Annotated in this window: 70 protein-coding genes and 1 tRNA gene (2 of these 71 cut by a window edge); 39 read left to right on the top strand and 32 right to left on the bottom strand. The window is 34.2% G+C overall.

Features of this window, described 5'->3' with window-relative positions; translation table 11 throughout:
- Positions 1-612, top strand: partial view of a Fe-S cluster assembly protein SufD gene (gene sufD / locus AC6EI2_RS08750; RefSeq protein ID WP_498461962.1) — the 3' portion only. Its footprint begins 525 nt before the window's first position; only the last 612 of its 1,137 coding nucleotides appear in the window; the start codon falls outside the window, past its left edge; its stop codon occupies positions 610-612.
- Positions 609-1,856 carry an aminotransferase class V-fold PLP-dependent enzyme gene (locus tag AC6EI2_RS08745; RefSeq protein WP_498461961.1) on the top strand — a complete coding sequence of 416 codons (1,248 nt, stop codon included), beginning with the start codon at positions 609-611 and terminating at the stop codon, positions 1,854-1,856. Before sufD ends, AC6EI2_RS08745 begins: the two co-directional genes overlap by 4 nt.
- On the opposite strand, the gene AC6EI2_RS08740 is transcribed toward AC6EI2_RS08745, so the two are convergent.
- On the bottom strand, positions 1,853-3,778 hold the full coding sequence (locus AC6EI2_RS08740; RefSeq protein ID WP_498461960.1) for an alpha/beta hydrolase family protein: 1,926 nt from the start codon (positions 3,776-3,778) through the stop codon (positions 1,853-1,855). The genes AC6EI2_RS08745 and AC6EI2_RS08740 overlap by 4 nt on opposite strands.
- Before the next feature lie 96 nt (positions 3,779-3,874).
- Here AC6EI2_RS08740 and def point away from each other — a divergent pair, with 96 nt between their 5' ends.
- From def to AC6EI2_RS08715, 5 genes are all read left to right on the top strand, one after another.
- On the top strand, positions 3,875-4,483 hold the full coding sequence (gene def / locus AC6EI2_RS08735; RefSeq protein WP_498461959.1) for a peptide deformylase: 609 nt from the start codon (positions 3,875-3,877) through the stop codon (positions 4,481-4,483).
- Between the two features lie 69 nt (positions 4,484-4,552).
- Complete coding sequence (locus tag AC6EI2_RS08730) at positions 4,553-4,888, top strand: histidine triad nucleotide-binding protein (RefSeq protein WP_498461958.1); 336 nt, start codon at positions 4,553-4,555, stop codon at positions 4,886-4,888.
- 111 nt (positions 4,889-4,999) lie between these two features.
- Entirely contained in the window at positions 5,000-5,281 is a 282-nt protein-coding gene (locus AC6EI2_RS08725; protein WP_498461957.1) for a hypothetical protein, read from the top strand.
- Positions 5,282-5,403: 122 nt separating this feature from the next.
- Positions 5,404-7,392, top strand: coding sequence for an ABC transporter ATP-binding protein/permease (locus tag AC6EI2_RS08720; protein ID WP_498461956.1), 1,989 nt, complete (start codon positions 5,404-5,406; stop codon positions 7,390-7,392).
- A gap of 8 nt (positions 7,393-7,400) precedes the next feature.
- Entirely contained in the window at positions 7,401-7,640 is a 240-nt protein-coding gene (locus AC6EI2_RS08715) for a CAB/ELIP/HLIP family chlorophyll-binding protein (RefSeq protein WP_498461955.1), read from the top strand.
- Positions 7,641-7,651: 11 nt separating this feature from the next.
- Here AC6EI2_RS08715 and AC6EI2_RS08710 read toward each other — a convergent pair whose 3' ends face one another.
- Entirely contained in the window at positions 7,652-8,623 is a 972-nt protein-coding gene (locus AC6EI2_RS08710) for a Ycf66 family protein (RefSeq protein ID WP_498461954.1), read from the bottom strand.
- Between the two features lie 84 nt (positions 8,624-8,707).
- On the bottom strand, positions 8,708-8,878 hold the full coding sequence (gene psbX / locus AC6EI2_RS08705; protein ID WP_269609333.1) for a photosystem II reaction center protein PsbX: 171 nt from the start codon (positions 8,876-8,878) through the stop codon (positions 8,708-8,710).
- A gap of 87 nt (positions 8,879-8,965) precedes the next feature.
- Between psbX and AC6EI2_RS08700 the strand changes: the two genes are divergently transcribed.
- On the top strand, positions 8,966-9,265 hold the full coding sequence (locus AC6EI2_RS08700; RefSeq protein ID WP_498461953.1) for a YggT family protein: 300 nt from the start codon (positions 8,966-8,968) through the stop codon (positions 9,263-9,265).
- 13 nt (positions 9,266-9,278) lie between these two features.
- On the opposite strand, the gene accC is transcribed toward AC6EI2_RS08700, so the two are convergent.
- The gene (gene accC / locus AC6EI2_RS08695; RefSeq protein WP_498461952.1) at positions 9,279-10,622 is read right to left on the bottom strand and encodes an acetyl-CoA carboxylase biotin carboxylase subunit; all 1,344 of its coding nucleotides are present in this window, start codon (positions 10,620-10,622) and stop codon (positions 9,279-9,281) included.
- Between the two features lie 126 nt (positions 10,623-10,748).
- Between accC and AC6EI2_RS08690 the strand changes: the two genes are divergently transcribed.
- Both AC6EI2_RS08690 and AC6EI2_RS08685 read left to right on the top strand, forming a co-directional pair.
- Positions 10,749-10,830 (top strand) — tRNA-Leu (locus AC6EI2_RS08690).
- Between the two features lie 26 nt (positions 10,831-10,856).
- Positions 10,857-12,134: a glycosyltransferase family protein gene (locus tag AC6EI2_RS08685; RefSeq protein ID WP_498461951.1), complete on the top strand. Its 1,278-nt coding sequence runs from the start codon at positions 10,857-10,859 to the stop codon at positions 12,132-12,134.
- On the opposite strand, the gene AC6EI2_RS08680 is transcribed toward AC6EI2_RS08685, so the two are convergent.
- The 4 genes from AC6EI2_RS08680 to AC6EI2_RS08665 all read right to left on the bottom strand — a co-directional run bounded on the left by AC6EI2_RS08680 (position 12,135) and on the right by AC6EI2_RS08665 (position 17,538).
- The gene (locus AC6EI2_RS08680; RefSeq protein ID WP_498461950.1) at positions 12,135-13,178 is read right to left on the bottom strand and encodes a PRC-barrel domain-containing protein; all 1,044 of its coding nucleotides are present in this window, start codon (positions 13,176-13,178) and stop codon (positions 12,135-12,137) included.
- 58 nt (positions 13,179-13,236) lie between these two features.
- Entirely contained in the window at positions 13,237-16,842 is a 3,606-nt protein-coding gene (smc, locus tag AC6EI2_RS08675; protein ID WP_498461949.1) for a chromosome segregation protein SMC, read from the bottom strand.
- Between the two features lie 76 nt (positions 16,843-16,918).
- Complete coding sequence (locus AC6EI2_RS08670; RefSeq protein WP_498461948.1) at positions 16,919-17,308, bottom strand: hypothetical protein; 390 nt, start codon at positions 17,306-17,308, stop codon at positions 16,919-16,921.
- A 92-nt stretch (positions 17,309-17,400) separates the two neighbouring features.
- Complete coding sequence (locus AC6EI2_RS08665; RefSeq protein WP_498461947.1) at positions 17,401-17,538, bottom strand: hypothetical protein; 138 nt, start codon at positions 17,536-17,538, stop codon at positions 17,401-17,403.
- A 226-nt stretch (positions 17,539-17,764) separates the two neighbouring features.
- On the opposite strand from AC6EI2_RS08665, the gene AC6EI2_RS08660 reads away from it, so the two are divergent.
- Together AC6EI2_RS08660 and AC6EI2_RS08655 are read left to right on the top strand one after the other, a co-directional pair.
- The gene (locus AC6EI2_RS08660) at positions 17,765-18,220 is read left to right on the top strand and encodes an ElaB/YgaM/YqjD family protein (RefSeq protein ID WP_498461946.1); all 456 of its coding nucleotides are present in this window, start codon (positions 17,765-17,767) and stop codon (positions 18,218-18,220) included.
- Complete coding sequence (locus tag AC6EI2_RS08655; protein ID WP_498461945.1) at positions 18,220-18,606, top strand: phage holin family protein; 387 nt, start codon at positions 18,220-18,222, stop codon at positions 18,604-18,606. Before AC6EI2_RS08660 ends, AC6EI2_RS08655 begins: the two co-directional genes overlap by 1 nt.
- Position 18,607: 1 nt before the next feature.
- Here AC6EI2_RS08655 and AC6EI2_RS08650 read toward each other — a convergent pair whose 3' ends face one another.
- The 3 genes from AC6EI2_RS08650 to AC6EI2_RS08640 all read right to left on the bottom strand — a co-directional run bounded on the left by AC6EI2_RS08650 (position 18,608) and on the right by AC6EI2_RS08640 (position 21,600).
- On the bottom strand, positions 18,608-19,732 hold the full coding sequence (locus AC6EI2_RS08650; RefSeq protein ID WP_498461944.1) for a THUMP domain-containing class I SAM-dependent RNA methyltransferase: 1,125 nt from the start codon (positions 19,730-19,732) through the stop codon (positions 18,608-18,610).
- A 494-nt stretch (positions 19,733-20,226) separates the two neighbouring features.
- Positions 20,227-20,967 carry a GTP cyclohydrolase I gene (gene folE, locus AC6EI2_RS08645; protein ID WP_498461943.1) on the bottom strand — a complete coding sequence of 247 codons (741 nt, stop codon included), beginning with the start codon at positions 20,965-20,967 and terminating at the stop codon, positions 20,227-20,229.
- Between the two features lie 225 nt (positions 20,968-21,192).
- Positions 21,193-21,600, bottom strand: a complete 408-nt coding sequence (locus AC6EI2_RS08640) for a cupin domain-containing protein (RefSeq protein ID WP_498461942.1) — start codon at positions 21,598-21,600, stop codon at positions 21,193-21,195.
- 517 nt (positions 21,601-22,117) lie between these two features.
- Here AC6EI2_RS08640 and AC6EI2_RS08635 point away from each other — a divergent pair.
- On the top strand, positions 22,118-22,294 hold the full coding sequence (locus tag AC6EI2_RS08635; RefSeq protein ID WP_498461941.1) for a hypothetical protein: 177 nt from the start codon (positions 22,118-22,120) through the stop codon (positions 22,292-22,294).
- A 76-nt stretch (positions 22,295-22,370) separates the two neighbouring features.
- Here the strand turns inward: AC6EI2_RS08635 and AC6EI2_RS08630 are convergent, their stop codons facing one another.
- Both AC6EI2_RS08630 and AC6EI2_RS08625 read right to left on the bottom strand, forming a co-directional pair.
- Positions 22,371-22,688, bottom strand: a complete 318-nt coding sequence (locus AC6EI2_RS08630) for a DUF3303 domain-containing protein (RefSeq protein ID WP_498461940.1) — start codon at positions 22,686-22,688, stop codon at positions 22,371-22,373.
- A 549-nt stretch (positions 22,689-23,237) separates the two neighbouring features.
- Entirely contained in the window at positions 23,238-24,302 is a 1,065-nt protein-coding gene (locus AC6EI2_RS08625; RefSeq protein ID WP_498461939.1) for a glycosyltransferase family 4 protein, read from the bottom strand.
- A 748-nt stretch (positions 24,303-25,050) separates the two neighbouring features.
- Here AC6EI2_RS08625 and AC6EI2_RS08620 point away from each other — a divergent pair.
- A complete protein-coding gene (locus AC6EI2_RS08620) occupies positions 25,051-26,886 on the top strand; it encodes an ABC transporter ATP-binding protein (RefSeq protein WP_498461938.1) in 1,836 nt (611 codons plus the stop codon).
- Between the two features lie 209 nt (positions 26,887-27,095).
- Here AC6EI2_RS08620 and AC6EI2_RS08615 read toward each other — a convergent pair whose 3' ends face one another.
- Positions 27,096-27,767, bottom strand: coding sequence for a nucleotide-binding protein (locus AC6EI2_RS08615; RefSeq protein ID WP_498461937.1), 672 nt, complete (start codon positions 27,765-27,767; stop codon positions 27,096-27,098).
- A gap of 249 nt (positions 27,768-28,016) precedes the next feature.
- Between AC6EI2_RS08615 and AC6EI2_RS08610 the strand changes: the two genes are divergently transcribed.
- Positions 28,017-28,286 carry a helix-hairpin-helix domain-containing protein gene (locus tag AC6EI2_RS08610; protein ID WP_498461936.1) on the top strand — a complete coding sequence of 90 codons (270 nt, stop codon included), beginning with the start codon at positions 28,017-28,019 and terminating at the stop codon, positions 28,284-28,286.
- Positions 28,287-28,301: 15 nt separating this feature from the next.
- Here AC6EI2_RS08610 and AC6EI2_RS08605 read toward each other — a convergent pair whose 3' ends face one another.
- The 5 genes from AC6EI2_RS08605 to AC6EI2_RS08585 all read right to left on the bottom strand — a co-directional run bounded on the left by AC6EI2_RS08605 (position 28,302) and on the right by AC6EI2_RS08585 (position 31,383).
- On the bottom strand, positions 28,302-28,967 hold the full coding sequence (locus AC6EI2_RS08605; RefSeq protein WP_498461935.1) for an SDR family oxidoreductase: 666 nt from the start codon (positions 28,965-28,967) through the stop codon (positions 28,302-28,304).
- A 114-nt stretch (positions 28,968-29,081) separates the two neighbouring features.
- On the bottom strand, positions 29,082-29,498 hold the full coding sequence (locus AC6EI2_RS08600) for a hypothetical protein (protein WP_498461934.1): 417 nt from the start codon (positions 29,496-29,498) through the stop codon (positions 29,082-29,084).
- Between the two features lie 100 nt (positions 29,499-29,598).
- Positions 29,599-30,144, bottom strand: a complete 546-nt coding sequence (locus tag AC6EI2_RS08595; protein ID WP_498461933.1) for a DUF4912 domain-containing protein — start codon at positions 30,142-30,144, stop codon at positions 29,599-29,601.
- A 148-nt stretch (positions 30,145-30,292) separates the two neighbouring features.
- A complete protein-coding gene (locus AC6EI2_RS08590; protein WP_498461932.1) occupies positions 30,293-30,451 on the bottom strand; it encodes a hypothetical protein in 159 nt (52 codons plus the stop codon).
- Between the two features lie 824 nt (positions 30,452-31,275).
- Positions 31,276-31,383 carry a high light inducible protein gene (locus tag AC6EI2_RS08585; RefSeq protein ID WP_498461931.1) on the bottom strand — a complete coding sequence of 36 codons (108 nt, stop codon included), beginning with the start codon at positions 31,381-31,383 and terminating at the stop codon, positions 31,276-31,278.
- 497 nt (positions 31,384-31,880) lie between these two features.
- Between AC6EI2_RS08585 and AC6EI2_RS08580 the strand changes: the two genes are divergently transcribed.
- Together AC6EI2_RS08580 and AC6EI2_RS08575 are read left to right on the top strand one after the other, a co-directional pair.
- Complete coding sequence (locus AC6EI2_RS08580) at positions 31,881-32,237, top strand: DUF2237 family protein (protein WP_498461930.1); 357 nt, start codon at positions 31,881-31,883, stop codon at positions 32,235-32,237.
- Positions 32,238-32,483: 246 nt separating this feature from the next.
- On the top strand, positions 32,484-32,786 hold the full coding sequence (locus tag AC6EI2_RS08575) for a DUF8638 family protein (protein WP_498461929.1): 303 nt from the start codon (positions 32,484-32,486) through the stop codon (positions 32,784-32,786).
- Positions 32,787-32,846: 60 nt separating this feature from the next.
- Here AC6EI2_RS08575 and AC6EI2_RS08570 read toward each other — a convergent pair whose 3' ends face one another.
- The 3 genes from AC6EI2_RS08570 to AC6EI2_RS08560 form a co-directional block, all read right to left on the bottom strand.
- Entirely contained in the window at positions 32,847-33,062 is a 216-nt protein-coding gene (locus AC6EI2_RS08570; protein ID WP_498461928.1) for a hypothetical protein, read from the bottom strand.
- Positions 33,063-33,286: 224 nt separating this feature from the next.
- Positions 33,287-34,396 (bottom strand): NAD(P)-binding protein, encoded by a 1,110-nt coding sequence (locus AC6EI2_RS08565; RefSeq protein ID WP_498461927.1) that lies wholly within the window; start codon positions 34,394-34,396, stop codon positions 33,287-33,289.
- Positions 34,396-34,791 (bottom strand): hypothetical protein, encoded by a 396-nt coding sequence (locus tag AC6EI2_RS08560; RefSeq protein ID WP_498461926.1) that lies wholly within the window; start codon positions 34,789-34,791, stop codon positions 34,396-34,398. Before AC6EI2_RS08560 ends, AC6EI2_RS08565 begins: the two co-directional genes overlap by 1 nt.
- Positions 34,792-35,765: 974 nt before the next feature.
- Between AC6EI2_RS08560 and AC6EI2_RS08555 the strand changes: the two genes are divergently transcribed.
- The gene (locus AC6EI2_RS08555) at positions 35,766-35,978 is read left to right on the top strand and encodes a hypothetical protein (protein ID WP_498461925.1); all 213 of its coding nucleotides are present in this window, start codon (positions 35,766-35,768) and stop codon (positions 35,976-35,978) included.
- Positions 35,979-36,172: 194 nt separating this feature from the next.
- Here the strand turns inward: AC6EI2_RS08555 and AC6EI2_RS08550 are convergent, their stop codons facing one another.
- Positions 36,173-36,481 (bottom strand): hypothetical protein, encoded by a 309-nt coding sequence (locus AC6EI2_RS08550; protein WP_498461924.1) that lies wholly within the window; start codon positions 36,479-36,481, stop codon positions 36,173-36,175.
- A gap of 311 nt (positions 36,482-36,792) precedes the next feature.
- On the opposite strand from AC6EI2_RS08550, the gene AC6EI2_RS08545 reads away from it, so the two are divergent.
- The 4 genes from AC6EI2_RS08545 to AC6EI2_RS08530 all read left to right on the top strand — a co-directional run bounded on the left by AC6EI2_RS08545 (position 36,793) and on the right by AC6EI2_RS08530 (position 38,793).
- Positions 36,793-37,323: a hypothetical protein gene (locus tag AC6EI2_RS08545; protein WP_498461923.1), complete on the top strand. Its 531-nt coding sequence runs from the start codon at positions 36,793-36,795 to the stop codon at positions 37,321-37,323.
- Positions 37,324-37,665: 342 nt separating this feature from the next.
- Positions 37,666-38,001 (top strand): hypothetical protein, encoded by a 336-nt coding sequence (locus AC6EI2_RS08540; RefSeq protein ID WP_498461922.1) that lies wholly within the window; start codon positions 37,666-37,668, stop codon positions 37,999-38,001.
- Between the two features lie 250 nt (positions 38,002-38,251).
- Positions 38,252-38,398, top strand: coding sequence for a hypothetical protein (locus tag AC6EI2_RS08535; protein ID WP_498461921.1), 147 nt, complete (start codon positions 38,252-38,254; stop codon positions 38,396-38,398).
- Positions 38,399-38,583: 185 nt separating this feature from the next.
- A complete protein-coding gene (locus tag AC6EI2_RS08530) occupies positions 38,584-38,793 on the top strand; it encodes a hypothetical protein (RefSeq protein WP_498461920.1) in 210 nt (69 codons plus the stop codon).
- Positions 38,794-39,193: 400 nt separating this feature from the next.
- On the opposite strand, the gene AC6EI2_RS08525 is transcribed toward AC6EI2_RS08530, so the two are convergent.
- Positions 39,194-40,378 carry a hypothetical protein gene (locus AC6EI2_RS08525; RefSeq protein ID WP_498461919.1) on the bottom strand — a complete coding sequence of 395 codons (1,185 nt, stop codon included), beginning with the start codon at positions 40,376-40,378 and terminating at the stop codon, positions 39,194-39,196.
- An 848-nt stretch (positions 40,379-41,226) separates the two neighbouring features.
- Between AC6EI2_RS08525 and AC6EI2_RS08520 the strand changes: the two genes are divergently transcribed.
- From AC6EI2_RS08520 to AC6EI2_RS08510, 3 genes are all read left to right on the top strand, one after another.
- Entirely contained in the window at positions 41,227-41,508 is a 282-nt protein-coding gene (locus tag AC6EI2_RS08520; RefSeq protein WP_498461907.1) for a galactose oxidase, read from the top strand.
- A gap of 4 nt (positions 41,509-41,512) precedes the next feature.
- Positions 41,513-41,674, top strand: coding sequence for a hypothetical protein (locus AC6EI2_RS08515; RefSeq protein WP_498461906.1), 162 nt, complete (start codon positions 41,513-41,515; stop codon positions 41,672-41,674).
- 86 nt (positions 41,675-41,760) lie between these two features.
- Positions 41,761-41,967, top strand: coding sequence for a hypothetical protein (locus AC6EI2_RS08510; RefSeq protein ID WP_498461918.1), 207 nt, complete (start codon positions 41,761-41,763; stop codon positions 41,965-41,967).
- A 315-nt stretch (positions 41,968-42,282) separates the two neighbouring features.
- On the opposite strand, the gene AC6EI2_RS08505 is transcribed toward AC6EI2_RS08510, so the two are convergent.
- From AC6EI2_RS08505 to AC6EI2_RS08495, 3 genes are all read right to left on the bottom strand, one after another.
- Positions 42,283-43,659 carry an ammonium transporter gene (locus tag AC6EI2_RS08505; RefSeq protein WP_498461917.1) on the bottom strand — a complete coding sequence of 459 codons (1,377 nt, stop codon included), beginning with the start codon at positions 43,657-43,659 and terminating at the stop codon, positions 42,283-42,285.
- 89 nt (positions 43,660-43,748) lie between these two features.
- On the bottom strand, positions 43,749-43,808 hold the full coding sequence (locus AC6EI2_RS08500) for a hypothetical protein (protein WP_498463475.1): 60 nt from the start codon (positions 43,806-43,808) through the stop codon (positions 43,749-43,751).
- Between the two features lie 41 nt (positions 43,809-43,849).
- Positions 43,850-44,023 carry a hypothetical protein gene (locus AC6EI2_RS08495; RefSeq protein ID WP_498461916.1) on the bottom strand — a complete coding sequence of 58 codons (174 nt, stop codon included), beginning with the start codon at positions 44,021-44,023 and terminating at the stop codon, positions 43,850-43,852.
- 185 nt (positions 44,024-44,208) lie between these two features.
- On the opposite strand from AC6EI2_RS08495, the gene AC6EI2_RS08490 reads away from it, so the two are divergent.
- Positions 44,209-44,373, top strand: a complete 165-nt coding sequence (locus tag AC6EI2_RS08490; protein ID WP_498461915.1) for a hypothetical protein — start codon at positions 44,209-44,211, stop codon at positions 44,371-44,373.
- Positions 44,374-44,383: 10 nt separating this feature from the next.
- Here AC6EI2_RS08490 and AC6EI2_RS08485 read toward each other — a convergent pair whose 3' ends face one another.
- Positions 44,384-44,611: a hypothetical protein gene (locus AC6EI2_RS08485; RefSeq protein WP_498461914.1), complete on the bottom strand. Its 228-nt coding sequence runs from the start codon at positions 44,609-44,611 to the stop codon at positions 44,384-44,386.
- Positions 44,612-44,792: 181 nt separating this feature from the next.
- Positions 44,793-44,993, bottom strand: a complete 201-nt coding sequence (locus tag AC6EI2_RS08480) for a DUF8673 family protein (RefSeq protein WP_498461913.1) — start codon at positions 44,991-44,993, stop codon at positions 44,793-44,795.
- Between the two features lie 170 nt (positions 44,994-45,163).
- Here AC6EI2_RS08480 and AC6EI2_RS08475 point away from each other — a divergent pair, with 170 nt between their 5' ends.
- The 7 genes from AC6EI2_RS08475 to AC6EI2_RS08445 all read left to right on the top strand — a co-directional run bounded on the left by AC6EI2_RS08475 (position 45,164) and on the right by AC6EI2_RS08445 (position 50,538).
- The gene (locus AC6EI2_RS08475; protein ID WP_498461912.1) at positions 45,164-46,663 is read left to right on the top strand and encodes an FAD-binding domain-containing protein; all 1,500 of its coding nucleotides are present in this window, start codon (positions 45,164-45,166) and stop codon (positions 46,661-46,663) included.
- A gap of 254 nt (positions 46,664-46,917) precedes the next feature.
- The gene (locus AC6EI2_RS08470; RefSeq protein ID WP_498461911.1) at positions 46,918-47,277 is read left to right on the top strand and encodes a DoxX family protein; all 360 of its coding nucleotides are present in this window, start codon (positions 46,918-46,920) and stop codon (positions 47,275-47,277) included.
- Positions 47,278-47,335: 58 nt separating this feature from the next.
- Entirely contained in the window at positions 47,336-47,797 is a 462-nt protein-coding gene (locus AC6EI2_RS08465) for a hypothetical protein (protein WP_498461910.1), read from the top strand.
- Positions 47,798-47,928: 131 nt separating this feature from the next.
- Entirely contained in the window at positions 47,929-49,161 is a 1,233-nt protein-coding gene (locus AC6EI2_RS08460) for a DUF4214 domain-containing protein (protein WP_498461909.1), read from the top strand.
- A 398-nt stretch (positions 49,162-49,559) separates the two neighbouring features.
- Positions 49,560-49,961 carry a hypothetical protein gene (locus tag AC6EI2_RS08455; protein WP_498461908.1) on the top strand — a complete coding sequence of 134 codons (402 nt, stop codon included), beginning with the start codon at positions 49,560-49,562 and terminating at the stop codon, positions 49,959-49,961.
- Between the two features lie 129 nt (positions 49,962-50,090).
- A complete protein-coding gene (locus AC6EI2_RS08450) occupies positions 50,091-50,372 on the top strand; it encodes a galactose oxidase (RefSeq protein ID WP_498461907.1) in 282 nt (93 codons plus the stop codon).
- Positions 50,373-50,376: 4 nt separating this feature from the next.
- Positions 50,377-50,538, top strand: coding sequence for a hypothetical protein (locus AC6EI2_RS08445; RefSeq protein ID WP_498461906.1), 162 nt, complete (start codon positions 50,377-50,379; stop codon positions 50,536-50,538).
- Positions 50,539-50,662: 124 nt separating this feature from the next.
- On the opposite strand, the gene AC6EI2_RS08440 is transcribed toward AC6EI2_RS08445, so the two are convergent.
- Entirely contained in the window at positions 50,663-50,938 is a 276-nt protein-coding gene (locus tag AC6EI2_RS08440; protein WP_498461905.1) for a cupin domain-containing protein, read from the bottom strand.
- Positions 50,939-51,112: 174 nt separating this feature from the next.
- Here AC6EI2_RS08440 and AC6EI2_RS08435 point away from each other — a divergent pair, with 174 nt between their 5' ends.
- The gene (locus AC6EI2_RS08435; protein ID WP_498461904.1) at positions 51,113-51,319 is read left to right on the top strand and encodes a hypothetical protein; all 207 of its coding nucleotides are present in this window, start codon (positions 51,113-51,115) and stop codon (positions 51,317-51,319) included.
- A gap of 304 nt (positions 51,320-51,623) precedes the next feature.
- On the opposite strand, the gene AC6EI2_RS08430 is transcribed toward AC6EI2_RS08435, so the two are convergent.
- Positions 51,624-52,376, bottom strand: a complete 753-nt coding sequence (locus AC6EI2_RS08430; protein ID WP_498461903.1) for a hypothetical protein — start codon at positions 52,374-52,376, stop codon at positions 51,624-51,626.
- Positions 52,373-52,708, bottom strand: a complete 336-nt coding sequence (locus AC6EI2_RS08425) for a hypothetical protein (RefSeq protein ID WP_498461902.1) — start codon at positions 52,706-52,708, stop codon at positions 52,373-52,375. Before AC6EI2_RS08425 ends, AC6EI2_RS08430 begins: the two co-directional genes overlap by 4 nt.
- A 75-nt stretch (positions 52,709-52,783) precedes the next feature.
- Here AC6EI2_RS08425 and AC6EI2_RS08420 point away from each other — a divergent pair, with 75 nt between their 5' ends.
- From AC6EI2_RS08420 to AC6EI2_RS08400, 5 genes are all read left to right on the top strand, one after another.
- A complete protein-coding gene (locus AC6EI2_RS08420; RefSeq protein WP_498461901.1) occupies positions 52,784-53,806 on the top strand; it encodes a hypothetical protein in 1,023 nt (340 codons plus the stop codon).
- Between the two features lie 95 nt (positions 53,807-53,901).
- Complete coding sequence (locus AC6EI2_RS08415; protein WP_498461900.1) at positions 53,902-54,276, top strand: thermonuclease family protein; 375 nt, start codon at positions 53,902-53,904, stop codon at positions 54,274-54,276.
- 2 nt (positions 54,277-54,278) lie between these two features.
- Positions 54,279-54,896, top strand: a complete 618-nt coding sequence (locus tag AC6EI2_RS08410) for a tetratricopeptide repeat protein (RefSeq protein WP_498461899.1) — start codon at positions 54,279-54,281, stop codon at positions 54,894-54,896.
- Positions 54,893-55,078, top strand: coding sequence for a hypothetical protein (locus AC6EI2_RS08405; RefSeq protein ID WP_498461898.1), 186 nt, complete (start codon positions 54,893-54,895; stop codon positions 55,076-55,078). Before AC6EI2_RS08410 ends, AC6EI2_RS08405 begins: the two co-directional genes overlap by 4 nt.
- A gap of 181 nt (positions 55,079-55,259) precedes the next feature.
- On the top strand, positions 55,260-55,281 hold the 5' end (the start) of the coding sequence (locus AC6EI2_RS08400; RefSeq protein WP_498461897.1) for a tetratricopeptide repeat protein. Its footprint extends 263 nt past the window's final position; 22 of the gene's 285 nt are visible here — the first part of the coding sequence; its start codon is at positions 55,260-55,262; its stop codon lies beyond the right edge, outside the window.

Here is a 55,281-nt window from a genome sequence, read left to right as displayed (position 1 = left end):
TCTTTTGGTGAAGAAAAAGAATCCTCCTCAATTTGTACTTTAGCTGTAGAACAAGCAGAGGAGAGTAAATATTCTCTTAATTCAATTCATCATGGTTGGAATTATGCTCGATTTGAACCCAGAATAATTCAAAGCAAAGGAGAAGCTTCCACAAATATCAGAGGGCTTCAAGTCACTAAATCAAAAGAGCAAATAGCAACACATTCTTTAATTAGATTTGATGGCCCAAATGGAAAGCTTGACCAATTACAAAAAGCCATCGCTTCTGAATATTCCCATTGCATTTTCAATGGTTCGATTGACGTTCCGCAAAAAGCACAAAAAACAGAAGCTGCTCAGCTCAGTAGAAATTTATTACTTTCCAAGCGCGCCAGGATAGATACAAAACCAGAACTTGAGATAGTTGCTGATGATGTCAGGTGTACTCACGGAGCAACTGTAAGCCAACTCCAAGATGAGGAATTATTTTATTTACTTAGTAGAGGTATTGATAATCAAGATGCTAATTCTTTGCTATTAAAAGGATATTGTGATGAAGTGATTTCACACTTTCGTAAAAGTGCTGGAAAATGGAATTTAATTGATAAATTAATACGAGATATAAAAAAGTGAACGATTTAGTACAAAAGATTGCTGAAAAAAGTAGAAATGATTTTCCACTATTTGCTGGGAATAATAATAATTTAGTATATTTAGACCATGCTGCTACTAGTCAAAAGCCACAAGCAGTAATTGATTCTTTAAAAAAATACTACAGCTTTGAAAATGCTAATGTTCATAGAGGTGCTCATCAGCTGAGTGCAATCGCAACACAAAAATTCGAACATTCAAGAAAGTTAACAGCAAAGTTTATTAATAGCAATAATGAAAAAGAAATTATTTTCACTAGAAATGCAACCGAAGCTATAAACCTTGCAGCTTATGCATGGGGAAATTCTGAACTTAAAGAAAGCGACGAAATATTGATAAGTTTAATGGAGCATCATAGTAATATAGTTCCATGGCAATTGATTGCAATCGCGAAAAAATGCAAACTAATCTATATCAATATCGACAAAAATGGAGAATTAGATCTTGATGATTTTAAAAAGAAATTGAGTGATAAAACTAAAATAGTCAGTCTTGTTCATGTAAGTAATACATTAGGTTGTTGTAATCCTATCGAGGAAATTACTGACCTTGCACATAAAAAAGGTAGCTTAGTTCTTCTAGATGCCTGTCAAAGTCTTGCTCATAAGCCCGTAGATGTAAAGAAATTAGGTATTGATTTTCTGGCAGGATCTTCTCATAAACTTTGCGGTCCTACAGGAATAGGATTTTTATGGGGTAGAGAAGAAATTTTGGAGAGAATTCCCCCCTTCCTTGGAGGAGGAGAAATGATTAACGAAGTGTTTATGGATAAAAGCACATGGGCAGACTTACCGCATAAATTCGAAGCAGGAACTCCAGCCATAGGAGAAGCAATTGGAATGGGAACCGCACTTAATTATTTGCAATCAATTGGATTGAACGAAATCAATAATTATGAGAAAGAATTAACAAAATATCTTTTTGAAAAATTAGAGGAGATAGATGATTTAACGATTCTTGGGCCTAGCCCTCTAATTAAAGCTGATAGAGGACCATTAGCTACCTTTTACATAAAGGGGATACACTCCAATGATTTGGCTGAGTTACTCGATAGCAATAACATTTGCATAAGAAGCGGTCATCATTGCTGCCAACCACTGCATCGCTTCTATGGGATAAAAAGCACAGCCAGAGCAAGTTTGAGCTTTACATCTACTCCATCAGAAATTGATTCTCTTACTGAAGAAATTAAATCAGTAATTTCTTTTTTAAGGAAAAATTCTTAAACATTTATATTTAGGTATTTTCTAAAAAAAGCCTCTGTTTTTCTTAAAACATCAACTTTTATTTTTCCATCCTTAAATCCATGACCTTCGTTATTAAATAAATAAATTTCAACTGGGATTTCACGTTTTATTAATTGATCCTTAATTGCAATAGATTGATCAGAAAGTATAACTTTATCTTTTAAGCCATGAAACAAAATCAATGGCTTTTTGATAAAATCAACATTTTTAATTGGTGATCTTTGAACATATTTTTCATAATCAATTTGGATATTTCCTATTAAATAATCTAAATAAAATTCCTCAAATCTATGGGTTGAATTAGCCATGCCTATCAAATCAGTTACAGCATATTTACATGCTCCAATATTAAAAATGTCAGTTGATACCAAGCAATTTAAAGCTGTATAACCCGATGCACTACTCCCTACAATCGCAATACGCTCCTTATCAGCCTTACCAGAATCAATCAATGACTGAGCTGCCTTAGCACAATCCAAAACATCGATTACACCCCAATTACCTTTCAATCGATCTCTATATTCCCTACCAAAACCAGAAGAACCTCGGTAATTAACATCAACGACGGCCCAACCTCTCGATGTCCAAAATTGCACCTCTAGGTCCAATCCACAACGAGCCATGCCAGTAGGACCGCTGTGACTTTTCACTAATAATGGAGGTAACAAGATTTCTTTATTAAGAGGTGGATAATACCAAGCATGCACACTCTCTTCATTTGATCCGGAAAACCAAAAAGATTCGCCAATACTTATTTGCTTTGGGTCCAAACTAAATGAAGAGGCAGGAGTATGATCCCAACTTTGACTCAATAAATCTATTTCAAAAATACCTTCACTTATTTCTGAACTACTGGCAATTGCAACAAGTCGATTTTGAAACGAATGAAGACCTGAGAACTCAATAAAAGGTTGGTCAATAATTTGAATGTAACCATTTTTTTGAAATAAAGCTAAAGTCCAAATTCCTTCTTGAGCAAAAACACCAACAACATCATCCCCGAGACATGAAAAGCTAGACATCCCAAGGACCCATTGTGGAAAAGCAATTTCAGCCCTGATAGTCCATTGATTCTGAAAAATAGTAATTGAATTATTATTAGTGTCAGTTTTAATCTTTGTTAAATTCCACCATCCACTACTATCTTCAGCAACAAATAGATCACCTTTACCAGACCAAATAGGATTAAAAAATGATATTCTTTTTGTCAGATTTAAATATTCTTTATTAACAGTTAGTGTATTAATTATATTTCCTCTCTCATCCAATTTAGCTAACTTTAATTCATTTAAATCCCAAGGCATTGAAGTATTTTCCCATTCAAGCCATGCTAATTTTCTATCTTTACAATTCAGCGCAAGATAGCCTAAAAGGGACTTAGATGAATAAATAAATTTTGGATATTGGTCAATTTTCTCTAAAGAATAAGAAACTATATGATCTCCTTCTTCATCTTCCATCAATCCAATCCAAATATTCTGTTGAAGGTCAATCACCCCACCCGCAAGAAAATAATTATGTTTTTTTGAAAGACAAATTGATTGTATTTTTGGTATTAATTTAAAAGAAGAAGATTTTTCATTTGCATCTTCAGAAGACCAAGTTCTCATCCATAAGCAGTTATCTTTATTGTCTACCCAAGTTAATATAAGATCTGATCCATTTAAAGTAGCTGTTAAAGGGGCACCACCATAACCATGAATTTTTGTCCTTAGATCACTTGGATAAGGTGTTAACTCTTGAGGTGATAAATCTTTTTGTCTCCAAGGTCTAATTAAAGCTGTAGTTCTGCCCTTTTCTTGTGGTCTTTGTTCTAACCATAAAACCCAGTCACCTATGATCTGAGGCTCTTTAAATATGGGGGCATCTCCATAAACTTTTTCAGCATCCAAAATTGTCATTGTTTAGTTTTTAGTTCATGTTGAGAGTCGATAATTAATTCGCTCATATCAGTGAAAACAAAGTAAAGTAACAATTGATGTTCTTCTGATATTCCTTTGGCTGGAAGTTTTGCTCAACTTGCAAAAAATGCAGAAAAAAAGAAAACTCTTAATACAGTCCCTAAAGAAGCTGTAAAAAATCCTCCTTTAAAGATTTATATGCTTGGTGAAGAAACCTTAAGGACTCCTGCTAATCGCATAGTAAAGGTTGACGATTCAATTAGAAAGCTTGCGAAAGATATGCTCATAACCATGTATTCAGCGAAAGGAATTGGTTTAGCAGCACCACAAGTTGGAGTGCAAAAAAGAATAATTGTAATTGATTTAAATTTTGAAGATCCACATACCCATCCAAATATTTTTATCAACCCTGAAATAATTTCCTCTAGTGCCAGCTTAGATACTTATGAAGAAGGATGTCTAAGCATACCTGGTGTTTATCTCAATGTAGTAAGGCCCTCCTCGATTAAATTTAGTTATCGAGACGAGATGGGTAGACCAAAAAAAATGAATGCTGAGGGTCTCATGGCACGATGCGTTCAGCATGAGATTGACCATCTCAATGGAGTTTTATTTGTTGATAAAGTTACTGATCAAGATGAGCTAAAAAAACAATTAACAGAAAATAAGTTCAACGAACAAGATGTTATAAAAGAATCCGATTGAAAGACTAATGTCAATTCAAACTACAAAGAATCGCCTTAGATTCTTACTATATGCATCGCTTCTGATTTAATGGCAACAATTTTCGATAAAATTCTCAGCGGTGAAATACCTTGTGATGAGGTTTTTAGTGACGAGAAATGCTTGGCTTTTAAAGACATAACTCCTCAAGCTCCTACTCATATTTTAATAATTCCAAGAAAACCCATTAAAAGCCTTAAAGAGATAAAAAAAGAAGATCAAGAATTACTAGGCCATTTACTTTTAAAAGGAACTGAAATTGCTAATGCTGTTGGTTTAGAAAGTTGGAGAACAGTTATCAATACTGGAGAGGGAGCAGGCCAAACAGTTTTTCACTTACATATCCACCTCATTGGCGGAAGGGAATTAAGTTGGCCACCAGGGTAAATCCTCAATTTTCATGATTTTCTAGCTATTGACACGATCGCACTACTGGCTTAGTTATCGACTCAGCTTCACCCATATATGCGCTATAAGATATCTAATTAATAGCGTCAAATGGATTCCCAAACTGCTGCGGATAAAAACAGCCTTATAAATAAAATAAGCACCAATTTACAAGATTATTGGTCAAAACTTAGTGACAAACAGCAGACCATTTTAAAAAAAATATGGGCAATCTTAACTTACAAATGGCAATGGCAGATAATTCTGAATGCACCTTTTTTGGTTATTTGGGCTTTAGATCAAACTATCCCAGCTGTTCACTCTTTTGATATGCAGCTTATTTCTTCGCTACCAATACCAATGATAATAAAAACATATTTGGGTTTTAGCTAGGATATACAAATAAATGACTTTGATGAGTTTCTGCTCTCAAAAAGTGTAAAATTTAACTTTAAAAAATAAGTTAGCCTTATTACTAATCAAGTATTTATTGACTTTGAAATAATCTAATTAATATGACCTCATCAATTTCGAAAGCTCAAAAAGGACTCGTAAGCCAACTTATTAAATTAAGAAAGCTTACTCAACCATATTTTTTACCTTATACAAAAAACAATGGCTGGCTATTTGTCTATTTATTAATTGCTTTATTATTTTGTGTAGGAGGTACAGTTCTATTTTTACTTACAGGTTTAATGAGCCTGCTAAGCAACGTAGTTCCAGAGATAACAAATCAGTTTTTAGGAGGTGTCCAAAATTCCTTAAAGGTCATTTGGGAAGGTCCTTCAGGAATAATAATTTCAAGTTTATTTGCCTTAGGAATTTTTTCATTCATCACAGTTCGTGGTCAGTTAAGGCAAAAAAGATGGCTGCCTTGGCTTTTACTAGGCGTAATCATATTAATGTTGTTGTCTGTCAACGGAATCAACGCTGGAATCACTTTTCTTGTAAGGGATATTACTAACGCATTAATACAGAAAGATGAACAAGAAAGTTATAAAAACTTGTGGATTCTTGGTATTTGTTTTATTGCAGCTCTTCCAATAAGAAGCTTCCAATTTTATTTTTCAGCAAAGCTTCAGCTTTTATGGAGAGAGTGGTTATCTAAAAGCCTGATAAATGATTACTTAGATGATAGAACATATTACATATTAAATCCCAACGATGAATCTGAAACGAATGTCGATAACCCAGATCAAAGAATCACAGAAGATGCCAGAGACTTTACTGCTCAAACAATTGACCTATCGCTGAATATTTTTGATTCATTATTAGTATTTTCACTAAACATTTTTATTTTGCTGAGTATTAGTAAAGAGCTAACACTTGCTCTGATAGTTTACGCCACATTAGTTTCATCTTTACTACTTTTTGCTAGTAGAAAATTGTTCAAATTAAATTATGATCAATTACGATTTGAAGCTGATTTTCGTTATGGTCTTGTTCACGTGAGAAACAACGCAGAATCAATAGCTTTTTATTCTGGTGAAAATCAAGAAGAAAAAGAAGTCAGTAGAAGACTGAAGTCTGTGGTTGATAACTTTAATCTTTTAATAATATGGGAAGCATTATTAAGAGTGCTCCAACGCTCTGGAATATATGGGAGTGTTTTTATTCCTTTCATTATTCTTTCAGGGCCAATTCTTAGTGGGCAAATGGACTATGGAAGTTTTCAACAAGCCAATTTAAACTATAACCTTCTCGAGGGATCACTCTTTTTTATCATTTACAAAATAGAGGCTTTGGCTAGATTCTCAGCTTCGATAGGCAGACTTGAAGGGTTTCAATCAAACATGAATGAGATTAGAAATAATCAGTTTGCTGACTTCAAAGCAGAAATTAAAACCAACGATTCTATTGTTCTAAAGAATGTAAGTATCAAAACCCCTGGGAAAGAGAATTTCCTAATTAATGAATTAAATCTAAGTATCGAATCAGGTCAAAGTTTACTTGTCGTAGGACCCTCTGGATGCGGTAAGACGTCTTTACTTCGAGCTATTAGTGGTCTTTGGGCAATTCAATCCGGCACCATAGAAACACCCTCAAATGGTGATCTACTATTTATTCCACAAAAACCATATATGACTCTTGGCTCTTTGAGAGAGCAGCTTTGCTACCCATTAGATAAAAACAGATTTAGCGATGATCATTTAAAAGCCGTTCTAGATGAAGTCAAGTTACCTCAAATCATTCAAAGGTATCCCGACCTAGATATTAAACAAGATTGGCAAAGGCTTTTATCTCTTGGAGAACAACAAAGGTTAGCTTTTGCAAGACTTTTGTTGAATTCACCTAAATACGTTGTTTTAGATGAAGCAACCAGTGCATTAGACGTCAACACAGAAAAACATCTTTATGAACTTCTTAACCATCGCGAGATGGCTTGCATTAGCGTTGGACATAGGCCAACCTTGAAGAACTATCATGAAAATGTACTTGAAATAACTGAGAATGCATGTTGGCGATTGTTGCCTGCTACAAGTTACCAATTTACCGAGAACTAGTTATTTCTATGAACTCAAATACTGAAACAACTCAAGATATTCAATCAACTGAGCCAGAGCAAACTGATTCAGAAACGAAAGATCTTTCATCTAGTGCAACCACAAATGATATTCCTGAATTTGGATGGAGTGGATACGCAGAAAGAATTAATGGAAGATTTGCAATGATCGGTCTAATGGCAGTTCTAATTGTAGAAGCAATTAGCAAGACATCTTTTTTAGAATGGGCTGGAATAATTAGTAAATGATAATTTTTTGCTTAATCATCAAATCTTGAATTGTTATCTCTAGGTCTCGACTTTCTTGTAGATGATGAATACGTACCTTTAGAAGATGATCTTTTATTAGAAGCAGGTTTTGCACCAGAATTTTGTTCAGGCCCTCTACTAGTTCTTTTTACAGCCTTATCAACACTAGAAAAAGCCGCGTCTTCAATATTTTTATCAGTTTTAGGAGACCTGCTAGATCTGTAGGAAGGTCTTGTTAAATCATTAGTGTTAGTCGATGATGAAGATCGTTGTGAGGTGTTAGGTATATCATTTCTTCTACTACTTGAAGTTTCTCTACTGGCAGAAGGACGAGTTCCTCTTCTGCTCTCTTGACGGCTAATTCGCCTTTCTCCAAAATTTGAAGATCTTGCTGAAGAAGATTCTGGATTATTAAACCTTTCCATTCTCCTTTCTCTCTCATCTCCTCGATAATTAATTCTTGAAGAATCGATATCTCTTGGCCTTCTACTTACAGCTTGCTCAGGTATGACAGCCCTAGATGGACGTCTTCCATAACTTTCATCGTCTGCATACTCTTCTTGATACTCATCCCTACCTGAAAATCTTCTATTGATAGGTTGAGATTCCTCAAATCGACCATAATCCCTATCAGAGCCTGCATCAGACAAACCTCCCCTAGAAGATCTTGGCAACTCAAGTTCATCATCAAAATATGAAGATCTACGTGCTTGATCGGTTGCAATCCCTCTTAGTCGAACACTCTCATAAGCAAAAAATACAGTAGTACCTGCAAGCAAAAATTGTCCAAACTGAAGTATAGGATCTAAACGCCATCCTTGAAAAAAAAGTATTCCGCCACAGAGCAAACCTATAGCGGCAAAAAATACATCGTAATCTCTCGCCAATGCTGGCTTAAAAGATCTGAGAAAATATAAGCCAGCTCCGCATACAGCAAGAACTATGCCAACAATGCTGGCCCAATTTAGACTGGCATTGACCAAGTTTGCCCTCTTAAATAAAGATTTTCAGGTTGAAACCAACCCTTATTGCTATCAGTCTATGGCATAAACAGGTGATTGCTAGGGCTATCTACTCAATGCATCTTTTTGGCTAACCCAAATCAATGCAGCTGCTGCAGGTGCAACTATCAAGGCACCAGCCGCAAGAAAACTGCCTATCATCCCCACAGCAGAACTTGTTGCAGCTTGACTGGAAGCTCCAGCGCTAAGGAACAAATTTAATAAATGAAAAGCCATTTCAGCTAATTCTTATGCAAGACCGAGTAATCTTACGCAATAAAAGATGATTTATACCATCTATTCAATAATGCTTTGAGCTTTGTGATGCCTCTGTTAATTAAAAGTCTTCCAACCCTGCATTTTTTAATGGGTTTTTTTATAGGTTTGCTAACCCTTGCATTCCTTCTCAGAATTATTTTGACTTGGTATCCAAAAATAGATTTAAGAACTGGTTTTTGGCCAATTATCTTCTTACCAACTGAGCCCATACTGATAGCTACTAGAAAAATTGTTGCTCCTATAGGAGGGGTAGATGTTACCCCAATTATTTGGGTGGGTCTCTTAAGTCTTTTTCGTGAATTATTTCTTGGCCAACAAGGTTTACTAACACAAATTATATTTTGATCCTAAGAGCTGTTTATAACATTTCCTGTTCAACAAACTTTGTATGAACATCGCCTTTTACAAATTCTTTTCTCTGCAATAATTTTAAATGAAAATCAATAGTAGTTGTAATTCCTGTTACTGCACATTCGTTTAAAGCTCTTTCCATTCGTTTAAGCGCAGCTTCTCTATCTCGTCCCCAAACTATTAATTTTCCTATTAAAGAATCATAAAAAGGAGGAATATCGTAACCCGTGTACACATGACTATCTACTCTTACACCTGGGCCACCAGGTGGCAACCAGCCTGTTATTTTGCCAGGAGAGGGTCTGAAATTATGACTAGGATCTTCGGCATTAATTCTGCATTCAATTGCATGGCCCTCAAGCTTAATATCTGACTGACTAAATTGTAATTTTTCCCCGCCTGCAATACGTAATTGTTCTGCTATTAGATCCATACCAGTAACTAATTCCGTTACTGGATGCTCTACTTGTATTCGAGTGTTCATCTCCATAAAGTAGAAGTTTCCATGGCGATCCAGCAGGAATTCCACTGTCCCAGCACCTTCATAATTGATACTTTTTGCAGCTGCAACAGCTGCTTCTCCCATCTTGATTCTTAAGTTATCATCTAAAGCTGGACTTGGTGATTCCTCTAATAATTTCTGATGCCGTCTTTGAATCGAGCAATCTCTTTCTCCAAGGTGAACAACGTTACCAAAACGATCAGCAAGAATCTGCACCTCAACATGTCTTGGGAGATCAATAAATTTCTCCATATACAAACCTGGATTTCCAAATGCAGCTTCTGCTTCCCCTTGCGCAGCTTTAAAAAGATTCTCCAATTCATCTGAATGTCCTACTAAACGCATGCCTCTTCCACCACCTCCTGCAGTTGCTTTAATCATGACTGGATAACCCATTTCAGAGGCAAGCTTGGATGCAGCTGAAACACTATCTAGTAAACCTTCACTTCCAGGTACGGTAGGAACTCCCACCTTTTGCATGGTCGTTTTAGCCGTTGACTTATCCCCCATAGAACGAATTGCATGGGGTGATGGACCAACAAAAATAAGCCCATGATCCCCACAAATCTCTGCAAATCGATCATTCTCGGCTAAAAAACCATACCCTGGGTGAATAGCATCTACACCTCTCGAGGTCGCTGCAGCTAATATATTCGGGATATTTAAATAACTCTTACTGCTAGGCGAATCTCCAACGCATACCGCCTCATCAGCTAATTGAACATGTAAAGCATTTTTATCAACCGTACTGTAAACAGCAACAGTTGCTATCCCCATCTCACGACAACTCCGGAGAATTCTTAAAGCTATTTCGCCACGATTAGCTATTAGCAATTTGCCTATGGGCATTCAAAATTATTAGGTCTTCAGCCGGATCGTATCAGTATTGGTACCCAAGATTAAAACCAATTAGGTAGAAGCTTAATAGGTTTAGCATTATGATCATGGTTACTTAGTGCTTAACTGAGTTAACTTGCGGATGTGGCGGAATTGGTATACGCGCATGTCTAAGGAACATGTGGCTTCGGCCTTGCGAGTTCAAGTCTCGCCATCCGCATTATTAAAGCTGATGCTCATCTGTAAATGAGTAGTAATTCTTTAGCAATTATTTTCATCTCAAATGGACCAGGCGAACTATCTACATGGGTTAAACCAATAGCCCAAGAACTTCATCAGCAAATAGCGTTAAGACCAAAAGCAAATAATTCTCCGATATCTTTAAATTTGGTATTAGTTCCATGCCCAAATGCCACTGGTCATGAAGCTATTGTGGCAAAAGATTGGTTTCTATTTGAAAAGATAATAAAGGCAAATAATTTCTTAAAGCTTCTTATTCATCCTAAAAAATTTGGTTCATGGCCTTCCCAAGGGTTAGTAATTTTTTTAGGCGGAGATCAATTTTGGAGCGTTCTACTATCAGCAAGATTGAAATATTTGAATATGACATATGCAGAGTGGATTGTGAGATGGCCTTTTTGGAATAATCGTATCCTCGCAATGTCAGAAAAGATTGTTGAAAAAGTACCTAAACAAATTCAAAATCGTTGTTCTGTAATTGGAGACCTCACAGCTGACTTAAATGAAACTGCAAAAATTGATAACCCCCTCCCTGCTGGCAAGTGGATTGCACTCATGCCAGGTTCAAAAAGCGCGAAATTAAAAATTGGAATACCTTTTTTTCTTGATGTGGCAGATAAAATATCCGAGTTAATGCCAGAATGTAAGTTTTTAATACCTATTGCTCCTACCACAAACTTAGATGAAATTAATTACTTTGGTAGTAGCAAAAATCCAATTTCTAAGCAATATACGTCTGGTATCAAATCAATTAATAAAGCCAATGATAAAGAAGAGAGAGGAATATTAGTTACTACTAACTCTACAGTCATTTTTATACAAGAAAAGCATCCAGCATATAGTGATCTTAGCCAATGTGATATTGCCCTAACGACAGTAGGCGCAAACACTGCCGAGCTAGGATCATTAAATATTCCGATGATAGTCGTTGTACCTACGCAGCATATTTTAGTAATGGACGCATGGGATGGTTTCCTAGGCTTAATAGCTAGATTGCCAATTTTGAAATGGTTCATAGGATTAATAATTAGCCTAGTAAAACTAAAAAATAGAGGTTTCCTGGCTTGGCCAAATATTTCTGCAGAAAGGATGATTGTCCCGGAAAGAATCGGCAATATAACCCCATCACAAATAGCTAAAGAAACTATTGATTGGCTAAATTCTCCCTCAAGGCTTTCTGGTCAAAAACAAGATCTTCAAGCACTCAGAGGCAATAAAGGGGCAACAAAAAAATTTTGTCAGCAAATTATTAATCTTTTAGAAGAAAAGAAATTTTTAAAATAATTACCATGGATCTTCAATATCTAAAAGTTCGTTATCCTTGGTTTTAGAATCTTGAGATTCTTTGATAGATAATTCATCTAAGGGTTCTACATCTATAGGTTCTTGTTCTCTGGTAATTTTTGATCTATTTTTAATTTTTGGAGAAGCTATATTACCTTGAAAACTGTCATTCTTATTGTTTAATTGTGATTGATTATTGCCAACATCATCTGCATCAATTTCGGAGTAAATTGATGATTGGTTAGTTTCATCAAGATATCTTAATTCTTGGTCATATTGTTGTTCTTCTGAATCTTTTAATTCTACATATTCCATCTCTTCTTCTTCAAAGATTTCCTCTTGGGATTGTTCTAGTAGACGTTGATCATCATTTTCACTATCGCCAGAAGCTAATTGATTTTCAACTGGGACAAGATTAACTCTATACCTATCTCTTTCGCTTTCTTCCCATCCCGAATTGCCTACACCAAGCTTTTCAAGAAAACCGCTATTTAATTGTTTTAATTTCTCTTCAGCTCCCTCATAAACAATTATTCGATCTGGGCCACTACTCACTATTTCATCAACAGGCATTTCCCAAGTACTTAAAACTCCCTCGCCTAATAAAGGAACGCCTAATGCTCCCATAACTAAAGTAAGTAATTCTCCTGTTTCAATATCAAAAGAAAATCCAAGTACTCTTCCCAACTGATCTCCTGATTCAGTAATTACCTGGCAATTAATAACTTTATTAAATTTTTCGGGAACAAAGTTTTCATTTAAGGAGTCTGTTGTATCTACTAAAATCACATCCCCTACTTGACGGATCTGATCAAGAGGCAGCCATCTAGGCAAACCAGGTAAAAAACGTGTTAAAGGATTATCTCGTAGTCCCAAAGCAACAACCTCTCTACGATCAAGATCAACAACCACTTCTCCCACTAAGCCAAGCCTTCGTCCAGTATCACGAGTAATAACCTGAGTCCCCATTAACTCAGAGCGAAGCCATAATCTGTCACTTGGAACAGCTGATGGTGATTCTTGTTGGGCTTGAGTGTTGGTCAACTCAAATATGGAGTAATGAAACAGGTAAAACCATTTTGGACCATCTTAGTAAATTCAATCAAGCTGCGATTGGCAACCCAACAACTTGAGTATGATTTCCCCTCGCTTGCGTAACTCCAATAGTCCTCATTGAGGCTCCAATCATAGGTCTTCTATGACTTACGACAAGAAATTGTGCATGCTCAGCTTGCTCGGAGATTAAAGAGGCTAACCTTTCAACATTGACTCCATCCAAAAAACTATCTACTTCGTCGAGAGCATAAAAAGGGGAAGGTCTAAAACGTTGCAAGGCAAAAAGAAAACTCAAAGCAGTTAATGATTTTTCTCCTCCTGACATAGCCGCAAGCCGTCTTACAGGTTTACCTTTTGGATGAGCAACCAAAGTCAAACCACCTTCCAAAGGTTGATCAAAATTCTCCAGTTGCAAATGTCCATCACCCTCAGAGAGACTTGAAAAAATTTCACGAAAATGAATATCAACTGCCTGAAAAGCCTCCATAAAAGCTTCCTGACGCAAGGTTGAAACAGTCTCTATTCTGAGCAATAACTGTGACCTTTCATCGGTGAGAACTTGAAGTCTGTTTTCAAGTTCATTAAGTCTCTCTTCTAATTTGGCCAATTCTTCCAGTGCAAGCATATTCACAGGTTCCAATTCTTCCATCTTTTTCTGCAAAGCGTTCAAGTGAGACAGTAAAGCCTCTAGCCCATGATCTCTAATTTCATCTGAGATCATGGGCATTGGATTTGGAAGCTTTTTCTCTAATTCACTACATCTAATGGTTTCCATACGCATTTCTTCCTTCAAGTTTTTTTGATCTTCCCTTAAACGTTGAAGACTCCATTTCATGTCTTGTAAATTCAATCTTTTTTTAGCTACATCAGCTTCTACACAATCTCTTTCTTTTCGTTGTTCACCAAAGCGAATTTCTAAATCTTTCTGTTGATTGATCAAATCTTGACGATTAGTGTTGAGTAGATTGCTTTGCTCACGCCAAGCGGTATGAGCAGATGCAAGATTATCTATGGAATCCTTTAAACGTTTTTCTTCGCTGATTAAAGAAGCCTCTTGATCATTTAATCGATCAATCGCAAGCTTGTTTTGGGATTGCTTATTTGAAATCTCATCTCTTTTATTTCTAACATCAAGAAGATTTTTATCAGCATCTTCTAAATCATTTTGTAATTCAGACCAAACAGATGCGTCACTTGATTTTTCTATTGTTTTCTCTTCCTTCTCAATTTCTGATAAAACGTCCTCTAAAGGTTTAATACTCGAATTAATTGATTCTAATTGAAATAGCTTTTCTTTTTTAGATTTTTTCAGATCGTCAATCCTTTTTGAGCGATTACTTTGGCGTTCCAATAAAGGAGAATTTGATCTTTTAGAAGTTTCTCTTTCGGCATCAAGTGCTGCTTTCTTTTGTTCTAATGTACTTAGATGAGTCCTCAGATTATCTAGCTTATGGATTAGTTGACTTTCGTTTTTTTGACAATTGACTAAGGTCTCGCCAATTTCTAATAATCTAATCTTCAATACATCACAATCATCGCTATCTTTTGCTCTTCCAAAACTCAAACCCAAGGCTCTATTATTTAAACTTCCACCAGTCATTGCACCACTCTTTTCTAACAATTCACCTTCTAAAGTGACAGCTCTTTTTATGCCAATTTGATCACGAGCTGATGACAAGTCACTGAAAACAATTGTCTCACCAAATACATACAAGAAAACATCTTTATATATTGAATCAAATTGAACCAAGTCAATAGCCTTTGCAATTAAGCCAGTATTTTTATTGAGACTAAGGTGAACAGATCTCTGAAATACATCGGACCTATTTTGAGAGTTTTTTAAAATCTTATTAAGAGGTAAAAAAGTTAATCTTCCAGCTCTTTTTCGTTTTAAAAGATCAATTGATTTTGCAGCAATTTGATCATTATCAACAACAACTTGCGCAAGTCGTGCTCCAGCAGCGACCTCTAAAGCAATTCGATAACGATCTTCAACTTCGCCTAAATTCGCAACAGGTCCATGTATACCTTCTATCCCAGATTTTAATAATAAAGTTATTGCATTTGTCCCTCGGCTTTCAGATATAATTTCTTTCCTACTTTCTAAACGAGCAATATCATTTTGAAGCTTTACTTGTTCCTTCTCTAATCTATATTTAGTGCGCTCTTGTATGCCTTTCTCAGAAACTAATTCTTGAAACTCTTTTTTCTTCATTGATATTGAACTTAAAATATTATCCCATTCCTTATTCAGATTATTAATTTCTATATGAACTTTATCATTGGATGATTCATCAGTTTTCTGATCAGTTTCTAATTCTTTTAAAATAACATTCAATTGCAATAAACTTTCTTCAATATTTTGTTTCTCTAGTCTTTTAGGATCTAATTCCAATCGGATTTTTTGAAGTTCATTTCTGGCTTTCTGATGTTTTTCTATCCATGCACCAGAACGACCTGCCACATCTGAAAGTTTCCTTCTAGAAGATTCAACCCAAGCCTCCGCTTCTTTACATCTTAAGTCAGCTTCCTCTAAATCTTTAGGATTAATCTCATTCAACTTAATTTGTAAATCAGTTTGATAATCTTTTTTTCTCTGGATTAGATTATTTCTAGATTCCTGTAATTTTTGTCCTTCATTTTTATGTGCAAGACCTTGTCTTTCTAGCTCTCTATGTTGAGATTCAATTCCTGCTAGTTTACCTTGAACTTCGAGCAATTGATCTTCACCAAGTTCTTTCACATTTTTTTGTAAAATATCTAATTTTTCTATACATTTACTTAAATCATTTTCATTTTTAAGTAACTTTTCTGCATCTAATTTTTCTTTTTTAATTAATTCCTGATGATCAATATCTAATTTTTCCAACCCCTTTTTTGCATTTTCATACGATAAAACCAACTCTTGGGTTCTGCCAATTAATAATTGATTTTTCAGATCTTTATATAAACTTGCTTTCTCACAATCTTTTTGCAAACGCTGCTTGGAAAGAATAAGTTCCTGTTCAACAATGCGACAACGTTCTTGCCTTTCATAAACATCATCTAACTTTGTACGAGTTTGATCAATACGAGCATCAAATAGTGCTACCCCAGCAAGTTCGTCAATAAGCCCTCTACGGTCTTTATTACTCATAGAAACAATTCGAGTAACATCTCCCTGCATAACGACATTGCTCCCTTCAGGATCGATCCTTAGGCGCCTTAATTGGGTTTGTAATTGCTGCAAGTTACAAGTCTGACCATCTGCGCTGTAGGTTGAAGCATATGATCCTCCCGGCATAACCTTTAATTTTCTTGATACTGTCCATTCTTTTTGATTAGGCTTAATCCAAGGACCTTCCTGAGTAGGTTCTATTCCCTCTTCGGCATCATCGGGCTGCCAATCAGTTAAATCAAATTTAACAGTTACTTTTGTTTCTGAGGATTTTCCAGCTTTTAATACGCCACTATTAACTAAGTCGGGTAATCTGTCAGCTCTCATACCTCGACTATTTGCAAGGCCTAAACAAAATAAAACCCCATCAAGAATATTACTTTTACCTGAACCATTAGGACCTGTTACAACTGTAAAGCCCTCTTCAAGTGGAATCGACATCGATCCACCAAAGGACTTGAAATGAGACAAATCTACGTGGTTGATATGGACCAATAGAATGCATCCACAATAAGAATGACGTTAGCGAAATATGAGAAAAACTCAAGCCTTTCTGATTTACAAGAAATAATTAATATCTTTTGCTGAGAATTTTGAAACCATTTTCATCAATTATCAAATTAGATTCCACCTTTCCCCACTCTAGCGATAAATTTATGAAACTATTCTCAACAGATGGTAGAGGTTCCAAAACAATACCTTTTTTAATTCTAGTTGCAAATCCCCGATTACCAGAAACAACCTTTTCTTCAATATCTAGCCAATAAAGATTATGAGGAGCGATATATACCGAAGTTACATAAGGTCCATCCAGTAATGGGATTTTATTCAAGCGCCAAGTTCTACAAAAATCTTTATCTTCTAAAAGAAAATCAAAGTGAATACCAGCTTCATCGTCCGGTGCCCCAGTATGTCTTAATAAAACCCACCTAAAAAATTTTTCATTTCCAAAAGTATTCAATTTTTTAAATAATTCAAAGCTAACAAATAATTTCCCACAAAAACATATCAGGAGGAAATCTCCAAAATACAAATTGCTGAACGATAAACCTTTTAGCTTTTTGCCTCAGGTACAAACCTTAGAGCAATCAAAAGAAGACTTCCAGCGCCTGCTATTGCGGCTAAAACTAGGCCAAAATCAGTAGGGATTGTATTAGAAGCAAAAATCATTGATGAGATTCCGACGCCCATGGGATGTTTAAGAGATATGCATGACGTTTAGCACTATACGTATTCAAATAGCAATATTTGTAAGCAAAGACGACGAAAATTTCTCATGAAATTATGGAGTTCAAACATATAAAAATAAAAAAAAAAAGATTCTTTTAAAGGAACTTTAAAAATTGAACCGATTAAGGGGTTTCTATTAGAGCAATATCTCTCTATTCTTTAATAAACCTTTAGGTTTATGGAATCAGTGAATTCCTCGTTTTCTGCAACATCAAATTCAGTCGAGGCTGAAAAAGCTATTTCTGAAAAGTCTCCAGAGCAATGGTTCAATGAACAATTTGATAATTTATTGCCAAAAATTCAAGAACGATGGCCAGATTTAGCCAAACAAACATTAGAAGCAACTAAAGGAAGTCTCGAAGATTTAATCAATGTCATATCAATACACTCAGGGAAAAACAGTTTTGGAGTACGAGAACAACTGGAAGAAATTTTTCATTCTGCAACTGACACAACTAGAGGGCTAGCAGAGACTTTGGAACCTCTCGAGAAACAGCTTGAAAACCTTCTAGACGAATTAAACAGTACGCTAAGACCACGAATTGAGAAACCAGTAAGAAAAAGGCCCCTCCTAGCCATAGGAATTGCTGCTGGAATTGGAGTTTTATTTGGCATACTGCTTGGCGGAGGCAGAAGAAATTAATGACCAACTCAGAACGCAAAAAAGGAATAGGAGCTGCAGCAAGAGTTACTGCATTAGCAAGTTCCGTAATGGACCTTCATGTTCGCATTGCGCTGCAAGAAATGGACAGGGAAAAACGCCGACTTATAAGTGGGTTGATTTTCTTGGCTAGTGGAGGGGTGCTGATGTTATTTGCCTTACTTGGTTCTGAATTATTTCTTGGATATTGGCTCAGAGACTTATTTGAAATAGACAATAAATCAACAATTTTAATTTTAGTGCTTATAAATCTTGTGTTGGCGGGGATGAGTCTCAGAATTGGAGGATATCTAGCAAAAGGTCCTTACCTGCCAGAAACATGGGAAGGAATTGCAAAAACCACAAAAGCTGTTTTAGGAAAAAATTAAACTAATTAATTTTATAATTCAACCACCTGCAATCGATAGAACCATTATTTACTTGAAAACGTTGACATGCTTTCATCCCCAAATGTTTACTTAGGTGTGGATTCCCATTAAGTAACCAAAGATCCCAGCCAGAGGCTTTTTGTTTGCAATATTGACCTAGTTGTTGATAAAGCTTAGCTAGTTCATTTTCATTTCCTATTCTTTTCCCATAGGGAGGATTACAAATTAAAAGTCCTAGCCCAGGGGGTAATTGAAATTCTTGAAAAGGACAGTTGAAAATTTCTATATAATTTTCCAAGCCAGCTTTTCTTACGTTATCAGTAGCGGAAATGTAAATCATTTTATCAACTTCGCAGCCAATTATTTTAGGTAATTTCTTATTTAAGGGTTTCATCTTCTGTGCCATTTTTAATTCTTTATCCCATATAGAGATATCAAAATCCGGCCAATTCTTAAATAAAAACTGTCTATACAACCCAGTTGGGATTCCAAGCAACATGCTTACCGCTTCAATCAAAAATGTTCCAGAACCACATAATGGATCTACCAAATTAATAGTTCCATCCCATTCAGTCATTCGAATTAAACCAGCAGCTAATGTTTCCTTTATTGGAGCCATCCCAACAGCTGGTCTATAACCTCTTTTGTGAAGACTCGAATTACATCCATCAACACTCAAAAAGGCTTGATCATTTGACAAGTGCAAATGAAAACAAATATCTGGATTATTTAAATCGATGCTTGAACGCGAACCCCATCGTTCTCTTTGTAAATCAATAATTGCATTTTTTACTTGCAAAGCAGTGAAATGAGTATGTGATAATCCTGCTCCAAATCCAGTGACATCTACTCGAAAACTTTGCTGAGGGTGAAGCCAAGTTTCCCAATCAATTGACCTTTGAACACCGCTATAAAGTTCATGCGGGCCATTGCAAGGAAATCTAAAAATCTCTCTTAGAAATCTAAAAGACAATCGAGATCGCAAATGTATTCTGTATAAACAAGCCATATCAGCTTCGAATGATATATGCCTTCTTGAAGCTTTAACTGATTTAGCTCCAAGTTCTATCAACTCTTTTGCACCCTCTTTTTCAAGACCTTGAGAAATAGATGCAACAATTTTCATTGCTTTTTTAATTATTTAGAAAGGACACAAAAGTTCTTTGAACACTAATCGATTAATTCCAAAAGATCTGCCAGAATGTAAGTGTCTATTTTCCAATGGACTAGGTGATTCACACCAGTATCTCGGACAGCGGTTCGATTCCGCTCAGCTCCATCAATGGGGCTGCAATGGCTTCGACGGGGTATCAGGCGAATGACTGAAGCCTGCTCGGTCAGAGCAAAACCATAACTGCTAACAACATCGTTAGTTTCTCCCGTCAAACAGCCCCTGTTGCTGCTTGATCTTTTAGGAGATGGGGTTAGGTCAGCCTTATTACCCAATTGATCCACGAGGCCTGCGAGGGCCTCACTCTCATTCCAGCAGAACAAGTCTCATAATTAGCTGCTTCTAGAAATATCAAAGTCATGACAAATCTTATGACAAATAGTCATAAAGGACTGACTGAAGTCAGCCTAAGTGAAAGCAAAGTATGGTCAATAAGAAATTGAATTCAACTATCTAGACAAGGCTGTTTCCTGTTGTCTGACGAGTTCAAAAAATTCTTGTTTTAAGCTTGGATCGTGCCTGAAATCACCTCTTACAACCGAATTAACCATGCTGCAATGTGATTCTTTGACACCTCTTAATTTCATACAATAGTGATCTGCTTTAACTATGATTCCTAATCCTTGTGGCTCGCATAGTCGTTCTATCTCATCAGCAAGAATCATCACAGCTTCTTCTTGAATATGTGGCCTAGAAAAAACCCAATCTGCAACTCGAGAAAACTTGGATAAACCAATCACTCTTTTCCCAGGTTTAATTCCAATCCAACAATTTCCAATAATTGGTACAAAATGGTGAGAACAGGCAGACCTAATAGTCATAGGTCCGACAGTGTATATCTCATCTAAATTTTTTACATTTGGGAAACTTGTAACTTTTGGTTGTTTATGATATCTGCCCTTAAAGACTTCATTGATATACATCCGAGCGACCCTTTCTGCCGTCTCTAATGTGTTGTGATCATTATCAATATCAATAATCAAACTTTTTAATAAATCTCTTATTCTATCTGCAACCTCAGCTTCTAAATCCTCTATCTCACCTGGTTCAATATGATCAGCGATATTGTCATTAGCGAAAAAAGAAACGTTTTTCTTCAAAAGGCGAGAACGAATTACTTCTGAAGTTAAATGCTGAGAAAGCGGATTAAAATTATCGTCAATTTCTTCAATTTTTGTAGTAGAAGTCATAAACCCTTATTGAGGAATCAATAAACAATCAACCAGCTAATGACACTAACATATTGAGACCACAAAGCGAGACACAAAGGTTGCTTGAAAGTGTATTCATCTATTGATCCCTATAGATTAGAAAGTGCACTATTCAAGTAGGCGCAATGTTTTTGAAGCCATTAAAAAGGACTGACCTAGATCAGCCCTTCGGCTTCCGATCCCAATCGGCTGCAAACAAACTAATTAACCTTCAACATTAGTGAGAGTAGGAACTCCCTCAGCGGCTGCCACAACAACCCACATAACTGATGGTACTTTTCCATTATTAGCCATGGTATGAGGAGGAGTATCAGCAGATAAAACGAAAGAATCTCCCTCCATGAAAGTTTTACTCTTACCTTTCTTAGTCTTTAGTGTTAATTGACCTTCATCGATATAACCAGTTAATGGTGCCTCATGAAAATGAAGAGGGACAACGCCACCTGGTTGAACATCAACTTTATAAAGCCTCATTTCACCTTTACCTACAGGGTATGTGAAAGATTCTCCGTAAATTGGTTTTGTGCTTGTGAAAAGTTCTTGTACATCTACAGGAGGCTTCTCATCAACTGCCATAGCAATCGGCGAATAGCTCATCAAGGCGAAAGCCATACAGGCTAAAAGGCTGAAGATCTTTTGAAGCATTAATTTTTAATTGAATGAATCTTGATTGTATCCACTGCGAAAAATTTGAGAAGTCTAAATTAATACAAATAGGCTAGGCGATAAATAGATCCAGAAAATGATCTTATAGCTTGTGATTAGCCTAGATAAATCTTTTAAAAGTACAAACTTAGCCCCAAGAAACAAACATGCATGACAGCTAAAAGTGCCACTTCTTAATTCCTCCTGTAAGAGCTAAAGATTTATTTCTATAAAGCCTTCATTACCAAACTAGAAAAGAAATAATTAGATACAAAACAATAGAATATCTTCATAACTACATAACAAATAAAAAATTAAAATGATACTATTATCTATAAAAACATATGTAATTAAGCTTCTATAAGTTATAAAATAATTTTTTAAATAAAAAATTATTTATATCCTTATTACTTACAATAATTTTTAATAAGTAATTAAATTCATAAGAAATATTCTGATAATATCTTATAAAATAATTTAACCCATGCATTTAACTATTTTTGCTTTAGCTTCATCCGATTGGGGCATTGCTAGATTTACAACGGACTCTTTTGCTTTAATCGCATTAGCAATATTGGTTACACTTCCTATCAGCCTACTCAAGGACAAAGTCGGCTTCAAAAATCTATGGGCAACTGGAAACGCACTCTCTAAAAAATAAATCAATTTTTTTCAATTTATTATCTATTTATAAATTAGAGTCAAGAATTATACAGTTATAGATTTGTTGAATAGATTTAGGACATTTTTGCAAATAAGTCCTTGTGATAGTCCACAACATTTTGACAGCTGATAACCGGAGTAATTTCCATATCAATACCAAACTGAGCTCTCCATGGTGCAAAATGTTGAAAAAGTTCCTTGTCACCATTTGCATTGCAGAGAATCACAACGCGACCCTCTCCAGGTGCATGGACACGGAAAAGCATTTCAAACCCATCGAATTTATCTTGTTTAGACATCTCTCCATTTTCCCAAAATTCTACAAACTGTTTATAAGCAGCAATTTGATTATCAATATCAGTGAACTGACAATCAACTAAATAGAGTTGCATTAGGGGTGAAGTAAAAACTAACTTTAGCTGGAATCAAAAAATAAATTGTTGATATATCGATCAATAAACAAATGATGTTATTAAAAGAAGACAAAAGCCATAGAAATTCCTAGTCAATTATTTTTATAGCCGAAAAAATTACGCTCCGTCTCTCATAGATTAATAAACTCTTCACGGAGAGTTGAAAAATCCATTCGAGAATAAAAATAAACACATAAGAATCAGAGGGCCTACTCCAAATACAAAGAGAACAATTTTTGCAGTTCTTGGTGTTGTCTTATTTTCTTCAATTGCTTGAGTTATTTTAGAAGTTACTTTTTTCTTTGATTTTCGACTAGGCATTTCTGAATATTCTTACAGAAACTATAATAGCAATAATAAATTAAGATTGATGGACTATCAGGGAAAGGAATTACAATTAATAAGGTAATAATTTATTGCATCTAAAGTGTAATGAAATCAATTCAAAAAATTCGTTCGATATTTGATGATTTAAATATTTTCTTTTACCCTACTTGCATTGCTAAATGATAACTTCAAAAATAAAGGTTAATCAAGTTCTTGAATAATCTTTTCGATTGTTCTGGCAGTATCAAACCAATTAAAAGATTCAGCTCTTGCTGGACCTTCTTGAAGAGCCTGTTCGAAACATTTTCTATCATCTATAACTGCCTTCATAGCCAAAGAAATTGATTGAATATTAAATGGATTCGCTAAATAACCATAATCTCCAAGAATCTCAGGAAGAGCGCCTCTATCAGATGCAATAACTGGCGTTCCACAAGCCATTGCCTCAAGAGCTGGAAGGCCAAATCCTTCCCAAAGACTTACAATAATGAGTGCATGACATTCGTTTAATAACGATAATTTTTCATCATCATCAATCCAACCTTTCCAAATGCACAAATGTTTTAGATTATATTGATGAATTAATCTTATAAGCCCTGGTGTATATCTCTTATCAAAAGGACCTACAAAAACAAGCTTATAATCATTTATTTTTGCATATGCAAATGCTTGGATAAGCCTATGCAAATTTTTATGTGGATTATGTCTGCCGATAATAAGAAAAAACTTTTCTCGATGTTTTTTTATTGGATAAAACTTTTCATTATCAAATCCTAATTTAATTGGAAATAATTTATGCATAGGCACATTATAATATTTATTTAAATCATGAGCAGTAGAAATAGAATTACATAAAATTAGCTTTGATTGTTTTAAAATCAAAGGAATATAAATTAAATGGTATAAAGTTAAAAATGATATCGTAGGATACCTAATTGGTATTAAATCATGAGCTAAAACAACAGATTTAATATTAGTAAATAATGGAGCTTCCAATAATGGTGATAAAAAATATTCAGCATTTAAATTATTCATTAATTTTGGAACAGAATTTTGAAGCCAATACAACCTTCTAAAATGGCTTTTGATACCTGTACCGGGAGCTAAGTTATTAGGTATATAAATATCACCTGTGATACCGATATCTTTTGGAATAAGTGTAGTGATTTTATGGGGTGAAAAAGAATTTAGTAAATCCTTAGAAACGACTCCAATACCTGTATTTTTTTTTGTAATGTAGCTCCCATTAAAAACTATAGAAGTCATGGTTATAATATACGCATTGAGATTTATCTTAGATAATAGTCATTGAAATGTTTAGAGCAAACTTTTTTTTAAAATTTTTTAAATACAATCAAAACACTAGTTGTGATATTGTAAAATATAATTCAAGTGAGAATTTTTCCTTACAAGATCAAATAAATACTAATATTATAGAGATAGACAAAAAAATATCAGAAAGTAGCAAAGCCCTTATGGAGGCAAAAATTGTACAATTGCGATCCACATTCTCAAGATCAAATAATTTTATAGAGCAGATTGGAAAGAATGTATATAAAACAAAATTAGAGGAGTCAATTATCTGGCATCAAAAAGAACTGAGAGAACTATATCTTAGACGCAAAGAGCTGCAAATAAATCTAGAAAAAACTCAAGGTATATTTTGGTTGAATCAAATCCAAAGATTTCTGAGAATTATACTAATAGGATTTTTCATCTCTTTAAGTCTAATTATCTTGTTGTCTGGTTTTATGATTATGATTTATTTATTACCACTTATTATATTAATCTTCTTGGTTAGTTTAATAGCAAATAAAAGATATTAATTGATTTTGAATATAAAATATACTGTAAAAATTCTTAAATTAAAAAAAATTAATCATCTCTAAAAAATAATTTCACCAAATTTTCTTTGTAAAATTCAAAGCTTTACCCTAAAAGACTGAGAACCAAACACCCAACGAACTGGCTGAATCGGCATAAACAATTTCTCAAAAGTAAGTAATTTTATTAAATGATTGGCACAAGCAAAACATATCGTCTATTGATGCGCCTACTTAAGGCACTCCCGGTTAGAAGAAGAAGGTCTCTATTGAAATTAATTCCTGTAGCAGCCCTGACTGGATTAATAGATGTAATTGTAGTTGGAATTGTTTCTAGATTATTTACTGTTTTTATAGGCCAACCCAATCAACCACCCTTACCATTTCAAACTTTTATACCTGAAGACCCGAAAACAAAAGTCATTATTTTAGTGGTTATATACATAGGGATGAATTGGCTGGCATCATTTTCTAAATTATTTCTTAAAGCAGCCCAAGAAAGACTGAGAGTAGCAGTTTGGCGAGACTTATCAGAATTAGCACAGAAAAAATTACTATCTCAACCATATGAATTTTTCTTGGACAAGAAAAAATCTGATTTATCATCAAAAGTTCTAATAAATATATCTAGAGTCTCAGAATTTTTAGTAAGGCCAATCCTTCAAATTTCTAGTGGTTTATGTGTGATTGCGTTTATATGTATTGCTGTTCTTCTCATAGCAAAGTCGATAGCTCTTTATTTAATTATTAGTCTCTTAATTTTTTATATCTTTATTTCGTTATTTGTAACACCTTTTATAAGATATTCTTCTCGTCAAAGAATCAAATTAGAGAAAGAAACAAACAATATTCTAACTGAGTCAATGAGGACAATTATCGATGTGCACCTCACTGGCTCAGAATCATATTTTGAAAAGAGATATAAATTAGCAGGTAAAACCTCTTTCCCTTTTATTTGGAAAGCTGAAGTTTTACCTGAATTTCCTAGATCATTAATAGAGCCATTTGGTATTACATTGATTTTTGCAATTGGTCTTTTCCCTTACATAACTGGGCAAAACACTTCAATACTTATTGAGATAGTTCCATTTTTAGCAACAATTGCAGTGGCTGCCTTAAAACTAACTCCTCCATTACAAGATTCCTTTAGAGCTTTAACTTCTATGCGTGCATCAATTCCTGATTTAGAGGAGATCCTGAAATTAATAGAACTTCCATCAAGTCGATTAACGAAAAGGTCAATAGGAGTTCCCACCAAAAAAGGCATTGAACCTAGGAATAACATCAAGCTTGAAAAAGTGAGTTACAAATATCCCAATAGCAAGGAATACACCTTAAAAGATATAAACCTTACTATCCCCATTGGGGCAAGAATAGCTTTTGTTGGAGAAACAGGAAGCGGAAAAACCACCACAGCCAACCAACTACTATGTCTACTTAGACCTACAGATGGAAAACTGTTATTAGATGGGATTAAAGTTAATGATACAGAAGTTCCAGCTTGGCAGGATTGCTGCTCTTATGTTCCACAATCAATTACTTTGTTAAATAGCAATATTATTGAAAATATCGCATATGGATTAGATAAAGAATTAATAGATCTTAAAAGAGTCTGGGATGCACTGAAGGCCGCTCAATTAGCAGAGTTAGTATCAGATATGCCAATGGGTCTAAATACATCAATTGGTGACAATGGCATCAGACTATCTGGAGGACAAAGACAAAGATTGGCCATAGCAAGAGCTTTTTATAGGCAATCAAAATTATTAGTTTTAGATGAGGCGACTAGCGCTTTAGACAACAGAACAGAAGCAGAGGTAATGGATGCAATTGAAATTATAGGTAGAAGATGTACGATAGTAACGATTGCTCACAGATTATCTACGATTGAAAGATCAGACTGTATATATGAATTTAAAAACGGGAGAATCAATGCCTTTGGAGATTATCATCATCTACTAAAAAAATCTAAAACTTTTTATGACATGGTACAAATAGCAAAAAAAACACACAAATCAAATATATAAATTACATACATCAAAAAATATTTGAAAAAAAATCCAAATTTAAAAAAGTAATTTCAAGTCTATTAAACCTTTATTTGAAAGATACAGCATTAAACCTGTTCCAATTATTGATCCAGATATACCTCCAAAGAACCCAAAAAATAAAGTACTCAAATTTTTCCCATCGGTAGTAGGTGATTGAGTAGAGATAGGCAGTTTTTCAACTACTTTTAAGCGCTCAGTAGCTGGTCTTCGACTGGTTTGTTGATGTCTGACAAGTGCTTCGAAATCTGGCATTGAATTTGTTTAGCGATGGAGCAATAGGCCGACCAACCCGACATTCGCCTGGGATCGGATCGACCTTTATCATCTACTGCATCAATTACGGCGGCGCCCTGATTTTCTGCTTTATCAAAAGCTGATAACAAAGGAATCTCACCTTCTAAGACCGTTAAATCAAATTTTTCTAAAGCCTCTCTGGCTTCATTCGCAATTCGCTTTTGGCGACAATCAACCTTAACTAATAAAACTGCATGAGGAATATTTAACTGTTTTAATAAAGATGCTAATTCGACAGTTAATTCAACCGATCTAGCTTTTGGGGCAGTGGGCAAAAGAACAAGATCAGACCCAGCTGCTAAATGTTTTAACTCTTCTTCATCAGTACTCGCTTGACCATCAGTTATCACAATTTCTGATAATCTCGTAGCCTTAGCAGCTGCTTCTACAGGGACTATGTTGAATTTGAGATTACCTCTTGATCCATAAGCTAGAGCCGATCGATTTCTATCAGCATCAACTAGACAAACGTTTTTTCCTTGAGAATTCCAAACACTTGCCAAATGAATTGAGGTACAAGTTTTAGCTACTCCACCTTTTTGACCACATATAGTTATGAACAAAGGTAGGAATCTATATCTAAAAATAATTTGCAGGATTTAATCACAAAGTCAAGTAGCCAAGCAAAGATCAATCAAGTAATACTAATAACAAATGGTTAAAACATAAGAAATACATATATATATGTATTATTTTGTATTTTTTTATACTTTCTTCTGCCATAATTCATAAATTAGTCATCAAAAGTAAATATTTATCCTTGCAAGAAGTTTTTTCTAATGCATATTTAATAATATCTACTAGACATATAAATGTTCATCGAAAAGATTTTATTAAATACAAAAAGAAAACTTTCTAAGATTTCTAACATTTTCAATAAACACGAAAAAAAATTATCAGATAGATTCGAAAACATAACATCTATTCCAGGGATAGGAACAAAAAACTGCAATAATTTCTATAAAGCTGGATACATGACGCCAGAATCAATTATCTCAGCATCCGATGAGGAACTGTTAAATATCCCTGGAGTTGGTGTTAGCTTTATTCAAAATTTACGAAAAACATTAGGTAAAATATAAATAGTAAAAAATTGTTTACCAAGGTAAAATCTCACCATTGGAATGCCAAAAAGTCCCAGTATTCTCAAGTGTAAGTTCATCAATTCTTTGAATCAATCCTTTGACAGATTGTTCAGGCTGAATGCCATTTGAAGTAAAGCCAGTCATTCGAGTACTTACTAAACCTGGATGTAAAATTGCCACCGCAATGCCTTTGGGCTTTAAATCAACAGCTAAAGATTTACCAGCCATACATAAAGCAACTTTAGACATCCTATATCCATAAGACCCGCCAGAACTATTATCTTCTATTGAGCCCATACGACTACTTATTAATGCTATTTTTGCGGAATCACTTAGACGGCTTAGCATAGTTTGTACATAACAAAGAGGACTTAAAGCATTGACCTCAAATTGATGAAGAATACTTTGAGGATCCAAATTTTCAAGAGAAGTAAATTCTGCAATTCCAGCATTTTGAATCAAAACGTCAATTTTAGTATCATCTAAATTTTCTCTAAGCTTAGTAACTGAATCTCCAGAAGTGATATCAATATTCGTTTCAACTCTTACTGACAAGGCATTCAATTCGGAAGATGCCGATCTACAAGTAGCAATTATATCTTCTCCTCTAGCTTTCAATTGACGAACAAGTTCTAAACCAATACCTCTATTGGCGCCTGTAATTAGATAAGTAGACAAAATAAGCTTTAATCTTTCACAAGATTAAAACAAAAAAATAAAAAAACCGAGAAGCATTAAAATTGCGACAAAAAAGGTATATAAAAAAATTGTTGATAATTAAAAAAAACATGATCAATAATTTTGATCTTCATAAATAGAATCGCAAAAAGCTGCTGAAGATCCAGAAAGAATATTTGGACCATATAAAAAAGCAAATCTTGTTTTACGTGTTAAATCTCCTGACAGACGAATACAGCAAAAACCTTTTTTTATTACAAGTAATCGCCAAAACTCATTCCAATCTATACATTGGTCAAAAATTTCATTTATATATAAAGTCTTATCTGAAGAATTGATTCCAAATCTTAATTGGTCTCTGAGAAAAAAGTATTTTGCTAATCTTTCATTTTTAGAAATGATCAAACCAAGATAATTAGTTTTATTTAAATCGTAATCTAAAGTTTCTAAATAATTAAAAATCTGAGCAATATCAATGTTGCTAAAAGCATGATGTTTTAAAGTTTGTAACAGAGACCAGTTCCTTGACATTATTCCAATATTTTACTTATTTTATAGTTTAAATCTAAAAATTGATAAAGGTAAATTAAATTAAAGTTTAATAAAAACAATTTATCTTCATCAATTGAATTTAAAAATTTTCTTTTCTTTGAGAAATATTCTCAGAGCCACCAATTCGTGAATTTATTGCAAGTTGATAAGTCTTTTCATGAAGACTTTGATCGGTATTCCCAACTATGATTTCAGAATCAAACCAATTGTCATTTTCGAAAGATTTGGTAATTTTTTTTATCCTATATCCCAAATTAAGGTAATTGTGTGAAAGTTTTCTCCACTCACCATTTTTCTTACGATAGCCAAACTCAAAATAATACTTACCCTTATTTATAGGAATAGGGAATGAAATAGAAGATTGAAATTTACTTACCTGAATCTCTTTCATAATACAAGTTGAATTATCTTTATTGCTATTATTACTAATATCAAATAATCTAATTGCATAAAAAAAACTTCTACTAAACTCAATCCTGAAATTATCAACCGGGCTGATCTCCCAACAACATTTGATATAACCATTGCCAAGATTATTAACTGTTAAATTGCTAAAGCTATTAGTTACTTTATTTAAAGTTTTCCAAAAATATTCTTTTAAGTTTAAATTTAGAGAAATTTTCATTTTCTTGAAAATTATTTAGTATTATAATTAATTTTTGTTTTTTTACCATAAATTTTGTTATAAAGAGTTTTTGTGCTCAATACATAAGAAGATAGCTGAGATATAAATAGATAACACAAATATTTTGATGAGCACAAAGTATATCGAATTAGGCTGCTTGGGTCTCCTGCCTTTCAGTAAGCATTGAATCTACAAAATCCACAGTAGCTCTTCTAGATGAAATATTGCTTGTCTTCCAGTGATTAATTAAAGTTTTCAACTCGAGTATCCTTTGTTCTGCAACTTCAATCTTTTCTTTATTGTACATTGAAATAAAAAATTTACTTTTATAATTCACTCTAGCCTTTATAAAATATATATCAAGAGATAAGAAAAAAGTCTTGAATATGGGCAAATATCATTAGAAGATAGATATTGATCAAAAATTGATTAATAAAAAAGCCAGGAACATAGTTCCTGGCAAGTTAATTAATAGATAAAGATAACTATATAAATCTATTAATAATAAAACCCTTCAAGGCAGGAGCAATAGAACTGACAAATCTTCTCATTTCCATTGACTCTTGACCGATTGGTAGATACGACAATGGATCACCTCCTTAAATAAACATAAATAAATAATAGCCAAAAAATTCTGTATGTCGGTAAATTTGGTTACAATTCTCTGAAAAACGAAGATTTTTCGTGTAATTAGTAATCCAATCTTTGTGGCTAGGTCATAAGCTAATTAGTTTATGGTTTTAGAAGTAAATGATAAATAATTCAAATATATTTTGAATTTATCAAGATGAAAAATAAATAAATAAAGTAGAAATAGTCCTCTATGACGCGTTAAGAAGAATAAGTCGCTAAAACAATATTCCTATCTTTATTCAGATGAGTCAACTAATCTTTGGCGGTTTACTTTCCACACCCGCTCCAACTGCTCCTATTATCGGTGTCGCATCTATTGTTTTGTTTGCAATCGTAGGACTCATGGTCGGTCCTGATTATGATGGCATGAATGCTCCTGCACTAGATACCTCGAAAAATTCGGATAAAAACTGACAGCTATTGAATTAGTTCTGAACTATCTTAAAAATTGTTCTCAGTTAATAGATTAATCCTTATCTATTAACTGATTTTTTTTAGTTAAAAAATCCCTGGTATCATCTGACCAGTAGTTGCGTAAGCTCCAATCCCTGCGACTATGCCCAACATAGCCATCAATCCGTTGAAACGTTCTGCGCCTGAGTTCATGAAAATATAAAAAAATAAATCATAACCAAATCAACAAGTTGATCGAGAGCGGAATACCGAACGAACTTACCCGAAAAAACATTAAAAGGTCTAAAGGAAATTTAATTTGACAAAGGATTAGAGGAAATTCCTGAAGTAACTAAAAGTACACTTTGCAAAATCAGAAGAATAGATAAAATTTCCACAATGAGAGATACATAGATAATACAATTGTACTATAAAAGAAAGAAATGCCAAGTTTCATCAGTTAGAAAACAGAAGATAAAAAATTTGAAAATCAGGCTTCAAGCACCTCTTTAATTCACATGACAGTAATGCCAAAACAATCAATTAATGAATTTTGAATTTACGGCAGAACTCACAAACTACTTACGAAAAATTCATCCGTTTTAATTGGACTTTATTGGAATGTCTCCGGAAAATTGACATAAAAATGAAAATTAGAAATATTGAGAATTAAATACCTATATTACAGATAGCGTAAGTAACAACAAGTCATGTCCCCAAAAAATGTTTTAGGTACTGAACTCAAATCTTGTAGTTGCAGTCCTATGACAGGGTGGTATCGAGATGGGACATGTAGAACAGATTTATCTGATAGAGGAATCCATACGGTCTGTGCTGTCATGACTGAGCGATTTCTTACATACAGCAAAGCTCAGGGGAATGATCTCTCTTCGCCTCAAATAGGATTTCCAGGTTTAAAAGAAGGCGATCGCTGGTGTCTTTGTGCTCCTCGATGGAAAGAAGCATTTGACGATGGAATGGCTCCTATGGTTGATCTTGAAGCAACAGAAGAAAGTACACTACAAATAATCAAAATAGAAACCTTAAAACAATTTTCATACAATTGACTGGCAATAACATTTTTAAAGAAATTTCTGCGTGATTAATTAACCTTAAAATATTATTCTTTATATTTTAAAATAAGTTAGTACAGCCTAGAAAATTAAATATTAATTTTAGATCAAAAAAAGAATATTAAGACTCAATAGACATTAGAAAAAATTTATAGAAATACAAATTAATTATAAATTTTAACCAACCTAACTTGCACTTCATATATTTCAAGCTAGAAAGAATAAAATAGATAATTACACATGTTGACTACATCTTCTCGTCTTCGAATACAAGAAATATTAAATAGACTTGCTACGGGAGATCAAGTCACTCTTCAAGAAAGAATTTACATCAATAAATATGCGGCAAAGAATCAAAATGTATCTAATTGGCTTAGAAAAGCCTCACTTATCCAACGAAACAAACATCTATCTAATCCAATAGATAAATTACTTAATGGACTAGATCTATGTTCAGAAGAACCTCATTCAACATACGATCCAAGCCATGATGATCTAGGAGAATGGTTCTCTGGAGCACCTTCATGGGTTAGAAGAAGCTGAGACTATTACTCAAATAATAAAACCAACTTGGATCGATACTTAAATATTCAGGTAAAGCGATTAAGCAGCTTCCTCTTCTTTTACATTCTTTTCTAGCTTTAATAAATCTACAACATTAGAACTGATCGGTTTAAAGTCCTCCTCCTTCGCAGAGGAAATAGAATCCTTCATCAAAAGTTTTATAAGTGCAGTCATAGATGAAGTGAGCAACTTTAAGCTCTCTAAAATATTTTCCAACTCTTTCGTAATCTCCTCTTGATGCTTTCCTTTACTCATTAATGTTGAGAAAGTCCAACCCGCCAGACCCAGAAAAAGCAGAAAAACGACCGTAATCATAGTAAAAATTAATATTAATCATATATATCAACTACTCATAAATAAAGCAAGTCAGAAATCATATTTTCTTCGAAAATATGATTATTCTAAAATATTTTAAAAATCATCAGTACTAATTTCGAAATTTTCGAATCATGACTAAAAAAGATTTAAAGAAAATAGATTCAGTTAATCAATTTAGCCAATCTGATTGCACTCATCATAGCTGTCTCTAATCCTGAAGTAGTATTGAAATCAAACCAATCTCCACAAAAACCAATTCGACTATTTCGGGACCATTGTAACTGCTTAGGGAGTAGGGTGTTAAGAGGTTGAGAAGCTCTCCAATCCATTTTATCTATAAGTCTTGCCTGTAAAAATAAGTCTAAAAATCTTGGATGATTTTCAAAAACTGATCTCAATGAATTAGCAACACTATCAGTATTAATATCTATTAAATTATTAATATAGAAGCAGTGCAAAGCAAAAATCATAGAACCATCAGATTGCCTTTGAAAAATAATTCTTTCAAAATTTAAATTATCCATAATCACTTTTGAAAAGCGTATATGTAAATATTGATGATTAAAATTTTTTACTACTGAAAAATTGGAAATATGGAAAATATAAATTTTTCTACTTATATAATTTTGTTTACTTATTTCTCGTAATACACAATCAATGACCTTGTCTTCACCTGGGGGCAAAGCATCCCTCAGTGGTACCGAATTAATCTGCAAAATATCTAAGCATCTAGGATGTGCTATTAAAGAACTTGATAGAATAAGATTTTTAGATTTGACAAACCTCCCTTGATTAACTTTTATCTCCCATAAATTATTAATGCGTTTAATTGATTTAGTCAGTGTTTGAAATAAAAAATTTATTTTTTTAGGGTTAATAGATTGATTAAGTATTTCCTGAGAAAAATTTATCATAAAAGGTAAACTCCTGTAGTATCGAAAATTATTAGATTCATTCCTTATCTCACCAAATTGATTGATCATTAAAATATCATTTGATATGTCTACCAATTTTCTTGAAGTTATTAATGGTGCAATTAATTTAAGTATATCTTGTGATGTTTGTTTGCTAAAAATAATAGATGGTAATCCATGATCAAATTCAAGAATTTGATTTTTCCTGGATTTTCTTGTTGTAGCTCTACCACCAATTCGCCTGCCATGTTCAATTAACATTATGGAAGCGTCAGAAAATCTTTTGTTTAAAAATGATGCAAACGTACAAGCAGATATACCTGCGCCTATAACTATAAAATCATAAACTTTATTCATCAATTTGGAAGGTATAATTCACGACTACTAGCAATTTCTCCTTCTTCTTGAAAGAAATCTCTTAAATTATTTTCTTCACTCTCACTTAAATAGTTCCCACAATCGTTTCGAATTCTCTCTACGGTAAATTCCCATAGATCCTCAATAAATTTTTCATCATCTGGAAAAGCTACAAATTTTAAGTAAGTATTATTTAATGCAAACTCACTTGAAGATTCTGTAGAAAAACCCTTTTCCTTTACTTCGCAAAATTTACTGGCAAATCTCTTACCTACGGAATTTTGAGCTGCTGTTAAATCAAACTCTATAGCTTGAAGAGATGATACATGTAAGAAGTTAAGAGAAAAAAATCCTATAGTTATTAATATAAATAATTTTTTTTTAATTATATTCATAAATTGCTTTTATAGAACCAGAGAATAGCTTTTAAAAATCAACCTTGAATGTTATTATCAAATTGATATCATTCAATTAAATTATATAGAAAAAAAAAAAAAGTGTCGGCAATTGATTGAAATCAATAAACAATTAGTCTCTGAGTGTAATCTTATTAATCAATTCCATCAACATCTATAAATACGGTTGATACTTTTTTCAAGAATCGAATTAAGCAGCAGCTTAGGGTAATACATTATCTGATCATATTCAATTAATGTTTCTACTGTTGCTTCTCTCAGCGTTCCGGAATCATGGGTTATCTAAGAAAAAATTTTTTACTCTCCCAGATCATTCAATACTACACGAACCAATTATTTACAAAGATTCTCAAAAAGTAGAGAGATAAGAGGCATTTGACTAAATCAACATCGTCGCAAATTTTATTTTTATAAGGTTGAAGAGATTAGTGAAAAGGATTAAAGCATTACGACTTTTTTTAGTCTGAGATCCTCCACTGTAGGGTCAATTGCCTATGTTGTTAGAGATATCACAGGTAAAAACATCGGCTATGAGAAAATATTAAGACTATCTGACTCGTATTTTAAACGTCTACTTATTAAGAAGAGTTGCATTATTCAATTATGATCAACTCTACCCTATCAAAAATAATGAGAGAGATTTAGCCTAGGCTAAATTTAACAAATGTTGGGGAGATTAATATCTCGGATCAAACCCATCTCTACAGAGTGTATAAATGACTCGCTTGAACTATTAGTTTATGCTCACTGCATATAAGAGGAGCATTAAGATATTATATTCTCTAAGATTTATCTTAATCAACTGAGAAAAATCAACTATTTATTTAAATAACAGGTTTTGTGTAAATCAATAAATAGATTTTTCTCAATCTTAAAACGATCCAATCGTTTTACACTATATACTTATTGCCTTAGATTGATTATACTTTAGTGAAGAAAGTAAAAAGTCTAAAATGAATATCAATTCTATTTTCCTTATTCTTATATTAATAGCTACTTATTTAAATTTATATTTAACTTTGCATAATAAAAGGCAAAAGAAAAAAACAAAACTACCCATATCCTCTAAAGAGTGGAGAGAAAAAGTAGAGGATGAAAACTTTAAATCTTGGCTTTCCAATCGAGAGAGATTAAAAGACAAAAGAAAAGGAAACATCAATCACTGATTTTTATTAATTCTGAAAAGTTTATTAAAAAATTCTAAAAGGAAACATCATTCGTTTTCTTTTCTTACGGAGATCTTAAATCGAATAATTATTAGACCTATGTATTACTATAGTAATTATGGGATATTTAACTTATGGTATCAAGGAATTATAAATGATTATTTAATTCTAACCATGTTAATTTAATCCTCAGATTAACTCGATGTACCAGTAAAACAAAACCCATTCTTGATACAAAAATCATATGCGAATAATTTTAATGATTCAGGCATCTCCTGCCATTGCATTTCCTCAAGTTTGTTTAATTGATCTATGCTCACACTCTCTTTAACAGCATATTCCTCCATCATATTTCCCCAGCTAGAAGAGAAGTTATCTAGATAAAAAGCTTTCTGATTCTGATTAAAAAAATTAATTATATCTTCTTTGGTAACTACTTCTCTGGATAGTTTCTTGTAATGTTCAAACTCTGAGGACCAATCTGGTGTTAGATTTTCAGACATCAGTAAACCTATTTAATTCATTATTGTAGTTTACTAGGTTCATAATCATGATTGGAATGACCAAATGAACATAATGATTTAAGTGAGAAATATTTGATAACTCGTTCTGTGATCTCCAATTAATGTTCTCTAAGAATTAGCTCAAAAAATCTAGCTAGAGTACTTAAGATTAATTTTAACGAGTAGGCAGCAATTGCAAACAAATTTTGTTATTGCTGCAATAGCATTAACGACTCAGAGTAGCTTTTGTTAGCTTGGTTGAGCGAATTGATATCTATTACAATTAATAAAACCTAGTATTTGATTACTCTATGCAAATAAAGAGCTTAGATGGATGTCGATTGACAATTGGCTCGTATCCACCATTTATCTATAATGCTTGTGGTGGTGGAGGCAAAGCGACATTATTTCCTAGCAAGAAAAATAATCTTCTTAATATAAGCTTTTCATCTAAAACATTTTTAATACCTCCTCTTACTTCAAAAACAACAAAATTTTTATCTCTCCCATTACCACCAGGTTTAAAGATCGAAATGTCTATGGATCATCTAGCAGGTACTATTGATAAGAATTCTGGAGAAGTATTATTAAAATTTGAATCCCAATTTCTTTTTAGCATTGGAGCTATTATTGAATTTCCTGGGTTAATAGTTAACACTTTGCTAAAAACAGGCAAAGTAAAAAGTCAATTACATGAAGGAGAAGGTCAAGTTCTTCAAAACAATGGCAAAACAAAGCTAGTAGGTATTTCCATAATACCTAAAACTGGAAATAAAATCTTAGATACCTTCCTAGGTCTTCCTAATGAAGCACTAGCAGAACTACAATGCGAAATAAAATAATATATACACCAAGACAACAATCAAAAAAGAATTATGAGTTTCATATAAAAACAAACATAGCTATAAAAAAGGCAGTAAAACAATCAATTCTATGGGTAATCTATCCAGAAACATTTACAATCTTGATTGAATTTGTTAAAAATTATCTAGTTAAACTAAAATCACTGTGTCATTATCAATCGCCGTCTCACCAATTTCACGAAGGTCCGAAAATTTTAGGCTATCTCAATCGAATAACAGAATACCTATAAAGTAAAGCTGCTTTACAAAACATATATTGCCACAACAGATAAAACCAATAACTACGTCCTCCAATCCAATACTCATACAATTTAATAACGAATGACTCCTGATCTGCCAATCATTCCTTCTTCAAAATCAAAAAAGAAAACGTTAATAGATAATAAAGTTCCTAAATGGGCTGTCTTTTCTCTGTGTTTTTTAGCGACTCTAATAGTCGTTAGCCTAATCAAAGCGTATCTTCCATTGCTTGTTTCTGCACTTGCGATGCTTTTTGTCTGGAGTCAAATCACCAAACCAGTAGCAGAGATAAAAACTAAAGCTACAAATGATGACAGTAACCAATTAAATCTATTCCATAGGCAATATAAAATTGGCAGAAAGTATTCTAAGGTCAAAAAAGTATTACATGAAAAAGAAGATCCAAAAGTTGCATAATTTAAATTGCGGTAAATAAAAAATTAAAGCATTTGATATGAGTAAGCTTAAAGCAATACTATTTATGAATCATCGATACTGTGCATGACCCACAAGAGTTATTGTTGATTATTTCAGACTGGCGATTGACAAGATATATAGACATGTGAGAATCGATTCATACATTCATATATGTAAGACTCTATGGTTACCCTTTTCTGTTTACTTTGCCTACAAATCATCATCATTACAGCTACAAGCATTTAATTAAATGAAAAATCTTGGGAAAGCACGTCTTGAACTAACCGAATCACAACTACTTACCATAAAAGATCGCATTAAAACCTGGAACACAAAAGAAAAAGTAATAGACATAATGAGATATAGATATGGTCGTCTGGAAGATCAAGCTGCATGAAAGGTTATTAATCAACTTAGGCTCACTATAGGTATCTTGTTTAAGGAAACTCTATGACAATTGAATGACTAAATAATTAAATCTCTTAGACCTAGATAACATATAAGTAAAACAGCAAATTAGTCGAAACCTACTTGCAATCATTGTCTATTTGAGTAAAGCTTAAGTTATCATTATCAACGCTAATGTCTTTTGAGTTATACATCTTAGTTATTCCATTCTGCGTTATTCCTATATTTCTAGTTTCACTCGATTACTTTAATAAAAGTGCTGAGCTCAAGCGTAGAAATTTGAATGTAATTGACTTTGATAAATTCCTAAAACGTAAAGAAGAAGGAGATGCTGTAGATCATGATATTGCTAAACTATTAGATATTGATACATATGCTGCATAAATTTTAATTATTATTTGATGCTTATAAGATTGAAAATATACAAAATCTTTATACACTCGTTTAACTACACTATAAAATCTTAACTAATACTAATACCTAATTGATTTTATTCACTAGTCTTTAAGCTCGGATCATTCAAACGATCTTAGAATCATATCTTAATCCTTCAATATCTTGTATGTACAGTTTTTATTCTTTGAATTATTTAGACAAGTTTAAACTGTGTTATAAAATCTATTCATTTACAAGTCGAGATGCAAAAACTAATGAGCAAAAATCAAGAAGAGTATCTAAAAAAATCCTTGATTGAATAGTTATGCAATTAAGAGATATTTTACCTTTTTAATAAGGGATAGTACTTGACCAAAGTATTAGGCTTATTGAAATTTATTCAAATCAGTTAAAAGTGAAAAACCAAACGAGTATCAATTGTTGCACGACAGTTTTCGACATTGCCATCTTGGCAATTAATTATACCTTGATTAGATCCTTGAAAATCCCTAAGCATGAACGTTGCAGTTAGTGGAGATTTGAAAGGACTCAAGCTAATGCCTACCCCAGCATATTGTCCAGCATATTCAGTAAAAAAAGAGACTTTTTTATTTAAAGCTATTCCAAAAGAAAATATTGGTTCATACTTACCTAAATTTATCCAATTTGTTTCAATTTCCTCCGCTGATTTATATCTTCCATTACCAAATCCTGCATTTAGATTCAGTAAAGAAGAAGATTCACTATTTAAATATTTGCCTAGATCCCAAGCTTTAGAATATAAAAATAAATACGATCTACCTAGATCAGCCTCTACAGTTTCTCCTACCTCAGGATGCTTATTGTTAGGCCCACCTTTCCCGTAAGGATTGTAGAGATTATTTCCAATTATTGAAAATCCCTGTGAAGAAGTTAAATTCGTTTTTAGTTGGAATCCAATAGCTTGACCAGCATTACTCCAAGTCCCATCTGAACGATTTCCTAAAAAGCTCTCCTGCTGAGAGTAGTTAAGACCTAATGAGAAATATTTTGTGTTAATAGGTGTAGCTTCAAAGAAAAATTGACCGTCAGCACAAGACTTCCAAAATTCGTCCCAAGTACAATCATCCTTTGCATCTCTATTAGTTGGATTGCCCAGCAACTGTCCAGTTACTGTATAGGTAAATGTTTTTGAATGTTTAAAGGATGAAGGTATCCAGAAACTCATTTCCGGATACAAATTTCCTTTATAAATTAAATTACGTGATGCAGATCTAAATTTATTTTCTAAAGTTATATCTTTGGAATATTCACTATTCTCTAATAGCTTGTTACTATCTTTATTAGAATTGTAGTCTCCACTTTTAAAGTCATTTTTCGTGTCAATCTTATCCCAAATTATCCTTTGTTGATATTTTCCTTCATTTGTTTCTAGTTTTTGCCATTGAGGGGAATCTGTTATTTTTAAATTTTCTAAAAATTTGCTATGTTGTCTCTTTTCTTCCCATTCTTCTGAGTTTAACTCTTGTATTGGGAAAAATTGAATAAATATAAATATAATAAATTTAATATGAAAAATTAAATTTATTATTGTTTTTAAATAATGCTTTTGCATTTCAAGCAGACTTGACAATCATAATGTAATAGATATTTTTTGTTTTTCAAGATAATAATTCTATTTTGATAATAAATTCAGATATAACTTTAAATTACTTAAATAGATTAGTATATTTCTTCAAATAATGAACAATCAATTACACTCAAGTCATAACTCAAAATCGAGAGTTATAAATATACAATAAATCTAAAATATCGAATAATCAAATAATATTTGATATTAATTAATTTATAAAATTAGAACATATTAGTAGCTGGCGCTATTTAACTAGAAGAAAATAATTTGGTTAAGGCACTTGAATATTTAAATCAATATTTCTTGACTCTTTTTAATTTAAAAAAACAACTGTTGTTGGTAAACGCCTCCTTTCCTGAGATATATATTAAGATAAAGTTTTCTATACTGGAATAGTTGAGTTAGTTAACAGAAGATATCCTATGACATCACAAAAGTGTATCTAAAGGGAAAAAGGACTATCCCAAAGTCAATCACTGGATAAATTAGATAAGAACTATGCAATGCACAATCATCAAACCGCAAAAGAATTAAGCAATAAGAACAATATGAAGATTGACACGAAGATAATTAGAAAGATGTCTCTTTGATCAATTCAAAGCATCAATTACTGAACAAAGAAATCATATAATTAATTGCTGAGTCTACCGAAAGGACAATTAACCAAATAGATATTCCAACAACAGTTAATTAATACTTGACAACACCTCCTTACCATTGCTAGTACAGATGTACTGCTACAAACACATGACTCCATCGTCCTCACCCTATGCCGTTTTTCGTGCATCAGATTGGAATTCAGTGGTAGCAGAACCTATTGGATTAAGGCAATGTCCTCGTATCGCACCCAAAAAGTTCTCTCCCAGAAGCGTTACAACCCAGCAGAGGATTGGGACTATCTCGAAGAAGACAATCTTAAACACACACGTTCAGCTAGCGTTTGCATGACATGTCAGCATTTCAATTATTGCTGCGACAGGCATTGCAGAACGATCCTTACTTATCATCTACACCAACGTCTTATACCTCATGGAGATCATCTAACTTCAAAATGTCAGTGTTGGATGCAGCGACTCGAGAGAAAGATTGGATGGTGTCCCGAGGCTGCTTGATTAAATGACAAAAGAACAGCTTGCTCTAAAGATTGCTAGGGAAATCTACATAGGGAAAGGAAAGCTAGAAAGCTTTCACGCCTTTCAATGTATTCGCAGTTATTTCTATGATCTTTCTATGGATGATCTTGAGGGTATTGCTGGACAGTATGGAATCAATATTTAGGCATCAATACATTTATCTCTGAAGGATAGGAATTAACAACTTCTTTCGATACTTTTCTAATTATTAATACTAATTGCCTAAGAATCATGTCCATTAGTACAACTAAAAAATCGAATGATGGTTCAGATATAGTTTTTTCACTAGAAGAATACAAAGGTATTGCTGACGATGAGTCAACTTCTCATGAGAAATATTCGAAAGTTGGACATTTATATCCAGAAAAAAACACTCCTCAATTTCAATGGTTTAAAGGTAGTAGAGATAGAGGATTAAATAGTGATATGGCTGCTTGAAAAGGTTTAGAGAATCCCAGAAACAATTAGCATCTGCCTTATCACCACACCTAAAGCACAAAAGAGTAGTAATCGACTAAAAAGATACAAAGGGAAGTTTTTCATTTAATTTTCAACTTCAAGAGATCTGAAAAATGGAGAGTATAGTCAAACAAAGCAGTTGAGGTTAAGACTGGGCTACCTTTTGAGATATTCAGGGTTAATTATGGTTAGGCAACAAAAAACCGCCCCGTTATGAACAAGGCGGTTTTTGAAGCTCAACAGAAACAAGATTTTAGTCAAATCATGGAAAGAGAAGATCCTGGATTTTGCAATCTATATAACGTTAGGAGAACCAGTTCTCTCCACATAAGCCTCTTCACCATGCTCAGAAATATCTAAGCCAGCATCTTCTTCAGTTTTATCAACTCTGTAATTAAAGCCTAATGATTTCAATAATAAAGCGATTAAAAAAGTTCCAAATGCGGCAATTCCATATGCAATTAAAACTGCTTGAAATTGTCCTAAAACCAACCCAATACGACCTTGCTCTGCAAGAACTAATCCAGCAGGATGAGATGAAATTAAATCTGCTTTAGCAAAAAAACCTGTAAGGATAGCCCCCACAGTTCCACCTACACCGTGGACAGCGAAGGTATCTAATGAGTCGTCAAAAGATAATTTAACTTTAACCTCAACTGAGATGTAGCATAGAGAAGATGTAATAGCACCAATCAACATTCCACTAGCTGGACTTACGAAGCCAGCTGCTGGCGTTATACCTACCAAGCCCGCAACAGCTCCAGTAGCCATTCCTACCGCAGTTGCTTTCCCATCTCTTAATGTTTCAATCAACGCCCAAGCTACCAATCCAGCTGCTGCTGAAACATGAGTAGTAGTAAATGGAAGTTCTGCACCGCCAACAGTCAGTTGACTTCCTCCATTAAACCCAAACCAGCCAAACCACAATAAACCTGTCCCTATGAGAATCTGAGTAATGTCGTGGGGAGGCTTGATACCTCCAGGCCAATTACTACGCGAACCTACTAATCCTGCTAGTACTAAAGCCGATACTCCTGAGCTGATGTGAACAACCGTTCCTCCAGCAAAATCCAAATCTTTGCCAAGTAACCCACCACCCCAAACCATGTGAGCAAGTGGTGCGTAAACAAATAAAATCCATATTGGTGTAAATAAACACCAAAAACGAAAACTAATTCTTTCCACTAATGCTCCTGAAATCAAAGCCGGAGTAATTATTGCGAACATACCTTGGAAAAGTGCAAAACTCAGTCCAGGTATTTGAAGACCCTCCCAATTGCTTGGAAGATTTTCAAAAAATGCATACGTTAATGGATTACCTATAAAAGCATTAGAGGCTCCTCCATACGAGAAAGCCAGGCTAAAACCTACTGTTGTCCACACAAGAGTAGCTATGCCCATCATGACAAAGCTCATTGCCATTGTGTTGAGCACATTTTTAGCTTGAGTAAAGCCTCCATAAAAAAAAGCCAAGCCTGGTGTCATCAACAGAACCAACGCCGATGATGTCAAAATCAAAGTATTGTCTGCAGCTGAGAAATTAGATTCAGTTGCATGTGCAGGAAAAAATGCAGCACTTATAAGCTGAACAGCAGGAACAGCAACTAGTGCAATTCCTAACCTTCCAATACGAGTTCGCAGCAAAATAAAAAAACGTACACTGTGATACATAATTGCTACTTATTTGATGCAAGAAAAGTTCACTACGAACATTTTCAGCATATGTGTATAAACCGATACTTTTTGATATCGATCACTTTTTAATCACCAAAACGATAATGCTTGCGAACTGCTATATGAACATCCCATCGACAGTCTATTACTGATGGGAAGATAACAAAGTCACCTGCTCCAAACTACTTTAGTTGATTGATGAAGCAGAAATTTTCTCTTCACAATCGGTATCTCCTGCTTCACAGACGGCTTCAGCTTTGTCTGAGTGTGAACCACAACCCATTGCCATCACCGGTGAAACACCAAGAACTGTGTGTAGAGTAGTTGCCGAAAAAAGAAGGTAAGGAATGAATCTTTTCATAGTCATATTTAGAATCTCATTAATGATCTATCAACTGATTCGCAACTGTGAGGTTTTCAATGTTCGGTTAACTACTTAAAGCTAATAGGAATAGAAACTATTTATAAATAAACGAGTTCCAATAAAAGTAACTTATAAAATAGGCGTTGCTGATTTTGGCATTCCTCGTATCTATAGAAAGGAACATGAGTCACTTCAAATTTACTGATGAACAATTTATCGAGATCAGAGAAATCTGGAGAGATATCAATTCTCAATGCAAATTGTTTCAAGAGCAAACTGGTTGTCCTGATAGCGAAATTGTCAAAATGATTGACTCTGCAAAGAGTTATTGGGAAAACAAGAGTTAAAAAAAACTATTTACGCACTCAGTTTTTTCCAGATCACCTCAGATTCTTTGATCAAGTCAATAGCCTCATCTCTACCTAGTGTCTTTTGTGCATCATTCATTAGCTGTATATATCTAAGCCTTAGTTCTTGTTTGTTCATGAGCTGCATTTGTATTTCATGCAGAGACTTTTCGCTAAGTGCAACATTGTGTTTATTAGGTGCGTGCGAAAAGTTCAAAGAAGCATTGTGGTGGCTCATTAGAATAAATCTGATTAACTTCTTAGCGAGAGAGGGAAGCTTCTATGCAGAACAATTTTCCTAACCTCTGGTTGGGTGTCAAAAAGGCGCTTTGCAAAACCTTTTTAAGCACATGCAGGTGATTAACTAACCTACGCAACTTATAAAATATTTTGGCTAGGTAACTGAACTATCGAGTTGGTTAACCAGTACGGTTTTCCTTATTAAAGGTTGGTACTTTAAGCGTTGCAGCTTGAAGCCCCTCAGGGTAGACATTGAGTGATGTAGTCCACTCACAAAATTCTTGGCTAACTGCATAACTATCTTCATACCTCTGCGACTCATCGAGGTAATTCACTCTCTGAGTAGCCCATGCAATGATGTGTCGCTGACTAATATCCATCAATAAATCGTATTCAAGCCAAGAAAGTACCGTGGTTATTACTTGTTAAATCAATATGAAAAGAACCCTCAAACGAAAGCTTTTTTGTTCCTAATGATTCACGACTAAATCAACTTTTAGAAAAAAATATGTGTAAAATTTTAGTTCACAATCTTGTTTAACTTTAGAGAGTGGAGACGATAAATCTAGTTTGGTTCAAAAAAGACTTAAGAACATACGACAATGAAGCACTTCATGAAGCGCTAAAAACTGAAAATGTAATACCAATTTTTGTTGTTGAGCCAGATCTCTGGAAACTTCCTGATCATTCTTCAAGACAATGGGAATTTGTACGAGAATGTTTAATTGATTTAAACAACTCATTAAGTGATATTGGTTTGAAATTAATTGTAAGAGTTGGGAATATTCAAGATGTAATTAAAGAGTTTATGAAAAGGTTTCATGTTAAAGGTATTTATAGTCATGAAGAAACCGGCAATGAATGGACATTTAAACGTGATCAAGATCTAAGGCGTTATATAAAAAACGAAAACATATTTTGGTATGAATACAGACAATTTGGTGTTTTTAGAGGTCTTAAAACACGCAAAAGTTGGTCTCAGAAATGGGAACAACATATGTCCCAGGAACTCATCAATGATCCCAGAAGAGTAAATTACTTTATTGATATTCCAAGTCATAATTTACCCTCATCTAAAAGTCTAAAGTTAAATTTAGATAAATGTAGTCATCGAATTCAAGGAGGAAGAAAGCAAGGTCTTCATAAACTGGATGAGTTCCTGAAATACAAAATAGATAATTATCAATATTCTCTATCAAGTCCTTTAAAAGCATTTGATGGATGTTCTCGGTTATCGCCTTACTTAACTTGGGGTTGTCTATCAATTAGAGAGGTAGTCCAGGCAATTAGAAAAACTAAGAAAAGAGGGTCCAGAGCAATTGACTCAAGATTACATTGGCATTGCCATTTTATTCAAAAGCTTGAATCAGAACCTGAATTAGAAAATCGTGAGTACCATCCACACATGAGTGGTATCAGGAAGTCAAATCAAATTTTTTTAAAAGCATGGAATCAAGGTCTAACCGGAATACCTTTTATAGATGCATGCATGAGATCTCTGAATAGTCATGGGTGGATTAATTTCCGAATGAGAGCAATGCTTATGTCATTTGCTAGCTACCAACTATGGCTTCCATGGCAAGAGAGTGGCTTATGCCTAGCACGCAAATTTATTGACTACGAGCCAGGAATTCACTGGACACAATGCCAAATGCAATCGGGTACGACATCTATTAATACGATTAGAATTTATAACCCAATTAAACAAGGATATGATCATGACCCAGAGGGAATATTTATTCGAACTTGGGTAAAAGAATTACAATACCTTCCAAGCAAATTCATCCATGAACCATGGGAAATTGATCTATTTCGTCAAAATGATTCATCATTCGTTCTTGGAAAAAATTATCCATTACCTATTATAGATCCAATTATAAGTACAAAGACAGCACGAGCAAAGCTAAAAGAGATACGAAATAAACCAGACTTCTTTGACATCGCTAAAAATATCCTCGAAAAACATGGCTCAAGAAAAAGGAGAAAGTCAGAGTTAAAAAAGAACCAAAACAATCCCAAGGGACATAATCAATTAACCCTCAGGCTTTAAAATTACAGAACAGATGAGTCCACTGAGATCCTTGCTAAAGGTAGAAAGATCAAGCCAGCAGATTAAAGTCTTAGATTGATTGGATCCAATTAGGTTCACAATCGTCAACTATGTAAGTGCCATATTAGACATTCCTAGGAATCCAAATTTCTGAATTATACTTTCTAGATTATCTAGTAACCGTCTGCTAATTTTGTGTAGTGGTAAAAAATTGTTTCTTAAGTTATTTATGTGGTATCAGCTACTAAACGATTATGGATTTAACAAGATTTTATTCTTTGAACTTTCTTGGGCGATTGTTGCTAAGTGCAGTTTTTATAAATGCAATACCGGGTAAAATAACAAACTTTGCTGCTCAAGCTGAATACATAACAAACAGAGGTTTTCCCGAGCCAGTGTCAATGATAATGATGGTAGGTGCAATAGCTTTACTTCTTGGTGGTACTGTCCTTTTCATCTTCACCGAACGGATCAAACTCGCTTGTTCACTACTTTTAGTTTTCTTGGTGCCAGCCACAATAATTTTTCATTTGATACCATTTCAACTTGCAGCAGTCGCACGAAACCTATCTTTTATTGGAGGATTATTAGTTGCTATGGAAAAATCCAAATAACTAATATCGATTAACTATTCAAAATCTTATGGGCTGACTTGAGTCAGTCCTTTTTTTCATGAAAAAACTCCACTTAATTATTATATGTTTTTGGTTCTTTCAGCCCATCATCGCTAAAGCTAAGCCTATAAAAAGGATTAGCGACTTTGAAGGAGGCTTCAAAGATGTTGAGAGAATCACTTTTGAATGTCCCGTCAACAATGAAAGAAATATACAAAGAACTAATGACGAATTGGACGATCAACAAGCAAAAGAACAATGTTGGGTTGATTTTCACCCAACTTATTTGAATGTTATGAACAAACAGGTGATCAATAAAAAAGATGTCATTAGTTTTTGGCAATCACCCCCTCAATCAGGCAAGTGTTGTGCAAGTTGGAATTTAATTTATAAGGATGTTGAAGGAAAGAATAAAATCTTATCTATGAGAAAAAAAGAATTTCCATTCCCACTCACAAAGAGAAAATTAAAAATACTTGGAACTCCATCAAACGTCATCAATCGATGGCTAGCTCAATAATCAAAGCAAAAAATCAATACATTAGAGGAAAGTTCGGATTCGATAAGGATCGAAAAGGTTCACGCTTGTAAATTTAATTTTCTAAGATTTAAAACCAACAACTATATGAGCTTTCAAGTAGAACTAAAAATATGACTCACTACTATGGATATTCACATTCAACTTCCTCATCTACATCCACGGAAACGCAAGCTCAAAGCAACAACTCTAACATCCAAACTAAAATTGTAACTGTACAAGCTAAAAGTTCATCTCACCCATATTTTGGTCAAGGATCATCCAAGGGATATTTTATTGATGGAAAAGAATCCCCTTCATTAATTCTTAGACAGAATATTGTTTATAGATTCGATCAATCGGACAGCAGTAACACTAATCATCGAATCTTATTTTTTACTGATGCAAACAGAATAAATTCTTACCAAAAAAACATTTCTGAAGTTGGTATTGCTGGTTCAACGGGTGCATATACAGAAATCACTTTAGACAGTGAGACACCAGTAGTAATTTTCTACCAATGTCAAAATCATCCTTTAATGGGTAGCAATATAAAATCGTCAACTGCAGGTAATGACTCACTCACTAGTAGTTCAAACAATGAACTATTTGATGGAGGAGCAGGGACCGATACCGTTATTTTCACCGGAAAATTTTCTAATTATTCTTTCACACGCACCTCAACCTCCGTAGACCTAGATGATCAAAGAGCAAGTAGTAATGATGGAACTGATACTCTTTCAAATATTGAATACATTCAGTTCTCAGATCAAACCGTAGAAGAATCAAAAGTAGATATTGTTAAAACCTATAGCGGTTACTTTAGTGACTACAAGTTCTACAACAAAGGTAATGGTGTCTATCAAATAAAAACAGACTCTGGTTATGACGACATCACAGGTCTTCCACTATTGACCTTTACAGGGGAAGCAACAACAAGTTCCTTTAGAGACGTTAGTGCCATCGTTGATATCAAAGGAACATTTGATCAAGTTACGGGTTTAAATACAGACTCAGGACGTATGTTCCGTTTATATAACGCATCGTTTAAGCGATTACCTGATGCTGATGGATTGAAGTATTGGATTAATCAGTTCAGTTCTGGAGCAAACTCCATTAGAGTCGTTGCATCATCATTTCTAGGTTCAGCTGAATTTGCTGAGCGATATGGAGATAACGTTTCTGATTCCACCTATGTGAATACTCTCTATAAAAATGTCCTAGGGAGAGATGCTGATACAGGAGGCTTAAACTATTGGTTAGGACAGTTAAATAGCGGAGCAGAAACTAGATATGAAGTTCTATTAGGGTTTGCTGAATCAGCTGAAAACAAAGCTCTCTTCACTGAAATGACTGGGTTTGCTTAACCAATGAAAAAACTTTTACTACTAGCTCTAACCACAACATTCCTCCTCCCTAGCCAATCACTTTGGTGCAGGAGGAGTCTTTGAATTAGATCTGGGCGATAGCGAGATACCTTTGACACCTAAGCAAAAAAGAGAACAAAAGCTTTTAGATGAGCGGTTGAAGAAGAAACAAAGATAGCTTTCCTAAGTAAATGAATAGCAGGTCACTTAAAAAAAAAATTATCATAGCGCGATCGGGGAGTAGATATTGTAAAAATCGCTTTGATTATTAACAGCTGATTTATATAAACAAACGAACGAAGATAAAACTGATCTGCGCTGTAGACCAAACACCCTTTGAAGTACTCATACAAAACCATTTCACTGCAAACGAAGAGAATTGAGGGTGTCCAACTTGCTTGGAGAAATGGAAAAAAGAAATTTTTCCGAAGCTAGTTAGTGACAAAACAACGATTGGGACAAAAGAAAAAATATTTGAAGAAGCCAAAAAATATCCATCTAAAAGTGTGTATGCCAACAAAGCCAATGGAGCATATAAGAGAGCAAGAGATGGAGGTTTCCTTGACGAAGCCTGTGCTCATATGCCAGAGAGAAATGGTTTTCGTCATACCTTAGACACTCTTAAACAGTTAGCTAAAAAATTCGAAACCCGTAGTGAGTTTGCGAGAGCAAATTCATGGGCGTATATGAGAGCATCTGAGATGGGTCTCTTCAAATCAAGTCAAAGCAACAAATCCTCGCCAAAAAAGATCTTATGTTTAATGGCTGAATCCATTGAAAAACAATTAATTAAAACTTGACAACACCTCCTTACCATTGCTAGTACAGATGTACTGCTACAAACACATGACTCCATCGTCCTCACCCTATGCCGTTTTTCGTGCATCAGATTGGAATTCAGTGGTAGCAGAACCTATTGGATTAAGGCAATGTCCTCGTATCGCACCCAAAAAGTTCTCTCCCAGAAGCGTTACAACCCAGCAGAGGATTGGGACTATCTCGAAGAAGACAATCTTAAACACACACGTTCAGCTAGCGTTTGCATGACATGTCAGCATTTCAATTATTGCTGCGACAGGCATTGCAGAACGATCCTTACTTATCATCTACACCAACGTCTTATACCTCATGGAGATCATCTAACTTCAAAATGTCAGTGTTGGATGCAGCGACTCGAGAGAAAGATTGGATGGTGTCCCGAGGCTGCTTGATTAAATGACAAAAGAACAGCTTGCTCTAAAGATTGCTAGGGAAATCTACATAGGGAAAGGAAAGCTAGAAAGCTTTCACGCCTTTCAATGTATTCGCAGTTATTTCTATGATCTTTCTATGGATGATCTTGAGGGTATTGCTGGACAGTATGGAATCAATATTTAAAAAGTTCAAAGAATCCCAGAGACAACCAACATCTGCCTTATGACCACGCCAACGATACAGAAAAGAATTACTCGGCTTAAGACATAAAAAGGGAGATTATTCATCTAACTTCTCAACAGATAAATCAATCACCAAAACGATAATGCTTGCGGACCGCCTTATGAACATCCCATCTACAGTCCATCCCAGCTGGGAAAACGACTAAGTCCCCTGCACCAAATTTCACAGGTTCTCCTCCATCAGGAGTAACTGTGACTTCACCCTCAAGCAATAAACAAGTCTCTTTGTCGTCATAAGTCCAATCAAAAGAGCTTGTTTCACAAGTCCAGATTGGCCAGGTTTTAATTCCTAGCTCCTCAACGGTACTCTCAGGACAAGGAGAGGTAATTGATATAGACAAGAGATAAAAACATAGTGGACTTCTTTTTTAGCTACTAATCGAAACAGTTGTCTAATAACTACTCGAATTTTTGAAGCCATAGCAACGAAACATAAAAAATGATAAGTTTTTTTAATCTATGCTTGCTGTCTTATAACTCATTCGTTTTATTGGCATAGAACAATGCATTAGTTAATGGATTCAGCTAATCAAATCCAAGCCCTCGTTGAAGAAGTAGAAAAGAACCCAGAATACAAAATTAACGAACAAGAAGCTAAGGGCTTCCTGTCAGAGATTAAGCGACTCACAAAAGAAGATAAAACAAATATGCCTCCTTTGGTTGTGATAATAATGGCTTATATCAACATGCTTTTTCCAGAATTAGATGAAGTGAAGATCTGAGGGAAAAATAAAAAATAAAATAAATTTCTCTTCACTATTAACGTATAAGCCAGGACTCTATTTACCCCTCATACCCCTCATATTGACTTGGTATAGCTTCCGTCATACGTATATCACCATGCGTTTATCAGCTGGCGTTCCTCTTCCAACAGTTGCAGCCAATACAGATACGAGCGGAATATATCCAAGAGCATTACTTCCATTATAAAGCTGATGAGTCTACGGAGATCCTTGGTAAAGGCAGGAAAATCAAGCCAGCAGAAGAAAGTTTGAGATGGATTGGTTCAAGCTAGATTCACAATCACTAAGCTTTAGGTTCCCACTGAGGCTCAACCCAATTCTTTTTTCTTGGCCAAGGACATTTTTTTATTCGTGCACCCCAAAATAAATTCGCCTCTGATCTCATAATTAATAAATTATCAGGATGCTCTTTACCTCCACGACTTAAAGGAAGTAGGTGATCGACATGTAATTCAATACCTAAATCTTTCGAGAGTCTCTTTGCTTTTATTCGTACTTTCTTACAGTCAAAACCCTCTTTAGAAGTTAATGGAGAACCATTAATTTCCTTTCTTCTGCGAACACCATGATGCTGCGAGTTAGCGCGCCTCTCCAATGTGTATTCATTCTCTCTCCCATAAAGCCTTTTATACCTTTCCCTATTTCTTCTTCTTGCATTTTCTCTAAATTTTTCATCCCCTACTTGCCAAGGAGTACCTCCCATACGTTCTTTCTTACGAAGATATTCTTTACGATGAAGTTCAGTATTACCTCTCCTCGCTGCATTTTTTCTTTGCTTATACGCAGGAAGAGAATTCTTGAATTTGTTTTTACAAGTCTTGGAGCAATACCTACTTGATTCCCATCTCTGAGTTCCAGATTGGAAAAAAGGGATATAAGACTCTTTGCAGCAAGCGCATATTTTCCCCTGATATAACTTTTGAGTAAGTGTCTCTTCTTTCCTTCTAGCTTTCTCAGCTTCAGTTCTTACATATCTCGATCTACCTGTGTCATCGGTAATTCGAATGAAGCGTTTAATGCTGTTCTTACTTTTCATTGCCAGCACCCAGAAATAACAACAGCAGTTAGTGACTTAAGGCATGCAGCAATTGCACCTTCAGAGACACGAGAATAAGCAGCTACACACTCAGGAATATCCATCGTGAAGACATGATCTAAAACTGCAAAGCTGATTCCTCCTTTGAACCGAATCACTGGATTAATTGATGGATTCAAATTTGCTGAAGACAAAGGAATTAAAAATACGTGGCTCTTAGATCCTGCAATTACTAAGCATGGTCTTCTTTTTCCAGGTCCCATTTCTTCTACTTCGTGATAAATCACGTCGCCAGTAGAGAGGGGAGCGGAAAACAATTGATCAGAATTCATAATTGTCTGGTCTGACTAGACAAATAATATATAGCATTGTATGGTCAGACCTGACAACTTTAAAATTATTTAACAATGGGTTTAATTCCTCAAAAAGATGTATCATCAATTTCAGTGTCTGAGGTGACTGGACAATTGGCCAGAATTCAATCTCAAGCAGATGGCGATGCTGCTGTTGCACTACTCGATGACTATGATCGTTTGCTTCTGAATTCTGCAATCAATTATTATTCAAAAGAAAAAGGTATTTCCATCTCAGAAATTGCAAAGGAATTAGGTGTTGGTAGAACTTATTTATATAACCTATTAGATTCAAATCAAATAGAATTAAATAGACTAAGAATTATTCAGAACTATTTGGGAATCAATATTCTCTCAGAAGATGTTATTGAGCTCTATTTAAGAGATTTAAAAGAAAAGCTATTCGGAAAAACATATGATTTGGACTGGCCAAGTAAATGCTGTTTCATCAAAGTAGACCAATATTATTTATTACGATTCCTTTTACCAGCCATGAAGAGCCAAGTGAAAACTTGGGAATATTATATTTCTCTCTCTGATGAAAGTGATAAATCAATTTTTGGTAATGTCGCAAGCCACGACAATTATAAATTTACATGCATGATTGAATATGTTGAAGATTTAAAATTAGATTTAGACGATGCAGAAATTAAATTTGATGAAAATTTAAAAAGCGATTATTTGTATATTCCTATTGATCCACTCCCCTCTTTTTGGGCTGATATTGAAGAGGAAATAGATGAAGACATCTTTATTCACTGCGATGAGCTCGCTAGAGATTTTAAAAAGGATTTAGAAAAAGCATCAAGCAAGAAAGAGAAAGATGACATACATCAATGCATTTCTTTCTGGGAGAAGGATATGAGAAATGCTTTAGATAAATGCCATAAAGAATTTAATAAACAACTGGATGAAGAATACGAAAAAATCAACAAAGCTCAAAAGAAAGCAATTACATATATGTCTACTAATCAGCGATTAGAAAAAAAGCAATCTCATTGGCCATTGGAGCTATTGGATTTTGCAGAGAACCTTGAAGAAAATACGATCCCCAAGAAAGAGAAAAAGACTAAATAAAAATGCCAACAAACAAGCTGAACTCGGAACAGCGATTTATTAGGAATCTCCTTATTGGATTTTTTTCAGCACTATTTATTGTCTTTATAATAGCGATGATTGCGCTCTTCCAGATACTAACTACTTATCCAAGCGCTTCTGATCTGCCAACAGTCACCATACAAAACTGCTACGACGGGGATACTTGCACAAGTACAGAAGGAGAAAAGATCCGCCTTGCTTGTATTGATACACCTGAATTAAGAGGGAAGAAATCTGACCCCATACCTGCAAAAGCAGCAAGAGATTATCTAAATGATCTTGTTGCTGGATCAACAGTCACAATCAGGCGGATTACTGAAGATCGATATGGAAGAACAATCGCTGAATTATCGAAAGGTCCTATGAATATTCAAGAAGACTTAGTTGAAAAAGGCTTGGCGAGTATCTATGAAAGGTATTCAAGTCAGTGTGAGTGGAACAAGCAATAACAATGAAACTCATAAATACTGCGATTGCTTTAGGAGCTGGTGCTGCCACTGCTACTGGTTTATCTTTGCTGAAAGTAAATAAAGACCTTGTTATTGGATCAACTGCTGTAGTTGTCGGTGTAGGATTAATGATTTCTTTAAAAGACAAGAATGATATAAATTTAAAAGCAAGAAACTATGAATATTTTTTCAATAGAGCACAAGATAAATTTGAACTTGCAGATTATGAAGAGGCAATAATCGATTACAACAAAGCATTAGAACTTTCACCTACTGAGATTTGTCTTGTCTACTCAATGCGTGGAAATGCAAAACGTAATTTAGGTGATTTTGATGGCGCAATCTCTGATCAAAATAAGGCATTAGATTTTGATCCTTTATATGCCGATGGATATTTCAATAGAGGTATTGCCAAGTTTAAAAATGGCGATTTTGATGGTGCAATTCAAGACTATTCACAAGTTATAAAAATCAACCCAAAAGATTCAGATGCATTTTTTAATCGTGCCAATGTAAAAAAAGAAATTAAAGATATGAAAGGTGCGTGCGAAGACTGGAGAAAGGCAGCTGATCTTGGAGATGATGATGCTACAAAATTCTTAAGGGAGCATTGCGAATGAATCTATTCCTTGCAGTGTTCATCCCAATAGCAATCTTGGGATTCCTCTATCTCTTCATCATTGAGAACAATGGTCTTCCAGATTGGATGGCAAGAGCATCCCGAAATAGCAGTTCGATTTGGACCTATGGAATTATCACAATCACATCTCTCTCAATCATTAAATTCCTAGCGTCTCGTTGAGATAAGGCTCAACTTGCTTAACATTTAAAGTTAGTCATATCAGGGGTAGATAGCAATTGCAACTTTTAACGACGAAACAGCTGTGTCTCAAGCTGGAATCATGTCATATATCGCAATGAGAACTGAAGGATCTGAGAGCTAGAACTAGCTCTCTAGTTATTAATAAAGCTCATACAATTCAATGAAATCAGGACGCCTGATAG

It is taken from the genome of Prochlorococcus sp. MIT2302 (genome assembly GCF_059772385.1).
This window is presented reverse-complemented; position numbering and strand designations above follow the sequence as displayed.

What these genes read in the sequence shown, in the direction of transcription:
- AC6EI2_RS08740 (WP_498461960.1), bottom strand. Translation starts at nt 3,778, where the DNA reads ATGACAATTTTGGATGCTGAAAAAGTTTATGGAGATGCCCCCATATTT.
- AC6EI2_RS08730 (WP_498461958.1), top strand. Translation starts at nt 4,553, where the DNA reads ATGGCAACAATTTTCGATAAAATTCTCAGCGGTGAAATACCTTGTGAT.
- AC6EI2_RS08725 (WP_498461957.1), top strand. Translation starts at nt 5,000, where the DNA reads ATGGATTCCCAAACTGCTGCGGATAAAAACAGCCTTATAAATAAAATA.
- AC6EI2_RS08720 (WP_498461956.1), top strand. Translation starts at nt 5,404, where the DNA reads ATGACCTCATCAATTTCGAAAGCTCAAAAAGGACTCGTAAGCCAACTT.
- AC6EI2_RS08715 (WP_498461955.1), top strand. Translation starts at nt 7,401, where the DNA reads ATGAACTCAAATACTGAAACAACTCAAGATATTCAATCAACTGAGCCA.
- psbX (WP_269609333.1), bottom strand. Translation starts at nt 8,878, where the DNA reads ATGGCTTTTCATTTATTAAATTTGTTCCTTAGCGCTGGAGCTTCCAGT.
- AC6EI2_RS08700 (WP_498461953.1), top strand. Translation starts at nt 8,966, where the DNA reads ATGCCTCTGTTAATTAAAAGTCTTCCAACCCTGCATTTTTTAATGGGT.
- accC (WP_498461952.1), bottom strand. Translation starts at nt 10,622, where the DNA reads ATGCCCATAGGCAAATTGCTAATAGCTAATCGTGGCGAAATAGCTTTA.
- AC6EI2_RS08685 (WP_498461951.1), top strand. Translation starts at nt 10,857, where the DNA reads ATGAGTAGTAATTCTTTAGCAATTATTTTCATCTCAAATGGACCAGGC.
- AC6EI2_RS08665 (WP_498461947.1), bottom strand. Translation starts at nt 17,538, where the DNA reads ATGGGCGTCGGAATCTCATCAATGATTTTTGCTTCTAATACAATCCCT.
- AC6EI2_RS08655 (WP_498461945.1), top strand. Translation starts at nt 18,220, where the DNA reads ATGACCAACTCAGAACGCAAAAAAGGAATAGGAGCTGCAGCAAGAGTT.
- AC6EI2_RS08650 (WP_498461944.1), bottom strand. Translation starts at nt 19,732, where the DNA reads ATGAAAATTGTTGCATCTATTTCTCAAGGTCTTGAAAAAGAGGGTGCA.
- folE (WP_498461943.1), bottom strand. Translation starts at nt 20,967, where the DNA reads ATGACTTCTACTACAAAAATTGAAGAAATTGACGATAATTTTAATCCG.
- AC6EI2_RS08640 (WP_498461942.1), bottom strand. Translation starts at nt 21,600, where the DNA reads ATGGCTTTCGCCTTGATGAGCTATTCGCCGATTGCTATGGCAGTTGAT.
- AC6EI2_RS08635 (WP_498461941.1), top strand. Translation starts at nt 22,118, where the DNA reads ATGCATTTAACTATTTTTGCTTTAGCTTCATCCGATTGGGGCATTGCT.
- AC6EI2_RS08630 (WP_498461940.1), bottom strand. Translation starts at nt 22,688, where the DNA reads ATGCAACTCTATTTAGTTGATTGTCAGTTCACTGATATTGATAATCAA.
- AC6EI2_RS08625 (WP_498461939.1), bottom strand. Translation starts at nt 24,302, where the DNA reads ATGACTTCTATAGTTTTTAATGGGAGCTACATTACAAAAAAAAATACA.
- AC6EI2_RS08620 (WP_498461938.1), top strand. Translation starts at nt 25,051, where the DNA reads ATGATTGGCACAAGCAAAACATATCGTCTATTGATGCGCCTACTTAAG.
- AC6EI2_RS08610 (WP_498461936.1), top strand. Translation starts at nt 28,017, where the DNA reads ATGTTCATCGAAAAGATTTTATTAAATACAAAAAGAAAACTTTCTAAG.
- AC6EI2_RS08600 (WP_498461934.1), bottom strand. Translation starts at nt 29,498, where the DNA reads ATGTCAAGGAACTGGTCTCTGTTACAAACTTTAAAACATCATGCTTTT.
- AC6EI2_RS08595 (WP_498461933.1), bottom strand. Translation starts at nt 30,144, where the DNA reads ATGAAAATTTCTCTAAATTTAAACTTAAAAGAATATTTTTGGAAAACT.
- AC6EI2_RS08590 (WP_498461932.1), bottom strand. Translation starts at nt 30,451, where the DNA reads ATGTACAATAAAGAAAAGATTGAAGTTGCAGAACAAAGGATACTCGAG.
- AC6EI2_RS08585 (WP_498461931.1), bottom strand. Translation starts at nt 31,383, where the DNA reads ATGAACTCAGGCGCAGAACGTTTCAACGGATTGATGGCTATGTTGGGC.
- AC6EI2_RS08580 (WP_498461930.1), top strand. Translation starts at nt 31,881, where the DNA reads ATGTCCCCAAAAAATGTTTTAGGTACTGAACTCAAATCTTGTAGTTGC.
- AC6EI2_RS08575 (WP_498461929.1), top strand. Translation starts at nt 32,484, where the DNA reads ATGTTGACTACATCTTCTCGTCTTCGAATACAAGAAATATTAAATAGA.
- AC6EI2_RS08570 (WP_498461928.1), bottom strand. Translation starts at nt 33,062, where the DNA reads ATGAGTAAAGGAAAGCATCAAGAGGAGATTACGAAAGAGTTGGAAAAT.
- AC6EI2_RS08565 (WP_498461927.1), bottom strand. Translation starts at nt 34,396, where the DNA reads ATGAATAAAGTTTATGATTTTATAGTTATAGGCGCAGGTATATCTGCT.
- AC6EI2_RS08560 (WP_498461926.1), bottom strand. Translation starts at nt 34,791, where the DNA reads ATGAATATAATTAAAAAAAAATTATTTATATTAATAACTATAGGATTT.
- AC6EI2_RS08555 (WP_498461925.1), top strand. Translation starts at nt 35,766, where the DNA reads ATGAATATCAATTCTATTTTCCTTATTCTTATATTAATAGCTACTTAT.
- AC6EI2_RS08550 (WP_498461924.1), bottom strand. Translation starts at nt 36,481, where the DNA reads ATGTCTGAAAATCTAACACCAGATTGGTCCTCAGAGTTTGAACATTAC.
- AC6EI2_RS08545 (WP_498461923.1), top strand. Translation starts at nt 36,793, where the DNA reads ATGCAAATAAAGAGCTTAGATGGATGTCGATTGACAATTGGCTCGTAT.
- AC6EI2_RS08540 (WP_498461922.1), top strand. Translation starts at nt 37,666, where the DNA reads ATGACTCCTGATCTGCCAATCATTCCTTCTTCAAAATCAAAAAAGAAA.
- AC6EI2_RS08535 (WP_498461921.1), top strand. Translation starts at nt 38,252, where the DNA reads ATGAAAAATCTTGGGAAAGCACGTCTTGAACTAACCGAATCACAACTA.
- AC6EI2_RS08530 (WP_498461920.1), top strand. Translation starts at nt 38,584, where the DNA reads ATGTCTTTTGAGTTATACATCTTAGTTATTCCATTCTGCGTTATTCCT.
- AC6EI2_RS08525 (WP_498461919.1), bottom strand. Translation starts at nt 40,378, where the DNA reads ATGCAAAAGCATTATTTAAAAACAATAATAAATTTAATTTTTCATATT.
- AC6EI2_RS08520 (WP_498461907.1), top strand. Translation starts at nt 41,227, where the DNA reads ATGTCCTCGTATCGCACCCAAAAAGTTCTCTCCCAGAAGCGTTACAAC.
- AC6EI2_RS08515 (WP_498461906.1), top strand. Translation starts at nt 41,513, where the DNA reads ATGACAAAAGAACAGCTTGCTCTAAAGATTGCTAGGGAAATCTACATA.
- AC6EI2_RS08510 (WP_498461918.1), top strand. Translation starts at nt 41,761, where the DNA reads ATGTCCATTAGTACAACTAAAAAATCGAATGATGGTTCAGATATAGTT.
- AC6EI2_RS08505 (WP_498461917.1), bottom strand. Translation starts at nt 43,659, where the DNA reads ATGTATCACAGTGTACGTTTTTTTATTTTGCTGCGAACTCGTATTGGA.
- AC6EI2_RS08495 (WP_498461916.1), bottom strand. Translation starts at nt 44,023, where the DNA reads ATGAAAAGATTCATTCCTTACCTTCTTTTTTCGGCAACTACTCTACAC.
- AC6EI2_RS08490 (WP_498461915.1), top strand. Translation starts at nt 44,209, where the DNA reads ATGAGTCACTTCAAATTTACTGATGAACAATTTATCGAGATCAGAGAA.
- AC6EI2_RS08485 (WP_498461914.1), bottom strand. Translation starts at nt 44,611, where the DNA reads ATGAGCCACCACAATGCTTCTTTGAACTTTTCGCACGCACCTAATAAA.
- AC6EI2_RS08480 (WP_498461913.1), bottom strand. Translation starts at nt 44,993, where the DNA reads ATGGATATTAGTCAGCGACACATCATTGCATGGGCTACTCAGAGAGTG.
- AC6EI2_RS08470 (WP_498461911.1), top strand. Translation starts at nt 46,918, where the DNA reads ATGGATTTAACAAGATTTTATTCTTTGAACTTTCTTGGGCGATTGTTG.
- AC6EI2_RS08465 (WP_498461910.1), top strand. Translation starts at nt 47,336, where the DNA reads ATGAAAAAACTCCACTTAATTATTATATGTTTTTGGTTCTTTCAGCCC.
- AC6EI2_RS08460 (WP_498461909.1), top strand. Translation starts at nt 47,929, where the DNA reads ATGACTCACTACTATGGATATTCACATTCAACTTCCTCATCTACATCC.
- AC6EI2_RS08450 (WP_498461907.1), top strand. Translation starts at nt 50,091, where the DNA reads ATGTCCTCGTATCGCACCCAAAAAGTTCTCTCCCAGAAGCGTTACAAC.
- AC6EI2_RS08445 (WP_498461906.1), top strand. Translation starts at nt 50,377, where the DNA reads ATGACAAAAGAACAGCTTGCTCTAAAGATTGCTAGGGAAATCTACATA.
- AC6EI2_RS08435 (WP_498461904.1), top strand. Translation starts at nt 51,113, where the DNA reads ATGGATTCAGCTAATCAAATCCAAGCCCTCGTTGAAGAAGTAGAAAAG.
- AC6EI2_RS08430 (WP_498461903.1), bottom strand. Translation starts at nt 52,376, where the DNA reads ATGAAAAGTAAGAACAGCATTAAACGCTTCATTCGAATTACCGATGAC.
- AC6EI2_RS08425 (WP_498461902.1), bottom strand. Translation starts at nt 52,708, where the DNA reads ATGAATTCTGATCAATTGTTTTCCGCTCCCCTCTCTACTGGCGACGTG.
- AC6EI2_RS08420 (WP_498461901.1), top strand. Translation starts at nt 52,784, where the DNA reads ATGGGTTTAATTCCTCAAAAAGATGTATCATCAATTTCAGTGTCTGAG.
- AC6EI2_RS08415 (WP_498461900.1), top strand. Translation starts at nt 53,902, where the DNA reads ATGATTGCGCTCTTCCAGATACTAACTACTTATCCAAGCGCTTCTGAT.
- AC6EI2_RS08410 (WP_498461899.1), top strand. Translation starts at nt 54,279, where the DNA reads ATGAAACTCATAAATACTGCGATTGCTTTAGGAGCTGGTGCTGCCACT.
- AC6EI2_RS08405 (WP_498461898.1), top strand. Translation starts at nt 54,893, where the DNA reads ATGAATCTATTCCTTGCAGTGTTCATCCCAATAGCAATCTTGGGATTC.